41 protein-coding genes, 2 rRNA genes and 1 pseudogene (1 of these 44 running past the window's edge) are annotated in these 57,671 nt (G+C 70.5%); 26 read left to right on the forward strand and 18 right to left on the reverse strand.

From position 1 onward, the window contains the following. A 23S ribosomal RNA gene (locus ACIRP2_RS00005) occupies positions 1-73 on the forward strand; the annotation flags it as partial. A 78-nt stretch (positions 74-151) separates the two neighbouring features. Further along, positions 152-268 (forward strand): 5S ribosomal RNA (gene rrf / locus ACIRP2_RS00010). A gap of 118 nt (positions 269-386) precedes the next feature. Here rrf and ACIRP2_RS00015 read toward each other — a convergent pair. Genes ACIRP2_RS00015 through ACIRP2_RS00035 form a run of 5 tightly spaced genes read right to left on the reverse strand, consistent with a single transcriptional unit; the run spans position 387 to position 5,813 of the window. Then, a complete protein-coding gene (locus ACIRP2_RS00015; RefSeq protein ID WP_404247101.1) occupies positions 387-1,697 on the reverse strand; it encodes a DUF58 domain-containing protein in 1,311 nt (436 codons plus the stop codon). A gap of 10 nt (positions 1,698-1,707) precedes the next feature. Next, positions 1,708-2,709, reverse strand: coding sequence for an AAA family ATPase (locus tag ACIRP2_RS00020; RefSeq protein ID WP_404244884.1), 1,002 nt, complete (start codon positions 2,707-2,709; stop codon positions 1,708-1,710). After that, the gene (locus tag ACIRP2_RS00025; protein WP_404244886.1) at positions 2,706-3,920 is read right to left on the reverse strand and encodes a DUF4350 domain-containing protein; all 1,215 of its coding nucleotides are present in this window, start codon (positions 3,918-3,920) and stop codon (positions 2,706-2,708) included. The genes ACIRP2_RS00020 and ACIRP2_RS00025 overlap by 4 nt, the downstream gene beginning before the upstream one ends. Continuing rightward, positions 3,917-4,606: a DUF4129 domain-containing protein gene (locus ACIRP2_RS00030; protein WP_404244888.1), complete on the reverse strand. Its 690-nt coding sequence runs from the start codon at positions 4,604-4,606 to the stop codon at positions 3,917-3,919. The genes ACIRP2_RS00025 and ACIRP2_RS00030 overlap by 4 nt, the downstream gene beginning before the upstream one ends. Before the next feature lie 4 nt (positions 4,607-4,610). Continuing rightward, the gene (locus tag ACIRP2_RS00035) at positions 4,611-5,813 is read right to left on the reverse strand and encodes a glycerophosphoryl diester phosphodiesterase membrane domain-containing protein (RefSeq protein ID WP_404244890.1); all 1,203 of its coding nucleotides are present in this window, start codon (positions 5,811-5,813) and stop codon (positions 4,611-4,613) included. A gap of 140 nt (positions 5,814-5,953) precedes the next feature. Here ACIRP2_RS00035 and mtnA point away from each other — a divergent pair, with 140 nt between their 5' ends. From mtnA to ACIRP2_RS00070, 7 genes are all read left to right on the forward strand, one after another. Beyond that, a complete protein-coding gene (gene mtnA, locus ACIRP2_RS00040; protein WP_404244892.1) occupies positions 5,954-7,093 on the forward strand; it encodes an S-methyl-5-thioribose-1-phosphate isomerase in 1,140 nt (379 codons plus the stop codon). 4 nt (positions 7,094-7,097) lie between these two features. Continuing rightward, positions 7,098-7,787, forward strand: coding sequence for a two-component system response regulator MtrA (gene mtrA / locus ACIRP2_RS00045; protein ID WP_007448372.1), 690 nt, complete (start codon positions 7,098-7,100; stop codon positions 7,785-7,787). A 1-nt stretch (position 7,788) separates the two neighbouring features. Then, the gene (mtrB, locus tag ACIRP2_RS00050) at positions 7,789-9,813 is read left to right on the forward strand and encodes an MtrAB system histidine kinase MtrB (RefSeq protein WP_404244894.1); all 2,025 of its coding nucleotides are present in this window, start codon (positions 7,789-7,791) and stop codon (positions 9,811-9,813) included. Next, positions 9,803-11,665: an LpqB family beta-propeller domain-containing protein gene (locus ACIRP2_RS00055; RefSeq protein WP_404244896.1), complete on the forward strand. Its 1,863-nt coding sequence runs from the start codon at positions 9,803-9,805 to the stop codon at positions 11,663-11,665. Before mtrB ends, ACIRP2_RS00055 begins: the two co-directional genes overlap by 11 nt. 92 nt (positions 11,666-11,757) lie before the next feature. After that, positions 11,758-12,486, forward strand: a complete 729-nt coding sequence (locus ACIRP2_RS00060; protein ID WP_404244898.1) for a ComF family protein — start codon at positions 11,758-11,760, stop codon at positions 12,484-12,486. Positions 12,487-12,808: 322 nt separating this feature from the next. Continuing rightward, on the forward strand, positions 12,809-13,498 hold the full coding sequence (gene hpf, locus ACIRP2_RS00065) for a ribosome hibernation-promoting factor, HPF/YfiA family (protein WP_404244900.1): 690 nt from the start codon (positions 12,809-12,811) through the stop codon (positions 13,496-13,498). A gap of 185 nt (positions 13,499-13,683) precedes the next feature. Further along, the gene (locus ACIRP2_RS00070) at positions 13,684-14,433 is read left to right on the forward strand and encodes a response regulator (RefSeq protein WP_404244902.1); all 750 of its coding nucleotides are present in this window, start codon (positions 13,684-13,686) and stop codon (positions 14,431-14,433) included. 67 nt (positions 14,434-14,500) lie between these two features. Here ACIRP2_RS00070 and ACIRP2_RS00075 read toward each other — a convergent pair whose 3' ends face one another. Together ACIRP2_RS00075 and ACIRP2_RS00080 are read right to left on the reverse strand one after the other, a co-directional pair. Next, positions 14,501-15,676, reverse strand: a complete 1,176-nt coding sequence (locus ACIRP2_RS00075; RefSeq protein ID WP_404244904.1) for a winged helix-turn-helix domain-containing protein — start codon at positions 15,674-15,676, stop codon at positions 14,501-14,503. Between the two features lie 55 nt (positions 15,677-15,731). Then, positions 15,732-16,307: a GNAT family N-acetyltransferase gene (locus ACIRP2_RS00080; RefSeq protein ID WP_404244906.1), complete on the reverse strand. Its 576-nt coding sequence runs from the start codon at positions 16,305-16,307 to the stop codon at positions 15,732-15,734. Positions 16,308-16,546: 239 nt separating this feature from the next. Between ACIRP2_RS00080 and secA the strand changes: the two genes are divergently transcribed. Together secA and ACIRP2_RS00090 are read left to right on the forward strand one after the other, a co-directional pair. Then, positions 16,547-19,366, forward strand: a complete 2,820-nt coding sequence (gene secA, locus ACIRP2_RS00085; protein WP_404244908.1) for a preprotein translocase subunit SecA — start codon at positions 16,547-16,549, stop codon at positions 19,364-19,366. Between the two features lie 572 nt (positions 19,367-19,938). Next, a pseudogene (locus ACIRP2_RS00090) lies at positions 19,939-20,213 on the forward strand (DUF4158 domain-containing protein); the annotation flags it as partial. 319 nt (positions 20,214-20,532) lie between these two features. Here ACIRP2_RS00090 and ACIRP2_RS00095 read toward each other — a convergent pair. Together ACIRP2_RS00095 and ACIRP2_RS00100 are read right to left on the reverse strand one after the other, a co-directional pair. Next, positions 20,533-21,138 (reverse strand): transposase, encoded by a 606-nt coding sequence (locus ACIRP2_RS00095; protein ID WP_404244910.1) that lies wholly within the window; start codon positions 21,136-21,138, stop codon positions 20,533-20,535. Next, positions 21,135-21,683 carry a winged helix-turn-helix domain-containing protein gene (locus ACIRP2_RS00100; protein WP_404244912.1) on the reverse strand — a complete coding sequence of 183 codons (549 nt, stop codon included), beginning with the start codon at positions 21,681-21,683 and terminating at the stop codon, positions 21,135-21,137. The genes ACIRP2_RS00095 and ACIRP2_RS00100 overlap by 4 nt, the downstream gene beginning before the upstream one ends. A 72-nt stretch (positions 21,684-21,755) precedes the next feature. Here ACIRP2_RS00100 and ACIRP2_RS00105 point away from each other — a divergent pair, with 72 nt between their 5' ends. Next, positions 21,756-22,631, forward strand: a complete 876-nt coding sequence (locus ACIRP2_RS00105; protein ID WP_404244914.1) for an IS5 family transposase — start codon at positions 21,756-21,758, stop codon at positions 22,629-22,631. A gap of 20 nt (positions 22,632-22,651) precedes the next feature. Here ACIRP2_RS00105 and ACIRP2_RS00110 read toward each other — a convergent pair whose 3' ends face one another. Next, complete coding sequence (locus ACIRP2_RS00110) at positions 22,652-23,617, reverse strand: NAD(P)-dependent alcohol dehydrogenase (RefSeq protein ID WP_404244916.1); 966 nt, start codon at positions 23,615-23,617, stop codon at positions 22,652-22,654. 101 nt (positions 23,618-23,718) lie between these two features. Between ACIRP2_RS00110 and ACIRP2_RS00115 the strand changes: the two genes are divergently transcribed. Beyond that, positions 23,719-24,399, forward strand: a complete 681-nt coding sequence (locus ACIRP2_RS00115) for a TetR/AcrR family transcriptional regulator (RefSeq protein WP_404244918.1) — start codon at positions 23,719-23,721, stop codon at positions 24,397-24,399. Between the two features lie 87 nt (positions 24,400-24,486). Here the strand turns inward: ACIRP2_RS00115 and ACIRP2_RS00120 are convergent, their stop codons facing one another. Continuing rightward, positions 24,487-25,470 (reverse strand): helix-turn-helix transcriptional regulator, encoded by a 984-nt coding sequence (locus ACIRP2_RS00120; RefSeq protein WP_404244920.1) that lies wholly within the window; start codon positions 25,468-25,470, stop codon positions 24,487-24,489. A 112-nt stretch (positions 25,471-25,582) separates the two neighbouring features. Here ACIRP2_RS00120 and ACIRP2_RS00125 point away from each other — a divergent pair, with 112 nt between their 5' ends. Together ACIRP2_RS00125 and ACIRP2_RS00130 are read left to right on the forward strand one after the other, a co-directional pair. Further along, entirely contained in the window at positions 25,583-26,395 is an 813-nt protein-coding gene (locus tag ACIRP2_RS00125; RefSeq protein WP_404244922.1) for an ABC transporter ATP-binding protein, read from the forward strand. Next, positions 26,395-28,920: an FtsX-like permease family protein gene (locus ACIRP2_RS00130; protein ID WP_404244924.1), complete on the forward strand. Its 2,526-nt coding sequence runs from the start codon at positions 26,395-26,397 to the stop codon at positions 28,918-28,920. The genes ACIRP2_RS00125 and ACIRP2_RS00130 overlap by 1 nt, the downstream gene beginning before the upstream one ends. Positions 28,921-29,495: 575 nt before the next feature. Here the strand turns inward: ACIRP2_RS00130 and ACIRP2_RS00135 are convergent. Beyond that, positions 29,496-29,924, reverse strand: coding sequence for an Rv3235 family protein (locus ACIRP2_RS00135; RefSeq protein ID WP_404244926.1), 429 nt, complete (start codon positions 29,922-29,924; stop codon positions 29,496-29,498). Positions 29,925-30,215: 291 nt separating this feature from the next. Here ACIRP2_RS00135 and ACIRP2_RS00140 point away from each other — a divergent pair, with 291 nt between their 5' ends. Next, complete coding sequence (locus ACIRP2_RS00140; RefSeq protein WP_404244928.1) at positions 30,216-30,722, forward strand: DUF6912 family protein; 507 nt, start codon at positions 30,216-30,218, stop codon at positions 30,720-30,722. Positions 30,723-30,854: 132 nt separating this feature from the next. Continuing rightward, a complete protein-coding gene (locus ACIRP2_RS00145; protein ID WP_404244930.1) occupies positions 30,855-31,526 on the forward strand; it encodes an HAD family hydrolase in 672 nt (223 codons plus the stop codon). 37 nt (positions 31,527-31,563) lie between these two features. Here the strand turns inward: ACIRP2_RS00145 and ACIRP2_RS00150 are convergent, their stop codons facing one another. Further along, the gene (locus ACIRP2_RS00150) at positions 31,564-32,133 is read right to left on the reverse strand and encodes a DJ-1/PfpI family protein (RefSeq protein ID WP_404244932.1); all 570 of its coding nucleotides are present in this window, start codon (positions 32,131-32,133) and stop codon (positions 31,564-31,566) included. A gap of 392 nt (positions 32,134-32,525) precedes the next feature. On the opposite strand from ACIRP2_RS00150, the gene ACIRP2_RS00155 reads away from it, so the two are divergent. Next, on the forward strand, positions 32,526-37,538 hold the full coding sequence (locus ACIRP2_RS00155; protein ID WP_404244934.1) for an NAD-glutamate dehydrogenase: 5,013 nt from the start codon (positions 32,526-32,528) through the stop codon (positions 37,536-37,538). Positions 37,539-37,720: 182 nt separating this feature from the next. On the opposite strand, the gene ACIRP2_RS00160 is transcribed toward ACIRP2_RS00155, so the two are convergent. Further along, complete coding sequence (locus tag ACIRP2_RS00160; protein WP_404244936.1) at positions 37,721-38,563, reverse strand: helix-turn-helix domain-containing protein; 843 nt, start codon at positions 38,561-38,563, stop codon at positions 37,721-37,723. Positions 38,564-38,627: 64 nt separating this feature from the next. Here ACIRP2_RS00160 and ACIRP2_RS00165 point away from each other — a divergent pair, with 64 nt between their 5' ends. Together ACIRP2_RS00165 and ACIRP2_RS00170 are read left to right on the forward strand one after the other, a co-directional pair. Continuing rightward, entirely contained in the window at positions 38,628-39,485 is an 858-nt protein-coding gene (locus ACIRP2_RS00165; protein ID WP_404244938.1) for an alpha/beta fold hydrolase, read from the forward strand. 18 nt (positions 39,486-39,503) lie between these two features. Beyond that, positions 39,504-40,736, forward strand: coding sequence for an FAD-dependent monooxygenase (locus ACIRP2_RS00170; protein WP_404244940.1), 1,233 nt, complete (start codon positions 39,504-39,506; stop codon positions 40,734-40,736). Positions 40,737-40,826: 90 nt separating this feature from the next. Here the strand turns inward: ACIRP2_RS00170 and ACIRP2_RS00175 are convergent, their stop codons facing one another. Both ACIRP2_RS00175 and ACIRP2_RS00180 read right to left on the reverse strand, forming a co-directional pair. After that, the gene (locus tag ACIRP2_RS00175; RefSeq protein WP_404247103.1) at positions 40,827-41,603 is read right to left on the reverse strand and encodes an ABC transporter ATP-binding protein; all 777 of its coding nucleotides are present in this window, start codon (positions 41,601-41,603) and stop codon (positions 40,827-40,829) included. Positions 41,604-41,607: 4 nt separating this feature from the next. After that, entirely contained in the window at positions 41,608-42,549 is a 942-nt protein-coding gene (locus ACIRP2_RS00180; protein WP_404244942.1) for an ABC transporter permease, read from the reverse strand. A gap of 128 nt (positions 42,550-42,677) precedes the next feature. Here ACIRP2_RS00180 and ACIRP2_RS00185 point away from each other — a divergent pair, with 128 nt between their 5' ends. Then, positions 42,678-43,292 (forward strand): TetR/AcrR family transcriptional regulator, encoded by a 615-nt coding sequence (locus ACIRP2_RS00185; protein ID WP_404244944.1) that lies wholly within the window; start codon positions 42,678-42,680, stop codon positions 43,290-43,292. Positions 43,293-43,328: 36 nt separating this feature from the next. On the opposite strand, the gene ACIRP2_RS00190 is transcribed toward ACIRP2_RS00185, so the two are convergent. After that, entirely contained in the window at positions 43,329-46,904 is a 3,576-nt protein-coding gene (locus tag ACIRP2_RS00190) for a CDP-glycerol glycerophosphotransferase family protein (RefSeq protein WP_404244946.1), read from the reverse strand. 101 nt (positions 46,905-47,005) lie between these two features. Between ACIRP2_RS00190 and ACIRP2_RS00195 the strand changes: the two genes are divergently transcribed. The 5 genes from ACIRP2_RS00195 (at position 47,006) to ACIRP2_RS00215 (ending at position 56,150) form a co-directional block, all read left to right on the forward strand. Further along, the gene (locus ACIRP2_RS00195; protein ID WP_404244948.1) at positions 47,006-49,009 is read left to right on the forward strand and encodes a CDP-glycerol glycerophosphotransferase family protein; all 2,004 of its coding nucleotides are present in this window, start codon (positions 47,006-47,008) and stop codon (positions 49,007-49,009) included. Between the two features lie 125 nt (positions 49,010-49,134). Then, entirely contained in the window at positions 49,135-52,701 is a 3,567-nt protein-coding gene (locus ACIRP2_RS00200) for a CDP-glycerol glycerophosphotransferase family protein (RefSeq protein WP_404247105.1), read from the forward strand. Positions 52,702-52,892: 191 nt separating this feature from the next. Next, entirely contained in the window at positions 52,893-54,143 is a 1,251-nt protein-coding gene (locus tag ACIRP2_RS00205) for a hypothetical protein (protein WP_404244950.1), read from the forward strand. Between the two features lie 47 nt (positions 54,144-54,190). Beyond that, entirely contained in the window at positions 54,191-55,705 is a 1,515-nt protein-coding gene (locus ACIRP2_RS00210) for a methyltransferase domain-containing protein (RefSeq protein ID WP_404244952.1), read from the forward strand. A 70-nt stretch (positions 55,706-55,775) separates the two neighbouring features. Continuing rightward, positions 55,776-56,150 (forward strand): hypothetical protein, encoded by a 375-nt coding sequence (locus ACIRP2_RS00215; protein WP_404244953.1) that lies wholly within the window; start codon positions 55,776-55,778, stop codon positions 56,148-56,150. A gap of 27 nt (positions 56,151-56,177) precedes the next feature. Here the strand turns inward: ACIRP2_RS00215 and ACIRP2_RS00220 are convergent, their stop codons facing one another. Continuing rightward, positions 56,178-57,671: the 3' portion of a CDP-glycerol glycerophosphotransferase family protein gene (locus ACIRP2_RS00220; protein ID WP_404244954.1), read on the reverse strand. The gene runs 681 nt beyond the window's last position; the window shows 1,494 of its 2,175 coding nt (coding positions 682-2,175); its start codon lies off the right edge, out of view; it ends in the stop codon at positions 56,178-56,180.

Genomic DNA, 57,671 nt, shown 5'->3' on the forward strand with positions numbered 1-57,671 from the left:
GTTGATAGGCCAGATGTGGAAGCCCGGTAACGGGTGGAGCTGACTGGTACTAATAGGCCGAGGGCTTGTCCTCAGTTGCTCGCGTCCACTGTGTTTGTTCTGAAATAACGAACGGCCGTGTTTTTTCCGGTGTTGGTTAATTTCATAGTGTTTCGGTGGTCATTGCGTTAGGGAAACGCCCGGTTACATTCCGAACCCGGAAGCTAAGCCTTTCAGCGCCGATGGTACTGCAGGGGGGACCCTGTGGGAGAGTAGGACGCCGCCGAACTCCTTTTACGGAGAAGCCCCGTGCCCTTGTGGCACGGGGCTTTTCTGCGTTTCAGGGTTAATCGGGCGGGTCCCTCCCCCGATGAGTGGATTCCGTTGATGTAGGTATAGGGGGCCGGTCAGAGGCGACCTGCCTCCTTCAGAGCCAGGTAGGCGTCGGCGAGAGCGGGGGCGAGGTTGTCCGGGGCGGCATCGAGAACCACCGCGCCGTGCCGTCGGAGTTGCTCTGCCGTGTGAAGTCGTCTCGCTCGGGCTTGTGCGCCGGCGGCGGCCTGGTAGACGGCATCCACGCTTCCCCTGGCCTCGGCCATTTTTTCGATGTGCGGGTCAGCCACCGAAGCCACCAGCACGGTGTGGCGCTGAGTCAGTCGGGGGAGGACGGGCAGCAAGCCCTCCTCCACGGGAGCTGCGTCCAGGCCTGTGAGGAGCACGATCAGGGAGCGACGAGGGGCGCCGGTCAGCACGGCAGTGCTCAGTCCCCGGGCATCCGTTTCCACGAGTGCTGGTTCGATCGGTGCCAAGGCATTCACCATGGCCGACAGGACGTCCCCGGCTGACCGGCCCTGGACGTGGGCGCGGATACGGCGGTCGTAGGCGAGCAGATCGACGCGGTCGCCCGCGCGAGTGGCCAGTGCGGTGAGAAGCAGTGCCGCATCCAGTGAGGCGTCGAGACGGGGCACGTCGCCTGCACGACCCGCCGATGTACGGCCGGTGTCCAGGACAACGAGAATGTGGCGGTCACGCTCGGGCCGCCACGTCCGGACTGCGACGGCGGATTGACGTGCCGTGGCTCGCCAGTCGATGGAGCGGGTGTCGTCACCAGGCACGTAGGCACGGAGACTGTCGAATTCCGTGCCGGCTCCACGTGTCAGGACACTGGTGCGGCCATCGAGCTCGCGGAGCCTGGCGAGGCGGGACGGCAGATGCTTACGGCTGGTGAAGGGCGGCAGGACACGTACCGTCCAGGGCACCTCGTGATTTCCCTGGCGGGCCGCCAGCCCCAGAGGCCCGAAGGAGCGGACGGTGACACGCTCGGCCCGGCGGTCACCCCGCCGTGTCGGTCGCAGAGTGGTGCTCACCCGTCGCCGTTCCCCTGCCGGAACCGTCAGCGCATGACGCGACGATGCCTGCTCGGCTCCGGTGGGCCAACTACTGGGGGGCCAGGCATCGCGGAGGTGTGCGCGCAGACGACGGCGGGAAGGATTGGTTACGGTGAGTTGTACGTCTGCGGTCTCACCCAGTCGAACAGTTGTATCGCCGGATCGAGTGAACTTAAGCGTTCGCACTGGTGCAGCCAGGGCGTAGTCGCACAGAATTGCTAGAGAGAGCGGTGCGTTGACCGCGAGCATGCCTGTCCAGCTGGGGGCCAGGATGCCTACTGGGAGTGACCCCAGGGCGGCCAGCAAGGCGGTACGTCCGGTGAGGACCACTTTCACCGCCTCATCGGGGTACGGGTACGTGGGCGAGGACCGCGGTGATGACGGAGTCGGGGGTGACGCCCTCCATCTCCGCTTCGGGCCGCAGCTGGACGCGGTGGCGGAGTGTGGGGAGCGCCAGGGCCTTCACATCGTCCGGAATGACGTAGTCGCGGCCGGTGAGCCAGGCCCAGGCCCGGGCGGTCGACAGCAGAGCGGTAGCGCCTCGGGGAGAGACTCCGAGAGAGAGCGAGGGGGATTCACGCGTGGCACGGCAGATATCGACGACGTAGCCGGCGATCTCGGGGGAGACCTTGGTCCTGGCGACTGCATCGCGGGCGGTTTCCAGGTCTGCTGCCCCGGCGACGGGACGTATGCCCGCTGATTCGAGATCGCGCGGGTCGAAGCCCGTGGAATGCCGGGTGAGGACGCTGATCTCCTCTTCGCGGGAGGGCAGGGGCACCGTCAGTTTGAGGAGGAACCGGTCCAGCTGGGCTTCTGGAAGCGGGTAGGTGCCCTCGTATTCGACGGGATTCTGCGTGGCGGCGACGAGGAACGGGTCGGGCAGGGCGCGGGGGGTTCCGTCGACCGTGACCTGGCGCTCTTCCATTGCTTCCAGAAGGGAGGACTGCGTTTTCGGAGGCGTGCGGTTGATCTCGTCGGCAAGAAGCAGATTGGTGAAGACGGGGCCGGGCTGGAAGGAGAACTCTGCTGTGCGGGCGTCGTAGACGAGTGAGCCCGTGACGTCGCTCGGCATCAGGTCGGGGGTGAACTGGACACGCTTGGTGTCGAGTTCGAGTGAGGCCGCGAGAGCCCGTACCAGGAGGGTCTTGGCTACGCCGGGGACACCTTCGAGAAGGACATGGCCTCGGCAGAGCAGAGCGACGACGAGTCCGGTGACTGCGGGGTCCTGGCCGACCACGGCCTTGGCGATCTCGGAGCGCAGCGCTTCCAGGGATGCGCGGGCTGTGTCGCCGTTCCCGAGAGTCTCGGTGGTGCCGGCGGGCACAGAGAGCGGGGCGCTCATGACGTGCGTACCTCTCTTTCGAGGGTGTCGAGTTGGTCTGCCAGATGTACAAGAGCGGCATCGTCGGACGGAGCAGGACCGAAGAGCAGGGCTTGGAGGTCGCTGTGGGTGGCGCCGAGACGGGCGGAAACAGCAGGGATGAGCGTTGCGGGGGAATGGACATCGCGCGGGGACACGCCGATGAGTGGGGCTATGCGAGTGCGGGTGGCGGAACGCAGCGCATCTGCAGCCCGATCGCGGGCGTTCGCCCTTCGGTAGAGGCGGGCTCGGCCCTCGGCGGATTCGGAGGCCCGTATGGCCACGGGCAGCCGCTCGGTGACCAGGGGGCCCAGACGACGGGCCCGCCAGACGGCGGCGAGCGCAGCGGCGAGCGCGAGTTGCAGGGTGCCCCATAGCCAGCCTCGAGGGATCAGATCGGCGAAGCTGCGGCTGCCCTGAGTGCCGTCGGCATTGTCTCCGCCGTTCCCGGCGGCAGCGGAGGTATCAGCGAGCGAGGGGAGGTACCAGACCAGATGTGGGCGGGAACCAAGAAGTTGAAGGGCCAGGGAGGCGTTGCCCTCGTTGTCGAGTCGGTCGTTGTAGAGAAGGTCGGGGGAACCGAGGAGAACGGTGTCGCCCGCGCTGTGTTCGACCAGGAGCAGGGTGGGAAGGCCCTCGCTCGGGAAGCAGCCGACGGTGTCGAGGCTGTCCGAGGCGTAGCGGAAGCCTCCTGTTTCGACATCGCCGGCGCTGCGGGCGGCAGGCAAGGAGCACTGCGGGGGGAGGGGTACCACCGGTCGCCGGGACTCCGCGCGGACGCCGGGAAGCAGGCTGCTCACGGACGGCGGGCCCGCCGCGAGCAGAACGGTTCGACCGGCCGAGCGCTCGGTCGTGGCGCGCAGTTCGCTCTGCTGGCGTGGTGTCAGCAGATCGGGGGAGGCGACGAGCAACGTGGTGTCGGCGCCGACCTGAGCTGTGGCGTCGACGAGCGTGGTGGCCACGTGAACGGAGACGCCGTGGTCCTTGAGGAGCTCGGCGACGGCCCGGCTGCCGTAGCGGTCGGCGGAGCGGGGGTCGAGGCGACCGTGCTGGTCACCGGAGCGCATGCTTGCCAGAGCGATTCCGGCTGTGAGGAGTACGAGCAGGGCGAGCAGCAGACCGCGGGTGCGGGACCAGAGCTGGCGTGGGGTGCGGGAGGCCGAGGCGGTGGGGGCGGCGGTGACCTCGGTCATTCGACTGCTCCCTGGGCCGCGGATGTCAGGAGAGGCTTCGAGGTCTCGAGATCGAGGTCAAGAGCTCGCAGGTCCAGATACGCCTGCTGGTCCGCGGCGCGGCCGCCGTATGTGACGTCGTCGAATGCTCTGGCGGCCGCGTGGAGTCGCGTGGCGAGTGCAGGCAGCGGATGGCTCGCCTCGGCGGCGGCCTCGTCGGCGGTACGTCCGGGGCGGGGGTCGAGCAGGGCTCGTTCTTCCAGAGCGCGGACGATGGCTCGCATGCGTTCCTGGACCGCCGCGTCCCAACGATGTGCAGCGGCGTGGGTTTCGGCGGCCGTCCGGTGTTCGGCCGCGCTGCGGGGGCTGTCGTCGAAGAGGGCGTCAGAGGAACGCACCGTGCGGTGCGGGGTGCCCAGCCGCCACCAGAGGGCGGCGACCAGGCTGATGACGATCAGTACGAGTACGACAAGGCCGAGCGAGCCGCCCGGCGCAACGCCGGAGGCTGTGCTCAGGAGATCCCCGATCCAGCCCCAGAGACGGTCGATGCCGCGTTGGAGGAGGTTGGGATCGTTCTCGTGGTACATCGGTTTGGACAACTCGTGCCGTGCCGCCTCGCGGGCGGGGACACGTGGAGTGTCGACAGGTGTGCCGCCGCTCGTGCGGATCAGTAGCCGTGCCGTTGCCGCGCCCCCCGCCCCCGACATGGCATCAGCTCCTGGTGTCGTATCCGGGCAGGCCGGCTGCGCGGGCGAGTTCGAGGTCGAGTGCCTCGCGACGGATGCGCTGATCGATGTAGAGCAGGGCCATCACGCCGGCGGAGAGCGGGTAGGTGATCGTCGCGGTGATCACTTGGCCGATGCCGGAGACGATCAGGAACGGCCAGCCGAAGTCCGTGGAGCCTTCGCTGAGGAAGCGGTCGATACCGCCGCCGTCCACGGTCATCGCGATGATGCTGAACGGGATGGCGATGATCACGGACACGACGAGTGTCAGCAGGCAGGTCAGAGCCAGGACGCCGAAGGTCCGCCACCACGCCCCCTTGACCAGCTTGTCGGAGCGACGCATGGAGGTCGTGATCGATTGCCGCTCCAGCATCAGGGCCGGCGAGGCGAGGCAGAAGCGGACCATCAGCCAGATGACGACGACGAACGCGGCCAGGAGCCCGATGACGACGAGCCCTGCGCCTGCGGTGGAGCCGATCAGCATGCCCGGCAACAGGCCGACCGTCATGATGGCGGCGCTGATCAGGGTCAGCAGCAGCGTGAGCCCCAGGAGCTGAGGAAGGCGGGGACGGGCCTCGCGCCATGCGTCGGCGAGTGTCACCGGGCGGCCCAGCACCGAGCGGCTGATCACCACGGTCAGTACGGATGTCGTGATCAGCGTGGCGATCATGGTGATGAGCAGGGACGGCACGCTGTTGATGAGTGCCGACTGCGCCGAGTCGGCGCTCTGCCGGAGTGCCTCCGGGCCGGTGGCGTTCGGGTCGATCGCTGCGGGTTCCGGCAGCAGATAGCGTTGCACAAGGGTGATCGCGACCTGGGCGATCACGGACACGGTCAACGTGATGCCGAGGACCGCGCGCCAGTGGGCGCGCATCGTGGAGACCGCGCCGTCGAGGATCTCGCCGACGCCGAGTGGCCGGAGCGGGATGACACCGGGCTTGGCCGCCACAGGCGGCGGCCCCCAGCCGTGGCCCTGAGGCCCTCCGCCCCAGCCGGGGGCCGGGGGAGGTGCGCCGGGGCCCGTGCCAGGAGCGCCAGGTGGGGACCACTGCCCTGCGGGCGGCTGAGTGGGGGACCAGTTCGCCGCCGGGCCGCTGCCGTCGATGGGCTCGGAAGGCCGGGGGACGCCTGCCCCCTGACCCTCGGAGGGGGCAGATCCGGGCGAGGCCCAGCCCGGAGTGTCGTTCATTCTCGCTCCTTCATGGTCCTGTCCGCGCATCGGGACGGCAGGTTGGCAGCCATCGTGCCACGCGTTGCTCGGGTACGGGTCTGGCGTCGTATCTCGTTCGTGCCTTCATTTGTGGGCGCCTCACCGGGCAGACTGGGCGGATGGCTGATCAGGACGCGCAATCGCGGATGGGCATCGAGCCTCACGCCGTACTTCGCTGGGAAGACCTCCCGGACGGCCCCGCACTGGTGCTTCTCGACCAGACGCGACTGCCTGTCGAGGAAGTCGAGCTGGTGTGCACCGATGTGCCCGCGCTGGTGCGGGCGATTCGGGTGCTGGCAGTACGTGGAGCGCCGTTGCTGGGCATCGCGGGGGCTTACGGGGTGGCTCTCGCAGCGGTGCGAGGCGATGACGTGGTGGAGGCCGCGGGGCTGCTGGAGCGGTCGAGGCCCACCGCGGTGAATCTTGGATACGGGGTGCGGCGGGCAGTCGGGGCGTACCGGGCGGCAGTCGGGAAGGGGGCCGGTCCGGAGCGGGCCGCCGAGGCGGCGCTGGCCGAGGCCCGGGCACTGCACCGGGAAGATGCCGAGGCCAGCGGGCGTATGGCGCGACACGGGCTCGCTCTACTGGACGAACTGCTGCCGGGTCCCGTCCATCAACTGCTGACCCACTGCAATACAGGGGCGCTCGTCTCGGGTGGTGGGGGCACTGCTTTCGCGGTGGCGCTCGGGGCACACCGGGAGGGCCGGCTGCGCCGGCTGTGGGTGGATGAGACCCGTCCCCTGCTGCAGGGGACGCGCCTGACCGCATACGAGGCCGCGCGCAACGGCATGCCGTACAGCCTGCTCACGGACAACGCCGCAGGCTCGCTGTTCGCCGCGGGGAAGGTGGACGCCGTGCTCATCGGGGCGGACCGCATCGCCGCGGACGGATCGGTGGCGAACAAGGTGGGCAGCTACCCGCTGGCGGTGCTCGCGAAGTACCACCACGTACCGTTCATCGTCGTGGCGCCGACCACGACCGTCGATCTGGACACCGTGGACGGGGCGTCGATCAACGTCGAGCAGCGACCCGGGAGCGAAGTGACGGAGTTCACATCCTTGCGGGCGGAGGCCGCGGGCGGGGACGTCGGCGGCCTGCTCGTGGCGCCCGTGGGCGCCCCGGCGTACAACCCCGCGTTCGACATCACACCGCCGGAGCTGGTCACGGCGATCGTCACGGAGGGGGGCGTGGTTTCCCCGGTCACGGGGGTCGGACTGGCAGAGCTGTGTGCCAGATCATCGCAGGTAACGATTAGCTAATGGGATGATGTCGATTATGAAGGGACGCGTCCTTGTCGTCGACGACGACACCGCACTGGCCGAGATGCTCGGGATTGTGCTGCGTGGTGAGGGGTTCGAGCCGTCGTTCGTAGCGGACGGCGACAAGGCACTTGCCGCATTTCGAGAGGCCAAGCCGGACCTGGTCCTGCTGGATCTGATGCTGCCCGGCAGGGACGGCATCGAGGTCTGCAGGTTGATCAGGGCTGAGTCGGGTGTGCCGATCGTCATGCTCACTGCCAAGAGCGACACGGTTGATGTGGTGGTGGGTCTGGAGTCCGGGGCCGACGACTACATCGTGAAGCCGTTCAAACCTAAGGAGTTGGTTGCCCGGATCAGGGCACGTCTGCGGAGGTCGGAGGAACCGGCGCCGGAGCAGCTGACCATCGGGGATCTGGTCATCGATGTGGCCGGTCACTCGGTGAAGAGGGAGGGGCAGTCGATCGCCCTCACCCCGCTGGAGTTCGATCTGCTGGTCGCGCTCGCCCGCAAGCCGTGGCAGGTCTTCACCCGTGAGGTGCTGCTGGAGCAGGTGTGGGGGTACCGTCACGCAGCCGACACCCGGCTGGTGAACGTGCATGTCCAGCGACTGCGCTCGAAGGTCGAGAAGGACCCGGAGAGGCCCGAGATCGTGGTGACCGTCCGAGGGGTCGGTTACAAGGCCGGACCGAGCTGACATGCCCCTGGGTAGCGCTGCTCCGCAGCCCGGGGAGCCGGGAGCCCGTGCGGAGCGGGCTGCTGCTCCAGGACACAAGGCGTCCCAGGTGGGGCGTCTTCTGCAGGGCGGCCGGTTGATCCAGGACCGGGCGCTCGGCGGTCCTGTGCCGCGATTGCTGATGCGTTGGGTGCGGCGTCCGCTGCTGCCGGCCGTGCGGCTGTGGCGGCGGAATCTGCAGCTGAGGGTCGTGGCGGGCACGCTGCTCATGTCGCTCGGTGTGGTGCTGCTGCTCGGCTTCGTCGTGATCGGGCAGGTGCGCAACGGCCTTCTCGACGCGAAGGGCAAGGCTGCCCAGACCCAGGCCGCCGGCGGTTTTGCCGCAGCCCAGGAGAAGGCCAACGCTCCGCTCGTCCCCGGCGGGCAGGGCGGTGACGCGACGGACGGCACGACGGCCAACAACTCCTGGCGGACCGAACTCGTCGATCAGCTCGCCAGCGGCGGCAAGAACGCCTTCAACGTGGTGGCGCTCAGTGCCGACGAGGGCACCCGCGCTCCGCGCGGCTCGGGCAGCGTGGAGGCGGTGAGTATTCCGCAGAGCCTGCGGGACTCTGTGAACAAGGGCCCCGGGGCGTTCCAGACGTACTCCTGGATCCAGTACGCGAACGGGCAGCCGTCGCAGCCCGGACTCGTCGTGGGCAAACGGCTGTACGACATCGACCACAATCCGTACCAGCTGTACTACCTCTTCCCGCTGACGCAGGAGGAGAAGTCATTGACGCTGGTCAGGGGAACGCTGGCAACAGCGGGACTGTTCGTCGTGGTGCTGCTCGGGGCCATCGCGTGGTTCGTCGTGCGGCAGGTCGTCACACCCGTGCGGATGGCGGCGGGCATCGCCGAGCGGCTCTCCGCCGGCAGGCTCCAGGAGCGGATGAAGGTCACGGGCGAGGACGACATCGCGCGGCTCGGTGAGGCCTTCAACAAGATGGCGCAGAATCTGCAGCTGAAGATCCAGCAGTTGGAGGAGCTGTCGCGGATGCAGCGGCGCTTCGTCTCCGATGTCTCCCACGAGCTGCGGACACCGCTCACGACCGTGCGGATGGCCGCCGATGTCATCCACGAGGCCCGCAGCGACTTCGATCCCGTGACGGCGCGCTCGGCGGAGCTGCTCGGGGATCAACTCGACCGGTTCGAGTCGCTGCTCTCCGATCTGCTGGAGATCAGCCGGTTCGACGCCGGCGCCGCGGCGCTGGAGGCCGAGCCGATAGATCTGCGACAGGTCGTGCGACGGGTGATCGGCGGGGCCGAGCCGCTGGCCGAGCGCAAGGGCACCCGGATCCGGGTGGTCGGTGACGAGCAGCCGGTGATCGCGGAGGCCGACGCACGGCGGGTCGAACGCATCCTGCGCAACCTGGTGGTCAACGCCGTGGAGCACGGCGAGGGCCGGGATGTCGTGGTGCGGATGGGGGTGGCCGGCGGCGCGGTCGCCGTGGCCGTCCGGGACTACGGTGTGGGGCTCAAGCCGGGCGAGGCAACGAGGGTGTTCAACCGCTTCTGGCGGGCCGACCCGGCCCGCGCGCGGACGACCGGCGGCACCGGACTCGGACTGTCCATCGCCGTGGAGGACGCGAGGCTGCACGGCGGCTGGCTGCAGGCATGGGGCGAGCCGGGCGGCGGCTCGCAGTTCCGGCTCACCCTGCCGCGTACGGCGGACGAACCGCTGCGTGGATCGCCGATACCGCTGGAACCCGAGGATTCCCGGCGCAACCGGGAGAACCGGGAGCGAGCCGCGACTGCTCCCACGATCGGGAGCGAGCACCGGCTGACGGCGGTGCCGCCGCAGTCCGGAGGCAACGACCGCGCCGCACTGCCCGTACCCTCGCGTGCTCCCGTGGCTTCCCGCACGGCGCCGGTCTCGGTGCATCCGGCGGCCCTGCCGGGGAGCGGCGCACGCGTGGTCGCGCGCCCCGCCGAGGAACGACCGGATGGAGATTTGGACACTGCAGGGCAGGACCCGGACCGGGGGGACACGAACCATGGGCACTGACCGTCACAGGGGCGGCCATGAGCGTGTACCGGGGCTGGTCGCACTGCTCGGATGCGGTGTCCTGCTGCTGTCCGCGTGCAGCTCGATGCCCGTCACCGGGGACGTCAAGGCTGTGGACGCGTCGCAGCCCGGTGACTCCCAGGTACAGGTGTACGCGGTGGCGCCGCGCGACAACGCCACCCCCGAGGAGGTCGTCGACGGCTTCCTGGAGTCCATGACCAGCGATGACCCGGGCTTCAGGACGACCCGCATGTACCTGACGAAGAAGGCGGCGAGCAAGTGGAGGCCGAGCGCGTTCACGACGGTGCTCACCAAGGCGCCGAACCGGAGCGACCGCCCCTTCCGCGACAGAGACCCCGGTGTCACGGACGTCACCTACACCCTGACCGGTGAGAAGGTGGCAACGGTCGACGCCCAGAGCGCCTATCAGCCGCTCGCGCCCACGGACTACAACCAGACGCTGCGCCTGGTGAGAGAGAACGGGCCGGAGGGCAAGGAGTGGCGCATCGATGGCGTGCCGGACGGTCTTCTGCTCGGGCAGTCGGACTTCAAACGCCTCTACCGTTCCGTCGACAAGTACTACTTCGCCGCAGGGCGGGCGGAGGCTCGGTCGACCCTCGTCGCCGACCCCGTCTACCTCCGCAGCCGGACGGACCCTGCCACCACGATGGACACCGTGACCCAGGCCGTCCGAAGCCTGCTGGTGGGGCCGACCAGTTGGCTGCGCCCGGTGGTCCGCTCCAGCTTCCCCGCAGGTACGACGCTGAAGAAGGGCGTCACCTCCCTGACCCCCGACGACCGCAATGTTCTGAAGGTCCCGCTCAGCAAGAAGGCGGACGGCGTCGGGCAGCGCTCCTGTCGCATGATGGCCTCTCAGATCCTCTACACCTTGAGGGACCTGACGTCCGCACGGGTCGAGCAGGTCGAGCTCCAACGCTCCGACGGCTCCCCGCTGTGCGTTCTCGGGACGGATCAGGCGGAGGAGTTCGCCCCGGACGGCTCGTCGAGCGGTCCGGACAGTCAGTACTTCATCGACGACAAGGGGCATGTGGAGCGCATTCCCGGTAGCACCAAGGGCAGTGGCACTCCGGAGACGGTGACCGGCCCGCTCGGCCATGGGCCGGTGCGGATGGGCGCGGTCGGTGTGGCGAGGGACGAGCAGTCGGCGGCTGCGGTCTCGCGGGACAAGAAGGCTCTCTATGTGTCGTCCATCGTCTCGGACGGCGAGCTTCCGGCTGCCTCGGTGACCAGCAAGGCAGCGAACCAGAACGACCGTCTGTCGGTGCCGAGCTGGGACGGCCGGGGTGACCTCTGGGTGGCCGACCGGGATCCCGGCAACCGCAGGCTGCTGCGACTGGCCGGCGGGGAGGGCAGGCCCGAGGAGGTCTCCGTGCCGAGCCTGGACGGTCGGATCGAGGCGCTGCGGATGTCCGCGGACGGAGTGAGGATCGCGCTCCTGGTGACCCAGGACGGCCACACCACGTTGAAGATCGGCCGTATCGAGCGGCACGGGCCGGAGACGGATCAGCAGGTCTCGGTGGTGGAGTTGCGCCAGGCCGCCCCCCAGCTGACGGACGTGACCGCGATGTCGTGGTCGGGCAGGAGCCGTCTCGTGGTGGTCGGCAAGGAGCAGGGCGGCGTCCAGCAGGTGCGCTATGTGCAGGTGGACGGTTCGACGCCCGCGTCCGGTGTTCTGCCCGGCGTGAACCAGGTGTCGTCGGTCGCTGCGGCTGACGACGAGCAGTTGCCGCTGATGGCGGCCACGTCGAGTGACGGGATAGTGAAGCTGTCGCCGGGTGACAACTGGCAGACGGTGGTCAAGCAAGGCTGGTCACTGGTCTACCCGGGCTGAGACCCCGCAAGTCCGGGCCGGGAAACCGTGCGCGCGGCGCCGCGTTTTCCACAGGGGTGGCCGGGTGCCTTCGAGGGGGGCACAGTGGAGTCATGCGGGGGTGGTGGCGGGAGATCTCCGGACTGGTCCTGCCGGTGTCCTGTGGCGGCTGCGGCAGGCCGCGCACGGAGCTGTGCGAGGAGTGCCGGGCGGACCTGTGCGGCCGGGCGCCGCGCCGGGTGAGGCCGGTGCCGGAGCCCAGGGGCCTGCCGGTGGTGCATGCGGCGGCCGGCTACGAGAACGCGGTGCGTGCGGTGCTCCTGGCCCATAAGGAGCGGGGTGCCCTGGGGCTTGCCGGGCCGCTCGGCAAGGCGCTGGCGGGGGCCGTACGGGCCGGGGTGGGGCATGCGGGCGTGGTCGGCCCGCTGCTGCTCGTCCCCGTGCCGTCGACGCGGCGGGCCGTGGCGGCGCGGGGCCACGATCCGACGCGGCGGATCGCGCTGGCAGCCGCAGGCGAGCTGCGGCGCCGTGGTACTGGGGCCCGGGTGGTCGCGGTGCTCCGACAGCGGCGTCCGGTGGCCGATCAGGCGGGGCTCGGAGCCCGGCAGCGGCAGGCGAATCTCGCGGGGGCCCTGGAGGTCGTGGCCGGGGGTGAACGGCTGCTTGCGGCCGGACGGGTGGTGCTGGTGGACGACCTTCTGACGACCGGTGCCTCGCTGGCCGAGGCGGCCCGGGCGATCGCGGCCGTGGGCGGGCGCGACGGCGTCGCACACGGCAGTGGGCTGGCGGCTGTTGTCGCAGTTTCTCCGTCGGCCTTCGAAATAAACCGGAACTGTCAGTGAACTTGCATCGTTGCAGGTAGTGGGTGAGTAAAAAGCCCTGAACGGAGGTACGTGCGAGTAGCAGGTGCCGACATCAGGCCCGGCAGGCTATGTTCGGTTGTGAGGAATGGTGAATGCCGGACCTCGAGGAATGCACCGCCAGGTTTCGGGCAGGCAACTCACCAGTAGTCCGGAAGCAGGGAATTCGGTGGGGTGGAGACCCTGCCGACGGGGGAGGAGGAGGTGGAAGTCACCGAGTCCGCGGCTCCGGTGATCACCGGAGCCTGGTGCAAAAGGGAGACGCTCCGCCGCTGAGCGGAGCGATCCGGGAACGGAGTTCTGCGTGGACATCGTCGTCAAGGGCCGCAAGACCGAGGTGCCGGAGCGGTTCCGCAAGCACGTGGCCGAGAAGCTGAAGCTGGACAAGATCCAGAAGTTCGACGGCAAGGTGATCAGCCTCGACGTCGAGGTGTCCAAGGAGCCGAACCCCCGTCAGGCCGATCGTTCCGACCGGGTGGAGATCACGCTCCGTTCGCGTGGGCCGGTCATCCGGGCGGAAGCAGCCGCAGGCGACCCGTACGCAGCGTTGGACCTGGCCACCGGCAAGTTGGAGGCGCGGCTGCGCAAGCAGCACGACAAGCGCTACAGCCGCCGTGGCAACGGCCGGATTCCCGCTGCGGAAGTCGCCGAGGCCGTGCCGGGCGCGGCGTCGTTCAACGGCGAGGGCGATCTGGTGGGCAGTGAGACGGGCCAGACCGTGCCCACCACCAGGTTCGGCTCGCTGGAGGTGCAGGGCGAGGGTCCGCTGGTGATGCGCGAGAAGACGCATGTCGCCGCACCGATGTCGCTCGATCAGGCGCTCTACGAAATGGAGCTGGTCGGGCACGACTTCTATCTGTTCGTCGACTCCGAGACGAAGGAACCCAGTGTCGTCTACCGGCGGCATGCCTATGACTACGGTGTCATTCACCTGAGGACCGATCCGTTGGCCGCCGATGAGGCGGGCGGCGCGGGCGGTGCGCTCGGCGGCTGACGCCACGCTTCCGCGGTGCCCCTGGAGCGTCTGTGCGCCCCCAGGGGCATCCGTGTGCGGGCACGGGATCGCCGCTCCGACGGCCAGGCATGAAATCATGTCGTCCCAAGCCAACCGGTGCTCTGTGAACTGCCGTTGGCGGACAGTTTGTGAACTTCAGGCCATGGCCTTCAGGGGGAGGAACGATGGCGGACACCTTCGGGCCCGTGCGCGATGCGAATGACGCCGGTGGCGCTGCCGGTACCGGCGCCGACACGGAAAGCGGTTCCCGCAAGGAGCCGATCCGGGTCCTCGTGGTGGACGACCACGCTCTTTTCCGCAGAGGACTGGAGATCGTCCTCGCCCAGGAGGAGGACATCCAGGTCGTCGGCGAGGCGGGTGACGGGGCGGAGGCGGTCGACAAGGCGGCCGATCTGCTGCCCGACATCGTGCTGATGGATGTACGGATGCCGAGGCGCGGGGGCATCGAGGCCTGTACGTCCATCAAGGAGGTGGCCCCCAGTGCGAAGATCATCATGCTGACGATCAGCGACGAGGAAGCCGACCTCTACGACGCGATCAAGGCGGGCGCCACGGGCTATCTCCTCAAGGAGATCTCGACGGACGAGGTGGCCACGGCGATTCGCGCGGTGGCCGACGGGCAGTCCCAGATCAGCCCCTCCATGGCGTCCAAACTGCTCACCGAGTTCAAGTCGATGATCCAGCGGACCGACGAGCGCCGGCTGGTACCCGCGCCGCGGCTCACCGACCGTGAGCTCGAAGTCCTGAAACTCGTTGCAACGGGCATGAACAATCGCGATATCGCGAAGGAGCTGTTCATTTCCGAGAACACCGTGAAGAACCACGTGCGCAACATTCTGGAGAAGCTGCAGCTGCACTCCAGGATGGAGGCCGTGGTCTATGCCATGCGGGAGAAGATCCTGGAGATCAGGTGACCTCTGCGACGACGGGACCGAATGGATCGAACAGGTCGGTGCCGGGTAAAGGCAAGGGAATGCGGGCTCACGCCAGAGCGCGGGCGACTTCCTGAGCGAGCGGCCCGCGCAGTTCCGGTGCGTCGACCCGCTCCAGCCGGACATCCGTGCAGCCGACCCAGGACGCGGCCTCCACCAGAGCCTCGGCCATCGGCACCACGGCCTTCCGGTTCTCCAGGGACACCTGACGGGCCACCAGCGTGCTGCCCTCGCGAGCCGGGTCGACGCGGCCCTGCAGCTTTCCGCCCGCCAGCAGTGGCATCGCGAAGTAGCCGTGTATCCGCTTGGGCTTGGGGACATAGGCCTCCAGGCGGTGCGTGAAACCGAAGATCCGCTCGGTGCGCGCCCGCTCCCAGACCAGCGAGTCGAACGGCGACAACAGGGTCGTGCGATGCCGCCCGCGCGGCTCCGAGGCCAGCGCCGCCGGGTCCGCCCAGGCCGGCTTCGTCCAGCCCCGCACCGTCACCGGCACCAGACCGGAGTCGGCCACGACGGCGTCGAACTGCTCCCCCTTGAGCCGGTGGTAGTCCGCGATGTCCGCGCGGGTGCCGATGCCCAGGGACCGCCCCGCGAGCGCGACCAGCCGGCGCAGGCACTCCGCGTCGTCCAGATCGTCGTGCAGCACGGCGTCGGGCAGGGCCCGCTCGGCGAGGTCGTACACCCGCTTCCAGCCGCGCCGCTCGGTGCACACCACCTCCCCGTACATCAGGGCGCGCTCGACGGCGACCTTCGACTCCGACCAGTCCCACCACTCCCCGCCGTTCTTCGCGCCGCCCAGCTCCGTCGCCGTCAGCGGGCCCTCGGTGCGCAGCTGCTTGATCACCGTTTCGTACGCGCCGTCCGGCAGGTCGTGGTGCCAGTGGGGGCGCGAGCGGTAGGCGCGGCGGCGGAACGCGAAGTGCGGCCACTCCTCGACCGGCAGGATGCATGCCGCGTGCGACCAGTACTCGAAGGTGCGACCGCCCGACCAGTACGCCCCCTCGACCGCGTGCCGGCCGATCGCGCCGAGGCGCGCGTACGGAATCAGTTCGTGCGAACGCGCGAGCACCGAGATCGTGTCGAGCTGCACGGCGCCGAGATGCCGCAGCACACCCGGAACCCCGACCCGGCGGTCCGGAGCACCCAGGAAGCCCTGGGCGCGCAGGGCGATCCTGCGCGCCTGGTCGGCGGAGAGTTCGGCGGCGGGGGGCGGCACAGACGTCATGTCCCGCACCCTAGAGGGAGGCACTGACATCCGGCGTGGAGTTCACCGATCGCGGTCAGCCGGCTGCGGGCAGATAGGCGTCGTTGTCCGGCAGGCCGAGATCGGACGGGAGCAGCGCACCGATCCAGGCGTCGCGCCGTACCCCCTTGTTGAGCAGTCCCGATCGCTGCTCGCCCTCCATCCGGAATCCCGTTCTCAGCGCCACGGCACGCGAGGGGGCGTTGCCGACCTCGGCCCGCCACTCCAGCCGGTCACCGCCGAGCGAGGTGAAGGTCCAGCGGGCGGCGGCCAGGACCGCCTCCGACGTGTAGCCGCGTCCCCGGTGCTCCCTGGCGGTCCAGAAACCCACCTCGTACGTGCCCGGCAGATTGCGGCGGATGATGCCGAGTGCGCCCACCAGCGCCCCGCTGCCGCGCAGGACCACCGCGAAGTCGTACGCGGAGTCGTCGTGCCAGCCGCCGGGGGACTGTTTCTCCGCGAAGAACTCCGCGTCGGCGCGGCTGTACGGGGAGGGTACGACCGTCCAGCGCTGGATGTCCGGGTCCTGACAGGCGGCATGGATCTCGTCCGCGTCGCCACCGGCGAAGGGACGCAGCAGCAGACGCTCGGTGGTGAGGGTGATCGGCTCCATGTACGGATTCTGCTGAGGAGCCGACCGGGAAGCGAACACTTTTCGGACTTCCCGGCACCTTCGGTGCCCCCCGGCCGTTGACTGGGAGGGGACGGTGGAGCCGACGCGGCGGCAGCCCTCCCGGCGCGGCGGGGTCCTCGCTTACGATGGCCGTTGCGGTGGGGCCCACCTGCCGTGCCCGTGCCAGAGTCCATTCCACGACCCAGTGCCAGGCCCGACCGGCAAGGAGACCAGCCTCAGTGTCCGTCTTCAACAAGCTCATGCGTGCAGGCGAAGGCAAGATCCTGCGCAAACTGCACCGCATCGCGGACCAGGTCAGCTCCATCGAAGAGGACTTCGTCAACCTCTCCGACGCCGAGCTGCGGGCGCTCACCGACGAGTACAAGGAACGGTACGCGGACGGCGAGAGCCTGGACGACCTGCTCCCCGAGGCATTCGCGACCGTCCGTGAGGCCGCCAAGCGGGTCCTCGGACAGCGCCACTACGACGTTCAGATGATGGGCGGCGCAGCCCTGCACCTCGGCTATGTGGCCGAGATGAAGACCGGCGAGGGCAAGACCCTGGTCGGTACCCTGCCGGCGTATCTCAACGCGCTCTCCGGCAAGGGCGTGCACCTGATCACGGTCAACGACTACCTCGCCGAGCGCGACTCCGAGCTGATGGGCCGGGTCCACAAGTTCCTCGGCCTGACCGTCGGCTGCATCATCGCCAACATGACACCGGCCCAGCGCCGTGAGCAGTACGCCTGCGACATCACGTACGGCACGAACAACGAGTTCGGCTTCGACTACCTCCGCGACAACATGGCGTGGTCCGCGGACGAGCTCGTCCAGCGCGGCCACAACTTCGCCGTGGTCGACGAGGTCGACTCGATCCTCGTCGACGAGGCCCGTACGCCGCTGATCATCTCCGGCCCGGCCGACCAGGCCACCAAGTGGTACGGCGACTTCGCCAAGCTGGTCACGCGCCTGACCAAGGGCGAGGCGGGCAACCCGCTCAAGGGCATCGAGGAGACCGGCGACTACGAGGTCGACGAGAAGAAGCGGACCGTCGCCATCCATGAGACCGGTGTCTCGAAGGTCGAGGACTGGCTCGGCATCGAGAACCTCTACGAGTCCGTGAACACCCCTCTCGTCGGGTACCTCAACAACGCCATCAAGGCGAAGGAACTCTTCAAGAAGGACAAGGACTACGTCGTCATCGACGGCGAAGTCATGATCGTCGACGAGCACACCGGCCGTATCCTCGCCGGCCGCCGCTACAACGAGGGCATGCACCAGGCGATCGAGGCGAAGGAAGGGGTGGACATCAAGGACGAGAACCAGACGCTCGCCACGATCACCCTGCAGAACTTCTTCCGCCTCTACAGCAAGCTCTCCGGCATGACCGGTACGGCGATGACCGAGGCCGCCGAGTTCCACCAGATCTACAAGCTCGGTGTGGTGCCGATCCCGACGAACCGGCCGATGGTCCGTGCCGACCAGTCGGACCTGATCTACCGCACCGAGGTCGCGAAGTTCGCCGCGGTCGTCGACGACATCGCCGAGAAGCACGAGAAGGGCCAGCCGATCCTGGTCGGCACCACCTCGGTCGAGAAGTCCGAGTACCTCTCGCAGCAGCTCTCCAAGCGCGGTGTCCAGCACGAGGTGCTCAACGCCAAGCAGCACGACCGCGAGGCGACGATCGTGGCCCAGGCCGGGCGCAAGGGCGCGGTCACGGTCGCGACGAACATGGCCGGTCGAGGCACCGACATCAAGCTCGGCGGCAACCCCGACGATCTTGCCGAGGCGGAGCTGCGCCAGCGCGGTCTCGACCCCGTCGAGCACGTCGAGGAGTGGGCGGCCGCGCTGCCCGCGGCGCTGGAGAAGGCCGAGCAGGCCGTGAAGGCGGAGTTCGAAGAGGTCAGGGAGCTCGGCGGGCTCTACGTCCTGGGCACCGAGCGGCACGAGTCGCGGCGTATCGACAACCAGCTGCGCGGTCGTTCCGGCCGTCAGGGCGACCCCGGCGAGTCCCGCTTCTACCTGTCGCTCGGCGACGACCTGATGCGGCTGTTCAAGGCGCAGATGGTCGAGCGCGTCATGTCGATGGCCAATGTGCCGGACGACGTGCCGATCGAGAACAAGATGGTGACGAGGGCGATCGCCTCGGCGCAGTCGCAGGTCGAGCAGCAGAACTTCGAGACGCGTAAGAACGTCCTGAAGTACGACGAGGTGCTCAACCGGCAGCGTGAGGTCATCTACGGCGAGCGTCGCCGGGTTCTCGAGGGTGAGGATCTGCAGGACCAGATCCGCCACTTCATGGACGACACGATCGACGACTACATCCGCCAGGAGACCGCCGAGGGCTTCGCCGAGGAGTGGGACCTCGACCGGCTGTGGGGTGCGTTCAAGCAGCTCTACCCGGTGAAGGTGACCGTCGAGGAGCTGGAGGAGGCGGCCGGCGACCTGGCCGGGATCACCGCCGAGTTCATCGGTGAGTCCATCAAGGACGACATCCATGAGCAGTACGGCGAGCGCGAGAAGCAGCTCGGCTCGGACATCATGCGTGAGCTGGAGCGGCGTGTCGTGCTGTCCGTCCTGGACCGCAAGTGGCGTGAGCACCTCTACGAGATGGACTACCTCCAGGAGGGCATCGGCCTCCGGGCCATGGCGCAGAAGGACCCGCTGGTCGAGTACCAGCGCGAGGGCTTCGACATGTTCAACGCCATGATGGAGGGCATCAAGGAGGAGTCCGTCGGCTACCTGTTCAACCTGGAGGTCCAGGTCGAGCAGCAGGTCGAGGAGGTTCCGGTGCAGGACGAGGCCGAGCAGGCCTCGCTCGCCAAGGAGGACCTCGTACCGGCGGCACGTCCGGAGATCCGGGCCAAGGGGCTCGACGCCCCGCAGCGTCCCGACCGACTGCACTTCTCCGCTCCCACGGTGGACGGGGAGGGTGGGGTCGTCGAGGGCGACTTCTCCAACGGTGACGGCGCGGCCGGGTCCGAGTCGGACGGGTTGACCCGGGCGGAGCGCCGCAAGGCCCAGAAGAACGGTGGCGGTGGGCGGCGCCGCAAGAAGTAGCGGTGGCGGTGACGTCGACGCCGGCGGCGTCGATCGGCTTCTGACCGGGGCCGGGCACCTTGTTCGGGTGCTCGGCCCCGGTCTGTTCTTTCCTGGGCCCCGTTCGGTTTGCCCCGACCCCGGTTCGATTTCCTGTCCCCGCGACACGGGGTGCGGCGGTGGACGGGCTGTGGGTGCGGAGGCGGTGCGGCCGCCGGGCGGAGCCGCGTGTGCGTGGATGTCGGGCGTTCGACGAGTGGCGGACCTCTGGGTGCCGGGAGGGCCGGGGACGGTCTCGGGGAACAGCGGCACGGCGGCACGGCGGTTGAGGCTGAGGCCGACCGGCAAATGGAGGGCGATGTCGCGGGGCCGCGCACGCACATCTGCGGCGTTGTCGTCGGTCGACAACGCTCCGCGTTGCCTCCCTCCTCCGCCTCGCAGCTGCACACACCCGGCCCGCTCCTTGTCCCACCCCCCCATGTGCCGGTCGGTCCAAGCCGGTGATCATGGGCTTCCGGCACAGCCGATCGGCCTGGCGCCGGGGTTCGGTGGAAGATCGTTGGGCGTCTGCGGGCGTCGTTAGCGTCAGGTCCATGCCAGTGGAGTTCTTGACCGACAGGCAGGCGGCTTCGCACGGGAAGTTCGACGAGGAGCCGACCCGGCCGGAGCCGGCGCGGTTCTTCTTCCTCGACGACGAGGACCGCAAGCTGATCGCGAAGCGGCGTAGTGATCACATTCGGCTCGGGTTCGCCCTCCAGATGTGCACCGTGCGCCGCATCGGCCGGTTCCTGCCGGACGACCCGCTGGATGTTCGTGGGCGGTGGTGGAGTACCTCGGTGAGCAGCTCGGCATCGAGGACGTCAGTTGCGGCGTCTTGACGATCACCCGCCCGACATCGGCATCGGTGATCTTCCGCGGCACGCCTGGACGCGGGTCGTCACACAAGCCGTCCGGGCCCCGTTCGAGGAAACGGCGTCGCCAGGTGCGGACCGTGTCCGCAGCCGGCGAGACACTTCCATGATCGAGTGGCCCTCAGCGCACTCCAGCACGATCCGCGACCGCTGGGCGAGCGCCTGGGCCGTCGTCCGCCGCCGCACCCAGCCCTCCAGAACAGCCCGTTGGGCAGCAGTCACCGGCGGAATCTTCGGCCCGGACGACTCATACCTGACCAACGACGAATCTCCGACTCAGGTCACTACTGATCTTTTCGTAAGTTCGGTGGGTGTGGTGGGTGGATGGTCAGGCCGGTGTGGGCGAGGAAGGACCATGGCAGTTGTGGGTTGTGGGTTGTGGTTGATGCGGTGGATGCCTTGCTCGGTGGCGTCGGCGACATCGGCGAGGTGGTCGCCGGCGAGGTTGGCGAGTTCACGTTTCTTGAGTGAGGACCACAGCAGCTCCACCGGGTCGAGCTCGGGAGCGTAGGCGGGTAATCGCTCCAGGGTGAGCCAGTCCTGGTCGGCGACCCAAGCCCGCATCGCGCGGCTCCAACGGGCGGACAGGCCGTCCCAGACCAGGACCACCCGCTCGCCGCGGTAGAACACCTTCATCTGCTCCAGGACGTCGATGAGGGTGGCGGTGTCGTAGCTGCCGGGCTTGAGATGGAAGCACAGGCGGGCCCCGCGACCGGGGTCGGTGGAGTGGTATCCCAGAGCCCCGGCCATCGACGCGCGCTTCCGGTTCAGACGGTGCCGCAGGAGCGGGGTCCGACCTCGGGGTGCGTAGGTGCGGCGGATCTGAGGCAGCAGAGAGACGCCTGATTCGTCGAGGAAGACGATCCAGGCACGTGTGTTCACGGCCCCTTTTTGATGCGCGGCCACTCGTGCGCGATCCAGCGGGCGATCTCCGACTCGTCCCGCTCGACCGCCTGCCGCTCGGGACGCTGCAGACTCCATCCGAGCCGGCCGGTCAGCAACCGCCACACCGACGCCCTCGACAGCACCACTCCCGTCACCCGCTCCACGACGGCACCGACTCGCTCCAGGGTCCACAGGTCGGCCTCGAAACCATGGGCTTGGGCTCCTCTCCCCAACGCGGCCCGGACGGTCTCGACCTGGGCGTCGTCCAGCTTGGGCGGATGACCGGTGGCCGCACGCCGCCGCAGGGCCGAAGCACCACCTTCCTCCCACGCCCGCCGCCGTCGCCGCACGCTCTCCGCACACACCCCTACCGCCTGCGCGATCTCCGCATTCGAGACACCGTCCTCGAACAACTCGACCGCCCGAACACGACGCGCCTCCGCCAACTGAGGCCGCGACAAAGGAGGAAGGGAGGCGCCAGCCGCAGAGGGCGGAGGTCGATAAGCCACCCCGACGGCCTCCCACCCACACCGCCACCACACCCACCGAACTTACGAAAAGATCAGTAGGCCGTGTATCGAAAGTAGGTCTTGGGCTGTGAATGATCACCGTTCATGGGCCGGGGAGATCTCACGGACGAGCAATGGGCGGTGCTGGAGCCGGTGTTGCCGAAGGGTGCCAAGACGGGGCGGCCACCCATCTGGCCTCGGCGGCAGCTGATCGACGGCATACGGTTTCGTGTCCGGACGGGAGTTCCATGGCGGGACGTGCCCGTCGAGTACGGACCATGGAACCGGGTCTACGACCTGTTCCGCCGATGGCAGCGGAACGGCACCTGGCACCGGATACTCACCCAGCTCCAGTCCCTGGCCGACGCGAAAGGCGCGATCACGTGGGACCTGAGCGTCGACTCCACGGTATGCCGTGCCCATCAGCACGGGGCCGGGGCCCGCAAGCAGGGTAGCTCGCAGAAGGAACCACCAGGCGGCATCTTCACCGAGTCTGGTGATCACGGGCTGGGACGCTCACGCGGCGGGTTCACCACCAAACTGCACCTGGCCGTCGAGCAGGGCCAGAAGCCCATGTCGATCGTGGTGACCGCTGGGCAGCGCGGGGACTCGCCGCAGTTCGAACCCGTCTTGGAGAAGATCCGCGTGCCCCGCATCGGGCCGGGTCGGCCACGTGTCCGTCCCCATCGAGTCCGCGCTGACAAGGCATACGCCTCCCGCAGAAACCGCGCCTACCTGCGCCGCCGCGGAATCCGCTGCACCATCCCCGACAAAGCCGACCACGCGCGCAACCGCCTCAAGCGTGGATCGCGTGGCGGCCGGCCGCCGAAGTTCGACAAGGACGACTACAAACAGCGGCACGCGGTCGAGTGCGGGATCAACCGCCTCAAGAGGCACCGCGCCGTCGCCACGCGATACGACAAGCTGGCGGTCCGCTACGAGGCGACCGTCCTCATCGCTGCCATCAACGAGTGGCTGTGATCAGTACCTCCACAGACGTCCTACGCGACCCTGACCACGTACTTGCCCTGGACACCACCCGCCTCCAGTGCCCGGTGTGCCGCTGCTGTCTCCTCCAGAGGGAAGACCGTGTCCACCGCAGGGCTTAGCTTGCCCTCGACCACATGGCGGGCGAGGTCGTCGAAGTCCGCCCGCGTGGGGTTGCCGCTGAAGAAACGCACCCGGCCGTGTCCGTGGACCGTGCTGGCCGCGAGGTGGCCGAGCGACGCAGCGGGCCGTTTCAGGTCGAAGGCGATGGTGACCATGCGCCCGCCGGGATTCAGTAGGCGCCGGAAGGCCCGCAGGTCGGTCCCCGCGGTGTCCAGGACCACGTCGAAGCGGCCCAACTCCGCCGGCCGCACGGTCCGGTGGTCGACGGCCTTGTGCGCGCCGAGCCCGCGGACGAAGTCGAGGTTGGCTGCACGGGCCAGGGCCGTAACCTCGGCGCCGTACGCCCGTCCGAGCTGGACGGCGGCGTTGCCGACACCGCCCGCCGCGCCCCGGACGAGGAGTCGTTCGCCGGGGCGCAGCCCGGCTTTGTCCCGCAGCGCGGTGATGGCCGTGGTGGCCACCGGCAGCGCGGCGGCGTCAACCAGGTCAAGGCCGTCGGGGAGACGGCCGACCCGCTCGGCGGGTACGGTCACGTACTCGGCGGCGCTGCCGAACCCGGAGGTGCGGCCCAAGACCCCCCATACGCGGTCGCCGGCCGCGAACCGGGTGACTCCGGCCCCCAGTGCGGCGACCTCGCCGGTGAAGTCCAAGCCGACGCGCTTGGGGAATTTCCGGCCGCTCAGGAGGCGGAGACGGCCGGCACGTGCTGCCAGTTCGCCGCCGTTGACGCTGAACGCGCGCACCTTCACAAGGACCTCGCCGGGGGCCGGCTCAGGGCGTGGCACGTGGCCCGTGTAGAGCACATCGGGGCCGCCATAGCGGTCGTAGAGCACTGCCTTCATCATGCGGTCGTTCATCGTTCTGCCTTTGCCGCCGGGGGCCGTACAGGGATCTGGCATCGACCGTAAGCTCTTAAGTGGACGCAATCGTCCGGTTGGACCGGAAGCGAGAGACAGTGATGGCGGAATCCTCTCGGATCACAGCCCGGGACGGGGTGCGGGCGGACGCCCGGCGCAACCGAGAGCGCCTCCTCGTCGCCGCCCGTGCGGTCTTTGCGGAGCACGGGATCGACGCCCCGATGGCGACCGTGGCCCGACGGGCCGGGGTCGGCGTGGCGACGCTGTACCGGCATTTCCCGACCCGGGACGCCCTGGTGAGAGGCGCGTTCGCACAGCAGATGGAGACCTGCGCGCGGGCGCTCACCGAGGCTCTGGCCGCCCCTGACCCGTGGCAGGGCTTCCAGCATCTGGTCGAGACGGTCTGCGCTCTGCAACGGGAGGAACGCGGGTTCCCGGCCGCGTTCGTCGCGGCCTTCCCGGAAACCGCGTCGGAACACGCGCGGTCCCGGCAACGTGCCGAGCGGGACTTCACGACTCTGGTACGCAGGGCCCAGGCGTCGGGCGCGCTACGGGCCGATTTTCACCCTTCCGACCTCGCCGTGGTCCTGTTGGCACACTGCGGTCTGGCGACCGCCCTACCGGATGACGGTGCAGCGTCCCAGCGCCTGGTGGCCTATCTGCTCCAGTCGTTCCGCACCGACCCGGCCAACAAACCGCTGCCCCCACCGGCTGCACTGACACTGCGCAGCCTCCCGATTGCAACAGACAGTCCCCAGGGGCAACGACCCTCCCGAGCCTGACAAGAAACGGTACCTGCCGCAGAGCACATCCAGCCCGATAACTCCACTTTCGCAACAGGCCCTAGGCCCTGTTCGGCAGTTCCCTTCTCAGATCCAGCCCCGCTCCTTGGCGAGAAGCCCCGCCTGGAAGCGGTTGGCCGCGCCGAGCCGCAGCATGATGTCGGCCACGTAGCGGCGGAACGTCCTCAGGGAGACGCCCAGTTCGCGGGCTGCCGCCTCGTCCTTGTCCGCGTGGGTCAGCGCGTCCAGGACACGGTGCTCCAGAGCGGACAGGACCGGCGCCCGTACCGCGAGGTCGTCCTCGGCGGGAAGCTCGTGGCCGGTGTCCCAGACCTGCTCGAACCAGGCCACGGTGTTGGCCACCACGCCCGGCTGGCGGACGACGAGCGTCGACTCGTAGTGGTCGTCCGGGTCGACGGGGACCATCGCGACGCCGCGGTCCCAGATCGCCAGCCGCCGGATCGCCTGCTCGGTGCGGCGCACCTCCCCGCCCAGCGTCTCCAGTTCCCGCAGATAGGCCAGGGTCGCGGGGTCGGCGAGCGCCTTCGGCGTGGCGACCGTACGCCAGCGGATGCCGCGGCGGAGCATCCTCAGGTCCGAGGCGCGGGCCTCGTCGATGCTGTGGGGGTGCCAGGGCGACGGGAGCAGCGACATGTGCTCGCGGAAGGTGAAGAAGGCCAGGTCGGTGAGGCGTTCGCGGATCGCCTCGGGTCCGTCAACCCGTTCGATGTCGTCGCTCGGGGAGCGGGCCGTGCCCTGCTTGTGGTCGTCGATGAGCGTGGCGATCACGGCCCGGGTGGCGAGCACCTCGTCGGTGACGGACTTGAGTTCCCCCAGGCGCTGTTCCACCAGCCACTCCACGGCGACCGCCGGATCGGAGACCAGCACCGTGTGCCGCTCGGAGAGCCGGATCAGGCTCCGTTCCTGTAACGCGTCCAGCCCCTCGTCGACGGTGTCCCGGTCCCAGCCGAGGGCGCCTCCGGCGGACTCGGCCCCGCGCTCGGGATGGCGCAGGAAATAGCGGTAGAGCCGCAGGTGTTCGTCGGACACCCCGACCGATGTCAGGCTCATGTTCTGTTTCCCCCCGGAGCCGGTCCCCCTGGCCTGCCCGTTGGCAGCATGGTGACAGTGGCCGCCCTTTCTGACCGTAGCGCAGTGATCAGCGGCACAACAGGCTGAACACATGCCCTGGATCTTCTCTTCGGCGGGTCGCACGACGGCGCCCGCATCCTCAGCCCTTTCGGACGGCTCCCGCTCCGGGGAGCCCGCCCCCGCGGTCCGGCTCGACGCCGTGAGCAAGGTGTACGGGCGCGGCGAGAGCGCGGTGCACGCGCTGCGCGGCCTCGATCTCGCCATCCCCCGGGGGAGTTTCACCGCCGTGATGGGGCCCTCCGGCTCCGGCAAGTCGACCTTCCTGCACTGCGCCGCCGGCCTCGACCGGCCCAGCGGCGGCACCGTCTCCCTCGGCGGCCAGGAGCTGACGGCCCTCGACGAGACCGCGCTGACCCGGATGCGCCGGGACCGCGTCGGCTTCGTCTTCCAGGCCTACAACCTGATGCCGTCGCTGACGGCCGAACAGAACATCACCCTCCCGCTGCGCCTCGCCGGGCGCCGGGCCGACCCGGACTGGTTGGCACGGATCACCGACCAGGTGGGGCTCACCGGACGCGGCGGGCGCAGGCCCGCCGAACTCTCCGGCGGCCAGCAGCAGCGGGTGGCCCTCGCCCGCGCGCTGGTCACCCGGCCCGAGGTCGTCTTCGGCGACGAGCCGACCGGCGCGCTGGACACCATGACCGCCAAGGAGGTGCTCGGGCTGCTGCGCCGGACCGTGGACGACCTCGGCCAGACCGTCGTGATGGTCACGCACGACCCGATGGCCGCGTCGTACGCGGACGCGGTGCTGTTCCTCGCGGACGGGCGGATCGTCGACCGGATGGCCGCGCCGACCGCGGAGCGGGTCGCCGACCGCATGAGCCGCCTCGGAGCGTGGGCGTGATGCTGACTCTCGCGCTGAGTACGCTGCGGGCCCGCAAGGGCGCCTTCGCCGGCGCATTCGTGGCCCTGCTGTTCGCCGCCGCCCTCGTCACCGCGTGCGGGACCCTGCTGGACACGGGGCTGCGCGGGACGATCCCCACGGAGCGGTACGCGGGAACTCCCGTGCTGGTCACGGCCGATCAGGAACTGCACTGGACGAAGGTCAAGAAGGGCAAGACCAAGGAGAAGTCCAAGCCGTTGACCGAGCGGGCCTGGGCGAAGGCGGACCCCGCCCTGCTCAAGAGGCTCGCGGCCGTGCCGGGTGTGCGCGCGGTCGTCCCCGAACTCACCTTTCCCGCCCATGTCGTGACGGACAAGGGTCCGCTCGTCGAGGGGGCGTCGTGGGGCCACGCCTGGGAGTCGGCGCGGCTCACGCCGTTCGCGTTGCGCGACGGCCGGGCGCCGACCGGGGCGGACGAGATCGTGGCCGACGCCGGCAGTGGCCTGCGCACCGGTGCGAAGGTGACCGTGCAGTCGACCGGCGCACCCGCCGTGTACGAGGTCGTCGGCATCGCCGCACCGGCCGGCCGTGACGCCCTGGCCCGCCAGTCGACGCTGTTCTTCAGCACGGAGCAGGCGCGGCGCCTGGCTGGACACCCGGGGCAGGTCTCCGCGCTCGGCCTGCTCACGGTCCCCGGCGCCACGGTGAGCGACGTACGTGCCCGGGCTCTCGAGGCCGTGTCCGGCACGTCCTCGCTGGAGGTGCGGTCGGGGGACGACCGCGGGTCCGTCGAGTTCATCGACGCCGGCAAGGCGCGGGTCAGCCTGATCAGTCTGGGCGGTGCGATGGGCGGTACGTCGCTGCTCGTCGCCCTGCTGGTGGTGGCAGGGACCTTCGCACTGTCGATCCAGCAGCGGGCCCGGGAACTGGCCCTGCTGCGTGCGGTCGGCGCGACGCCGCGCCAGCTGCGGCGCATGGTGGGGCGCGAGGCACTGGTCGTGGGGCTGCTGGCCGGGCCGCCCGGGGCGGTCGCGGGGCTGTTCCTGGCCCGCTGGATGCACGGGCGGTTCGTGGCCGTGGGGGCGCTGCCGGACACCCTGGAGCTCACCGTGAGCGCGTTCCCGCCCGTCGCCGCGATCCTCGCGACGCTGCTCGCCGCGTGGGGTGCGGCGCGGGTGTCCGCCCGCGGGCCGGCCCGGATGCGCCCTACGGAGGGGCTCGCCGCGGCGGCGCTCGGCTCGGAGCGGCCGCACGCCGGCCGGGTCGTCGCGGGTGTCCTGGCCGCCGTAGGGTACGTCGTCCTGGTCGTGGTCCTGTCCGGGCTGAAGACCGACGCGGCGGCCACCCCGGTGACGTTCCTGTCGGTGATCGTCGCGGCCGCGGCGATCGCGCTGCTCGGCCCGTCGCTCGCCCGGTCCGCGACCTGGGTGACGGGCGGGATCGCACAGCGGATCTCCCCGGCCTCCGGATTCCTCGCCGCACGGAACACCCGTGCCGGCGCCCGGCGTGTCGCGGCCGTGGTCACCCCGTTGAGCCTGGCCGTGGCGATGGCCTCGACGATCCTGTTCACGCAGACGACGTCGAGTCACTCGGCGGGCGAGCAGGCCGCGTCCGGCACGCGCGCCCCCTACGTCCTCACCGCCTCGGAGCCCGGTGTCCCGGCCGTGGCCGCACAGACCGTGCGCGAGCGGGTGCCGGGGACGACGGTGACGGAGGTCGTCCGCACCACAGTGCGGATCGGGCAGGACAAGTTCCCCGCCCAGGGTATGAGCTCACCGGGTCTGGCCCGGACCCTCGACCCGGAGGTCACCGCGGGCACGCTCGCCACAATGGGCGACGGAACGGTGGCGCTCAGCGACTTGGCGGCCCGTACCCGGCACGCGCAGGTCGGCGACCACATCACCCTCACACTCGGCGACGGAGTCAAGAAGGACCTCGAGGTGTCCGCCGTCTACGAACGCGGGCTGGGCTTCGGCGATCTGCTGCTCCCGCACCGGTTGGTGGCGGCGCATGTCGACCAGCCGCTCTCCTCGTCGGTCCTGGTGGCCGGGGCGCCGAGCCGGTCGGCGCTCACCACCGCGCTGCGCCCCTTCCCCACGGTCCACGTCCTGGACCGCACCGCCGTGGCAGCGGCGCGCCGCACCCAGGAAGGTGCGCAGGCCCAGGTCAACTACATCGCGATGGGACTCGTGATCGCCTTCACCGCGATCGCCGTGGTCAACACCCTCGTGATGTCGACGTCCGCCCGGCGCCGCGAGCTCGCTCTCCTGCGCATGATCGGCACGACCGGCCGCCAACTGCGCGCGATGCTCCGCTGGGAGACGCTCACGGTCACCCTGCTCGCGATCGCTCTGGGAGCGGCGGTGGCCTGCGCGACCCTGATCGCGTACAGCCTGGCCATGACCGGCGCCGCGACACCGTACGCACCACTCGTGCCGTGTCTTGCCGTCATCGCGACAGCCGTGCTCCTGGCCTCCGTCTCGACGGCCCTGCCGGCCCGTGCCGCGCAACGAAGCGGGGCGGGGACGCCGACCGAGGTGGAGTGAGCGCGCGATCACCATCGAGCAGGGCATCGACACCTCCACCATGGAGGGCCGCGCGATGTTCGGGATGCTGTCCGTGCCCGCCGGGCTCCAGCGCGAACTCATCGTGGCCAACGCCAACGCCAACGACGGGCTCGCCTCCGCACGGGCCCGCGGCCGGGTCGGTGGGCGTCGGTCCAAGCTCACCGACGAGCGGGAGAAGACCGTCCAGCAGATCGCCGACATGTTCGGCGTGCCCAGGTCGGCGGGGTACGGACACCTCGACCGTCCCCCGCCGGCCCAAAAAGACCCTGGCCCGACGTCCAGGCGCCACAGCGTGGCGATCCGGTTCTCGGCCAGGGCCTTGGTGCGGTCCGGCGGTGCCGGTCGCCGCTCGATGCCGATCGTCGGGTCGCCGACGATCCAGCCCTGGCATGGACCTGACGCCAACGACGCCCGCAGACGCTCAAGGATCTTCCATCGAACCCCGACGCCAGGCCGATCGGCTGTGCTGGACGCCCATGATCACCGGCTTGGCGTGGACCGCTGTACCGCTGTACCGCTGTTCCCCGAGGCCGGGAAGGTGCATGGTGGGGTGTCTACCGGGCTGCGGCCACCCGCAGGTGTTCGTCGCCCAGCTCCACCGCGGCGCAGCGCCAGCGGAGGTCCGGGCCCTGTTCCAGGCGGAAGGCCATCGCCCTCACCTGTTCGCCCGCGGCGATGCTCGCGCAGGCCTCCACCACACCCGGGGCCGGCTGGGCGCCGTGGCACATGCGGATCACGGGGCGGGCGCCGCGGGCCCTCAGCGGGGTGCGGGGAGCCAGTTCGGCCAGCTGGTCGTAGGCCGCCCCGATGGTGTGTCCGAGCATCCAGTGCACCGGGCGCTGGCCGCTGAGAACGGCCAGGAGGCGTTCGGCGAACCAGTGGTGGGGGCGGAGGCGTTGGGGAGTCCTGGTGCGCTGCGGTGGTACGGCTTCGGGCCTGCGCCGGTCGTGTCGTCCGGTGGGCCGGGTCCTGTTCGTGCTCATCGCTCATCGCCCCCGTGCTTCAGAGGCCCGGTCGAATACCGGGCGGTAACTTCTGCTGTGGATCTTCTACGGCGGCGGCGGAGGCGGCCGCAAGCGCCCCAGGGGTGCCGGACGCGATCGGGTGGAATCACCTATCCGGGTGATGTGCCGGGTGTCGTGCGGGGCGCGAGGCGGGCCGGGGGAGGGTGAGAGACGGTTGTCGGGTGGACGGGGCGGCGGTGGTGCACGTAACCCCAAAGAGGGACGTCGCACGTATCCTGAGGGCGTTTCCGACTACGAAAGCGGCCAGCCATGCGCGTGTACGTCCCCCTGACGCTCCCCGGACTCGCAGCGGCGCACAAGGCGGGCGAGATCGGTCCCGGTCCGCTGACCGCCTACGCGGTGACTCCCGGTCTGCGTGAGTGGTACGTCTCCGACGACATCGAGGAGCTGGAGTACGCGGCGCTCAACCGGGCCGCCTCCGCCTCGCTGCGCCTGATCGCCGGGAACCCCGACGTGGTCCGTCGGCGGGTCGTCGTGGCCGTCGACGTGCCGGACGGGTCGGCCGTGGCCGACCCGGACCACAGCCTCGACTCGTCGTCGATCGGTGAGGTGCGGATCGCGTCCCCCGTCGCGCTGACGGAGGCCGCCGCGGTGCACGTCGACGCGGACGACGCGGAGAAGGACGTCACGGCCGCCGCGGCGGCGCTGGGCGCCGCGGACCTCGGTGACGACGACGCGCAGTTCACCGTGGACGGAGCCGAGGACCACGAGCTGCTGTGGTTCGGCATCCAGGAGATTCCGAATCTGATCGCCTGAGACCGGGCCGGGGAGAGGCCCTTCCCGCGCCGTCGGACCGGTCCCCGGACCCGGCCCCCGGACCCGGCCCCCGGACCGGGCTCGGGACGGCTCCTGGATCGGCTGTCGGACCCTGCGGGTACTTTCTGACGCATGGGGACGCATGGGAAGCACCGCACACATCTGGTCTGGGACTGGAACGGCACACTGCTCGACGACAACGCCGCGGTCGTCGGCGCGACGAACGCGGCGTTCGGCGAGGTCGGTCTGGAACCGATCACGCTGGAGCAGTACCGGGAGATGTACTGCATCCCGATCCCCCGCTTCTACGAACGGCTGATGGGCCGGTTGCCCACGGAGGCCGAGTGGGAGCGGATGGACGGGATATTCCACCGCTACTACACCGAACAGCGAGCCGCCTGCGGGCTCACCGAGGGCGCCGAGGAACTCCTCGCGGGGTGGCGGCTGGGCGGGGGCAGTCAGTCCCTCCTGAGCATGTACGGACATGACCAGCTGGTCCCCGTGGTGCGGGGGTACGGCATCGAGCGTCACTTCGTACGCGTCGACGGGCGCACCGGGCCGTCCGGGGGCAGCAAGGCGCTCCACATGGAGCGGCACCTCGCCGCGCTGGGCGGGGTGTCCCCGGAGCGCACGGTGGTCATCGGCGATGCGGTGGACGACGCCGTGGCCGCCGCCCACGTCGGTGCGAAGGCCGTCCTCTACACCGGCGGATCGCACAGCAGGGCCAGCCTGGAGGCGGCCGGCGTGCCGGTGGTCGACAGCCTGGCCGAAGCCGCCGAGCTGGCCGAGGGAATGGCCGGATAGGAGCCGAGGGGCGAGGCCGGGCCCCCGGAAGGCGCCGTCAGGCGGTCACAGGGGCCTTCGTGCGGAGCACCTTCAGGAACTCGCGCATCCACGCCGAGTGGTCCGGCCATGCGCGGGACGAGACCAGCGTGCCGTCGACCACCGCCTCGTGGTCCTCGAAGGTGGCGCCCGCCGCCTGCATGTCGAGCTCCAGGGCGGGGTACGCGGTGACGTGCCGCCCGGCCAGTGCGCCGACGGCCGCCGTCATCAGCGGGCCGTGGCAGATCTGGGCCACCGGACGGTCCGAGTCGAAGAAGGCCTTCAGGATCTTGCGCAGCTCGGCGTCGTTGCGCAGATACTCGGGGGCCCGGCCGCCCGGGACGACCAGGGCCACGTAGTCCCCGGCATCGACCTCGGAGAAGGCGAGATCCGCGGGCCAGGTGTAGCCGGGCTTCTCGGTGTACGTGTCGAAGCCGGGCTCGAAGTCGTGCACCACGAAGCGGAGCGTCTTGCGGGCGGGGGCCGCGATGTGGACGTCGTACCCTTCCTCGCGCAGCCGCTGGTACGGATAGAGGACTTCCAGGGACTCTGCGGCGTCGCCGGTGACGATCAGAATCTTCGGTGCCATGGCGGGGCTCCCACGGGTTCGTCGGCCTGTTCCGTCTCACCAGAGTGCGGCAATACCGGCCGCCGCGCTGTCCAGAGTGTCAAACTTCGGGACCTTCTTTTGTACACATACGGGTCGTGACGGTTACGGGGGAGGGCGAGATAGCCTGGACCCCGTGATCAGCGCGATACGCCTCGGGGGCAGCGAAGCCCCCGGCCTGCGCCCGGAGTGCCACAGCACCCGGGCCATCACTGATCCTCACAGCCCGGCCCGACTGCCAAAAATGGCCAATATGGGCCCGGGCATCTCTCATAGCGGCATAGCGTCGACTCAGACCGGAAACCCCGTGTCGTGGCGGTACGTCGTCTTTTACACCTACGTCACGCAACGGCGCGCGACAGGAGCCAGAGGACATGCAGACCAAGCTGGACGAAGCCAAGGCCGAGCTGCTCGCACGGGCCGCCAAGGTAGCTGACAACAGCCCGGGCGGTGGTGTCGGTGGCCCGGGCGGTACCCCCCGGGCGAGTGCCGCGGCCACCGGGGCCGGGCAGGAGCGTCCCGGGCAGGACGTACTCCTCTCCTACCTCCAGCGCTACTACCTGCACACCGCTCCGGAGGACATCGCGGGCCGCGACCCCGTCGACGTCTTCGGTGCGGCCTCCTCCCACTACCGGCTCGCCGAGAACCGCCCGCAGGGCACGGCGAACGTCCGGGTGCACACCCCGACCGTCGAGGAGAACGGCTGGACGTGCAGCCACTCCGTCGTCGAGGTCGTCACCGACGACATGCCGTTCCTGGTCGACTCCGTCACCAATGAGCTCTCCCGGCAGGGGCGCGGCATCCATGTCGTGATCCACCCGCAGGTCGTCGTACGCCGCGACGTCACCGGCAAGCTCATCGAGGTCCTCGCCGAGGGCAACGGCCACGCCACGCGCCTGCAGGACCGCGCCAACGCCAAGGGTGCCAAGGCCGCCGGGACCGAGCTGCCGCACGACGCGCTCGTCGAGTCCTGGATCCACGTCGAGATCGACCGTGAGACCGACCGCTCCGACCTCCAGCAGATCGCCGCCGATCTGCTGCGGGTGCTGTCCGACGTGCGGGAGACCGTCGAGGACTGGGAGAAGATGCGCGAGGCCGCACTGCGCATCGCCGACGACCTTCCCGGCGAGCCGCTCGACGGCCTCGCCGACGAGGAGGTGAACGAGGCCGGGGAGCTGCTGCGCTGGCTCGCCGCCGACCATTTCACCTTCCTCGGCTACCGCGAGTACGAGCTCAAGGACACCGACTCGCTGGCCGCCGTCCCCGGCACCGGCCTCGGCATCCTGCGCTCCGACCCGCACCACAGCGTCGACGAGGCACACCCCGTCAGCCCGTCCTTCGACCGGCTGCCCGCCGACGCACGGGCCAAGGCCCGCGAGCGCAAGCTCCTCGTCCTCACCAAGGCCAACAGCCGGTCGACCGTCCACCGCCCCAGCTACCTCGACTACGTCGGCGTGAAGAAGTTCGACGCCGACGGCAACGTCATCGGTGAGCGCCGCTTCCTCGGACTGTTCTCGTCCGCCGCGTACACCGAGTCCGTGCGCCGGGTGCCCGTCATCCGCCGCAAGGTCGCCGAGGTGCTGGAGGGCGCGGGCTTCTCGCCCAACAGCCACGACGGCCGTGACCTGCTCCAGATCCTGGAGACGTACCCGCGCGACGAGCTCTTCCAGACGCCCGTCGACCAGCTGCGTTCCGTCGTCACGTCCGTCCTGTACCTGCAGGAGCGCCGTCGGCTGCGGCTCTACCTGCGCCAGGACGAGTACGGGCGCTACTACTCCGCGATCGTCTACCTGCCGCGCGACCGCTACACCACCGGTGTGCGCCTGCGCCTGATCGACATCCTCAAGGAGGAGCTGGGCGGCACCAGCGTCGACTTCACCGCCTGGAACACCGAGTCGATCCTCTCCCGGCTGCACTTCGTCGTCCGGGTCGCCCCCGGCACCGAGCTGCCCGACCTCACCGACGCCGAGGCCGACCGCATCGAGGCCCGGCTCGTCGAAGCCGCCCGCTCCTGGGCCGACGGCTTCCAGGAGGCGCTCGGCGCCGAGTGCGGTGAGGAGCGCGCCGCCGAGCTGCTGCGCCAGTACGGCCACTCGTTCCCCGAGGGCTACAAGGCGGACCACACGCCGCGCGCCGCCGTCTCCGACCTGGTCCATCTCGAAGCGCTCAAGAAGGGCGAGAGGGACTTCGCCCTCAGCCTCTACGAGCCCGTCGGCGCCGGCCCCGGCGAGCGCCGCTTCAAGATCTACCGGACCGGCGAGCAGGTCTCCCTGTCCGCCGTCCTCCCGGCCCTCCAGCGGCTCGGCGTCGAGGTCGTCGACGAGCGTCCGTACGAGCTGCGCTGCGCCGACGGCACCCACGCCTGGATCTACGACTTCGGTCTGCGGATGCCGCAGACCAACGGCAACGGCAACTACCTCGCCGACGACGCCCGCGACCGGTTCCAGGAAGCCTTCGCCGCCGTGTGGACAGGTGAGGCGGAGAACGACGGCTTCAACTCGCTCGTGCTGGGCGCCGGTCTGAACTGGCGGCAGGCGATGGTGCTGCGCGCCTACGCGAAGTACCTGCGCCAGGCCGGATCGACCTTCAGCCAGGACTACATGGAGAGCACTCTCCGCAACAACGTCCACACCACCCGGCTGCTGGTCTCGCTCTTCGAGGCGCGGATGTCGCCCGAACGCCAGCGGGCCGGTACGGAGCTGACCGACGGGCTCCTCGAAGAGCTGGACGGAGCCCTGGACCAGGTCGCCTCTCTCGACGAGGACCGGATCCTGCGGTCCTTCCTCACCGTCATCAAGGCCACCCTGCGCACCAACTTCTTCCAGATGTCGGACGACGGCAAGCCGCATTCGTACGTCTCGATGAAGTTCGACCCGCAGTCCATCCCGGATCTGCCCGCGCCCCGCCCGGCGTTCGAGATCTGGGTCTACTCGCCGCGCGTCGAGGGCGTGCACCTGCGCTTCGGCAAGGTCGCGCGAGGCGGTCTGCGCTGGTCGGACCGGCGCGAGGACTTCCGGACGGAGATCCTCGGACTGGTCAAGGCACAGATGGTGAAGAACACCGTCATCGTGCCCGTCGGCGCCAAGGGCGGCTTCGTCGCCAAGCAGCTCCCCGACCCGGCCGTCGACCGTGACGCCTGGATGGCCGAGGGCATCGCCTCGTACCGCACCTTCATCTCGGCGCTGCTCGACATCACCGACAACATGGTGGCGGGCGAGGTCGTGCCGCCCAAGGACGTCGTCCGTCACGACGAGGACGACACCTACCTGGTCGTCGCCGCCGACAAGGGCACCGCGAAGTTCTCCGACATCGCCAACGAGGTCGCCGTCTCGTACGGCTTCTGGCTCGGCGACGCGTTCGCCTCCGGCGGCTCCGCCGGCTACGACCACAAGGGCATGGGCATCACCGCCCGCGGTGCCTGGGAGTCCGTCAAGCGGCACTTCCGCGAGCTCGGCCACGACACCCAGACCGAGGACTTCACCGTCGTCGGCGTCGGTGACATGTCGGGTGACGTGTTCGGCAACGGCATGCTGCTCTCCGAGCACATCCGGCTCGTCGCCGCCTTCGACCACCGGCACATCTTCATCGACCCCACCCCGGACGCCGCCACCTCGTACGCAGAGCGGCGCCGCCTCTTCGACCTGCCGCGCAGCTCCTGGGCCGACTACAACAAGGACCTGCTCTCCGCGGGCGGCGGCATCCACCCGCGCAGCGCCAAGTCCATCCCGATCAACACGCACATCCGCGAGGCGCTCGGCATCGAGCCGGGGGTCACCAAGCTGACGCCCGCCGAACTGATGCAGACCATCCTCAAGGCCCGCGTCGACCTGCTGTGGAACGGCGGCATCGGCACGTACATCAAGTCCTCCGCCGAGTCGAACGCGGACGTCGGGGACAAGGCCAACGACGCGATCCGCGTCAACGGCCAGGACCTGCGGGCCAAGGTCGTCGGCGAGGGCGGCAACCTCGGCGCCACCCAGCTCGGCCGGATCGAGTTCGCGCGCAACGGCGGCCGGATCAACACCGACGCGATCGACAACAGCGCCGGTGTGGACACCTCGGACCACGAGGTGAACATCAAGATCCTGCTCAACGGTCTGGTGCGGGACGGCGACATGACCGTCAAGCAGCGCAACAAGCTGCTCGCCGAGATGACCGACGAGATCGGCCGTCTGGTGCTGCGCAACAACTACGCGCAGAACGTGGCGCTCACCAACGCCACGGCCCAGTCGCCCTCCCTGCTCCACGCCCACCAGCGCTTCATGCGCCGGCTGGTCCGCGACGGGGACCTCGACCGAGGCCTGGAGTTCCTGCCCAGCGACCGGCAGATCCGTGAACTGCTGAACGCCGGAAAGGGGCTCAGCCAGCCCGAGCTGGCCGTGCTGCTCGCGTACACGAAGATCACGGTGGCCCGGGAGCTGATCCGGACCAGCCTGCCGGACGACCCGCACCTGCAGAAGCTGCTGCACGCCTACTTCCCGGAGCAACTGCGCGAGCAGTTCCCCGAGGCGGTCGACGGGCACGCGCTGCGTCGCGAGATCATCACCACGGTCCTGGTCAACGACACCGTGAACAGCGGCGGTTCGACCTTCCTGCACCGTCTGCGGGAGGAGACCGGAGCCTCGATCGAGGAGATCGTGCGGGCGCAGTTCGCGGCTCGCGAGATCTTCGGCCTCGGCCAGGTGTGGGACGCCGTCGAGGCGCTCGACAACCAGGTCGCCGCCGATGTGCAGACCCGGATCAGGCTGCACTCGCGCCGGCTCGTCGAGCGCGGTTCGCGCTGGCTCCTCGGCAACCGGCCGCAGCCGCTGGAGATCGCCGGGACGATCGACTTCTTCAAGGCCGGTGTCGAGCAGGTCTGGGCCGAGCTGCCCAAGATGCTGATGGGCGCCGACCTGGAGTGGTACCAGTCGATCCTGGAGGAGCTCACCGAGGCGGGTGTCCCGGGCGAACTGGCCCAGCGGGTCGCCGGATTCTCGTCCGCCTTCCCGGCGCTGGACGTCGTGGCGATCGCGGAGCGCACCGGCAAGGACCCGCTTGCCGTCGCCGAGGTGTACTACGACCTCGCGGACCGGCTGGGCATCACGCAGCTCATGGACCGGATCATCGAACTGCCGCGGGCCGACCGCTGGCAGTCCATGGCACGGGCCTCCATCCGCGAGGACCTGTACGCCGCGCACGCCGCGCTCACCGCGGATGTGCTGTCCGTGGGCAACGGGACCTCCACGCCGGAGGAGCGGTTCCAGGCGTGGGAGGAGAAGAACGCGGCGATCCTCACGCGGTCGCGTTCCACGCTCGAGGAGATCCAGGGCTCGGACTCGTTCGACCTGGCCAACCTCTCGGTGGCCATGCGGACGATGCGGACGCTGCTGCGCACGCACGCGTAGCGGGTTCTGGGGCGGGGCGGTTGCCGGGAGTGTCCGGCGACCGCCCCGCCCTTCGTCGTCGGACGGTGGACGAACGGGCCGGCGCCCGATGTAGCGGGGCCCGCACCCTGTTCTGCGTGGTCGGACCCCCGCACCCCGTCGTGACTCCGCCGCCCGACCGACCACGAAGTCACGACGAAGGACTACGCGGTTGTTCCGCGGCTGGGCCAAGCGATGTCGTCAACGGCGAGAAACGGCTCGCCGGCCACGGTCGCGGGGGTCGCCCCGGTGAACGCCTTGACGTCCCGATGCAGGTGGGACTGGTCGGCGTAACCGGTGTCGGCCGCGACCCGGGCCGCGCCCTCACCCGCGACCAGGCGGTGGGCGGCATGGTCGAAGCGGACCAGCTTCACGGCGCGCTTGGGCGGCAGGCCGAGCTGCGAGCGGAACCGGGACCACAGCCGCTTACGGCTCCACCCGACCTCGGTCGCGAGTCCGTCGACCCGGACCAGGCCACGGCTGACGACGATCCGGCGCCAGGCCCAGGCCACCTCCGGGTCCACCGGCGGCCCCGCCTCGTGCCGGCGGGCGAGCAGCGCGTCCGTCAACGCGAAGCGGTCCTGCCACGACGAGAGATCGCCGAGCCGCTCGCGGATCCGTGACGCTTCCCGGCCCCACAGGTCGCCCAGCGGCACGACGGCGCCGTCGAGGTCGGCGGGGGAGGTGCCCAGAATCGCGCGTGCGATCACCGGGGACAGGCGCACCTGCACGCACTCGATGTTCTCTCCCCGCGCCCGTACCGCACCTTTGGACCCGAGGCCGGGTCCGGCGACGAAGCTTCCCGGCTGCTGCCGTCCCGCGGCACAGTCGAGGACGGGCGAACCGGCACCGAACTCCAGGAGCAACGTCACGGCCGGGTACGGGACGATCCGGAGCGTCTCCAGGTCATGGACATGGAACCCGGCCATGGTGACGCCGGTCACCGGGCTGGGCCGCCGCGGGCACTCGACGTCCCACACAGCCGCACCGCGCACGAAGCTCCGCACCGTCCCATGCTAAGGGGAACATTCGTCCAATCCACCGGCGCGTACCGGCGGAGACAGTGGGCTCATGACTGTTTCTGACGGCGAGTCGTACATGAACGACGGTGCCGGGGCCACCGAGAGTTCAACCCTGTCGCTGGACGACGGCGACATCCACGTGTGCCAGGACGGCCCACGCGACGCCCCCGCACTCCTGCTCATCCACGGGTCCGCATCCTCGACCCGCTCGTGGAACCCGATGGTTCCGCTGCTGACCGGATCTCACCATGTCATCCGGATCGACCTGCTCGGACACGGCCGGTCGGCCAAGCCGGCCGACCGCAGCTACGCGATCTCGGACCAGGCACGTCGGGCCGGCGTGGCACTGGACCGGCTCGGCATCGAGCACGCCGTGGTCGTCGGCCATTCCAGCGGCGGCGCGGTCGCCACCGCCCTCGCCGAACGGCGGCCGGACCTGGTGACCGGGATCGTGCTCGTCAACACCGGACCCGGCCTGGGCGCCTTCATCTCTCCGGAGTCCGCCGCGGCCGGCCCGTCGCAGTGGCCGCCGACCGACGCGCAGCTCCGGCAGTTCGCGAGCACGGGTTTCAGCCGCGCGGGCTACCGGATCCCGGAAGAGCTCCTGGACGACGTGCGCGGAATGACCCAGCACACGTTCACCACGACGATGCGGGGCACCCGCTCCTACCTGGAGCAGCGGACGCTGCCGGATCGGCTGAGGGTCCTGGGCAAGCCGCTCCTGGTGATCTTCGGCGAGGACGACCGCAGATGGCGATCCTCGTCCGCCTCCGACTACCGCGCCGTTCCGGGCGCGAAGGTCGAATTGCTGCCCGGACTCGGCCACTCGCCCCTGCTCGAGGACCCGCCGCGGACCGCGGCTCCCCTGCTGGCCTTCACCGCGGCCCACGCCGTACCGGTGGACTGAACGAAGAGGAGGGGTGCCATGCGGATTCTGGTCTCCGGCGCCAGTGTCGCCGGTCCGGTGCTGGCCTACTGGCTCACCAGGCACGACTTCTGCGTCACCGTCGTCGAGCGCGCGCCGGCTCTGCGCAGGACCGGCGGCCACGCGGTCGACCTGTTTCGGCCCGCGATGTACATCTCGAAGAAGATGGGCGTGCTCCCGCGTATCGAGGAGCGGGCCATCGGCACGAACCGAATGACCGTCTACCGAGAGGGCTCACGGCGTCCCGTCCGGGCGGACCTCTCCAAGATCTTCGGCGCCGCCTCCGACCGGCACGTCGAGATCATGCGCGACGACCTGAGCGAGATCTACTACGAGGCCGCGCGCGACGACGTCGAGTACGTCTTCGGCGACTCGATCACCGCGATCTCGCCCGACGGCGAGGTGCGGTTCGAGAACGGTGCGCCGCGCCGCTTCGACCTCGTCATCGGCGCGGACGGGCTGCACTCCAACGTGCGCCGCCTCGTCTTCGACGAGGAGTCCCGCCTCGATGCCTTCATCGGGGCCCACCTCGGGGTGCTGACCCTGCCGAACGTCTTCGACCTCGACAACGAGCTCCTCATCCATGTCGGCGTCGGCCGCACTGCCGGCATGTACGGCGCGCGGCACCTCGGCGACGCGCGGGCGTTGTTCCTGTTCCGGAGCGAGCGCGAGTTCGACCACCGCCACGACGTGCCTCGGCAGAAGGAGCTGCTGCGCGGTGCGTTCGCCGGCATGCACGCCCATGTGGACCGCTGGCTGGACGAACTCGACCGCACCCCGGCGTTCTACTTCGACTCGATCACCCAGCTCCGCATGGACACCTGGTCGCGGGGGAGGGTGACGCTCGTCGGCGACGCGGGCTACTGCCCCGGGCCGGCCGTCGGCGGCAGCACCAGCCTGGCCGTCGTCGGCGCGTACGTCCTCGCCGGGGAGCTGGCACGGGCGGGCGGCGACCACGAGCGCGCCTTCCCCGCCTACGAGCGCGTGATGGCGGAGCACGTGCGCGGCAGCCGCGCGGTCGCGCTGAGCGCGGCGAAGACCCTGATCCCCACGTCCCGCCTCGGCGTGTGGGGACTGGCCCAGGGCGCCCGCCTGATCTCCGCCCTGCCCGCGGGCCCCGGCCGCGCCCTCGCCCGCCTCACCACCAAGAGCGCACGCCTGCACAACTCCGTGACCGTCGACGACTACCCGCCGTCGCCCGCCGTACCGGGAGGCCGTCTCGGGGCGGAGTGAGGAGTGCTCGCCGGGGCGCTCCTCGTGGTTGCCGGCCGCCCTCGCCCACCCGCTCTCCGCGGCCGCCCCGGAGGCTCGTCCGCGCCGCCGCTACTTCTTGCCGGTGAACCTCTCGTACGCGGCCACGACCTCGTCCGCCGGACCGTCCATCCGCAGCGTCCCCGCCTCCAGCCAGATCGCCCGGTCGCAGGTCTCGGTGATCGACTTGTTGCTGTGACTGACCAGGAAGACCGTGCCCGCCTCCTCGCGCAGCTCCTTGATCCGTTCCTTGCTGCGCCGCTGGAACCTGGCGTCGCCGGTGGACAGCGCCTCGTCGATCAGGAGGACGTCGTGGCTCTTGGCGGCGGCGATCGAGAACCGCAGCCGGGCGCCCATGCCGGAGGAGTACGTGCGCATCGGCAGGGTGATGAAGTCGCCCTTCTCGTTGATGCCGGAGAAGTCGACGATGCCCTGGTAGCGCTCGCGGATCTCGGCCCGCGTCATGCCCATCGCGAGGCCGCCGAGGACGACATTGCGTTCGCCGGTCAGATCGCTCATCAGTGCCGCGTTCACCCCGAGCAGAGAGGGCTGGCCCTGGGTGTGCACCCGGCCCTTCGTCGCGGGCAGCAGTCCGGCGATGGCCTTCAGCAGCGTCGACTTGCCCGAGCCGTTGGAACCGATCAGACCGATCGCCTCGCCCTTGTAGGAGGCGAAGCTCACCCCCCTCACGGCGTGCACCTCGCGCACCCCGGGGGCCTGCCGGCGCGAGACGATCCGGCTGAGCGCCGAGGTGGCGCTGCCCTTGCCGGTGCGGGCGCCGTTGACCTTGTAGGTGATGTGGACGTCGTCCACGACGACGGTCGGCACCCGCTCGTCGGTGTGTGTCATGTGGTCAGCCACGTCCGTACCGCTCCTCCGCCTGCCAGAAGTACACGAATCCGCCCACCCCGCACACGAGCGCCCAGCCCGCGGCGATCGCCCACACGTGCGGCGGCAGATGGGACGCGCCGAAACTGTCGATGAGCGCGAACCGCATCAGGTCGATGAAGACGGCGGCCGGATTGCACTCCAGCATCACCACCACGTAGTGCGGAACCCGGTCTCCCGCGAGCATCCTGTCCACGCTCCACATGACGCCCGAGGCGTACATCCAGGTGCGCAGGATGAACGGCATCAGCTGGGCGATGTCCGGCGTCCGGGCGGCCAGCCGCGCCACCACCATGGAGACGCCGGTGTTGAACACGGCCTGCAGGAACAGCGCCGGAACCGCCAGCAGCCAGGACGGCCTGGGGAACTGCCCGAACCCCACCAGGATCAGCACCAGCGCGCCCAGCGAGAACAGCAGCTGCTGGAGCTGCTGGAGGGCGAGTGCGATCGGCAGCGAGGCGCGCGGGAAGTGCAGGGCCCGTACGAGGCCCAGGTTGCCGCTGATCGCGCGGGTGCCGGCGGTGATCGAGCTGCTGGTGAAGGTCCAGATGAACACGCCCGTGACGAGGAACGGGACGAAGTCCTCGATGTCGCGCTTCGTGTTCATCAGGACGCCGAAGATGAAGTAGTAGACCGTCGCGTTCAGCAGCGGGGTCATGATCTGCCAGATCTGACCGAGCTTCGCCTGGCTGTACTGGGCGGTGAGCTTGGCGGTGGCGAACGCCGTGATGAAGTGCCGCCGCCCCCACAGCTGCCGGATGTACGCGCCCAGGGAGGGCCGGGCCCCGCTCATGGTCAGTCCGTGCCGGGCGGCGAGCGCGGCGAGCTCGCCCGGCGCGTACACCGGGAGGAGAGCACCGGCGGGGGTGTCGGCCGGGGCCGCTGGGGTTGTTGTCTGGCTCACCACGATCGCTTTCGACGGGAGGGCAGGAACGCGACGACCGACGGGACGGGACCGTATCGTCGCAACGCCGAGGGTAGGACGCATGTACGTCGCAACGCAACCGTTTCGTCGTTACGGACTATGATTCGGCCATGACCACCGACCCGGGAACCCGCCGCCGTGTCCCCGCCGGAGCCGCCGTGCTGCGCGAGGACGTCACCGATGCGATTCGCAGCGCCGTCTTCGAGGAGCTGGCCGCGGTGGGTTTCGCCCGGATGTCGATCGAGGGCATCGCCCGGCGCGCGGGCGTCGGCAAGACCGCCGTCTACCGCCGCTGGAAGTCCAAGCTGGCCCTGGTCCTCGACCTGGTCTCCGCCGTCGCCGTCCAGGGCATGCCGGCCCCGGCCACCGGTTCGCTGTACGGGGACGTCCGCGCCGTGCTGGGGCTCGCCTCCTACGCCCTGCGTCACCCCGTCGCCTCGCAGGTCATCCCGGACCTGCTGGTCGAGGCGGCCCGCAGTCCGGAGATCTCCGACACGATCAAGGCCGCCCTGCTGGACCCGCAGCAGGGCATCGCCGCCGTCGTCGTGCGCGACGCCGTGGCGCGCGGCGAACTGCCCGAGGGCAGCGACCCGGACCGCGCCCTGGACCTGATCGTCGGCCCGCTCTACTGGCGGCTCGCCGTCGTCCGCTCCCCGCTGCCCAAGGGCTACCTCGACGACCTGGCGGCATCCGCGGTCGCCGCGCTCAAGAACCGGGCCGGCTGAGGGGTTCGGGCCGGCCGAGGGATTGCGGGACGGCCCTCACCCCTCGGCGAGCAGCCGGTCCGCCACCCGCGCCGCCGCCCCGCCGTCGTCCAGGTCGCAGAAGTCCCGGCGGAAGCTCTCGTACGCCTCCGCGTGGCGCGCCGCGGACGCGGCCAGCGTGCCCGGGTCGCGCAGCGTCGCGGCGATCTCGTCCGTGCCGACGAGCAGCGGGCCCGGCGCCCGCGTCTCGAAGTCCAGGCAGAAACCGCGCACCGTGTCGCGGTAGTGCTCCAGGTCGTAGGTGTGGAAGAGCATCGGGCGGCCCGTGTGCGCGTAGTCGAACATCAACCCGGTGTAGTCCGTGACCAGCACATCGGCGATCAGCAGCAGTTCCGCGGCGGCCGGGTGGGCCGACACGTCCCGGACGCCGTGCCCCTCGGGCACGCTCCCGGTCACCCTCGGGTGGCGCCGCACCAGCAGGGTGTGGCCGTCGGCGAGCGACCGTGCCAGGGCGGACAGGTCGAGTGCCGGATCCCAGCGGTAGCGGGGCCGCCCGCCTCCGGTGCCGGGCGGGTGGGCCAGCTGGTCACGGTAGGTCGGCGCGTACAGCACGACCTGGCGGCCGTCCGGGATGCCGAGCCTGCGCCGTACCCGCTCGGCGGTCTTGGTCCGGTCGGCCGAGAAGAGCAGATCGTTGGCCGGGGAGCCCGCCTCCAGGACCTCGCCCCCGTAGGCCAGCGCGCGGCGCAGCAACGGGGTCGAGTGGCGGCTGGGGGAGACCAGGACGGACCACTGGGCCGCCCGGTGCGGCAGCGAGGCGAGCTGGTGGTGGTCGGTGTACAGGGTGCCGCCCAGGTCCGTGCCGAAGCGGCCGAGCGGGGTGCCGTGCCAGGTCTGCACGACGGTCTGGCCGGGCCGTCGCTCGAACCATTCGGGCAGCTGGTCGGCGGTGACGATCCGGCGGGACCGCGCGAGCGCCTCGTACCAGCCGGCGCTGTGCTCGACGACCGGGACGGCGGTGGCCGGGGTGTGCCCGTGCAGCCCGTCGGTGACCCAGAGGTGCTCCGACTCCACTCCCCGGCGCACGAGTTCGGCGTGGACGGCGCGCGGCGAGTCGCCGCCCGTGTAGAGCACGGCGTCCCGCAGCGGCAGTGCGCGCCGGGCCGGATAGTACGTCCCGCGCAGTTCGGCCCCTCGGTACGCGCCCCGCTCGGCGACGGCGAGTACCGGCCCGGCCCACACGGTCAGCCGGTCGCCGAACCTGCGGTCCAGCGCGAACTCCCGGCCGGGCGCGGGGGCCGCGCCGTCCGCGCCGGCGCGGTGGAGCGGCAGCCGGGTGCCGAGCGCGGTCAGCACCCGCACCGGCCGGCCGCCCAGATACGCGTCCCAGCGGCCCTCGTGCAGCCCCGCGGCCACCGAGGGTGCGAGGAACGCGGTGAAGCGGCGCCCCTCGCAGGCCGCGGCGCCGGCCCCCTCGCAAGGTCCTTCGGACGCCTCTTCGGACACCCCGTTGCCGGCCGTGCCGTACGCCCCGGCGCGCGGCTCCTCGTGCGTGACGGGGACCGTCACCGTCACGCGCAGCGCCTCGTGCCGCAGTACGAGCCGGTCGTCCGGGCCGTCGTCCTGCCGCGCACCCGCCCCGGCCCCGGTCACCCCCTCCATCCGCAGCGCTCCCTCCGCCGTCCACGCGGCCCCGTCCACGAACGGCTGCCCGCTCAGGTCCAGCACCAGTTCGCCCGCCGCGTCGGCCACGACCGGCGGCGCCGCCTCCGGGGCCGCGGCCAGCGGTACCCGCGACCCGTCCGCCAGCACCAGCCGGGCCCGCCACCGCCCGCCCTGCTCCGGCTCGACCTCGCGCGGCGCCCGGTGCGGCGCCGGTGAGGCGGCCGCCATCCCGGCGAGGTCGGCGAGCGGGATCCGCACCGTGAAACGACCGTCCGCCCGGCACTCGACCGGGTGGCCGAACTCCTGGTCCCGCACCCCTTCGCAGGTCAGCACCAGGGCCTTCGGCCGGGCGCTCCCGTACAGCCGGCCGGTCAGCTCCAGGTCCTCGCCGATCCGGCGGTCCTCGCAGCGGGCGGGCAGCTGGGCCAGCGTCAACCGGAGCCGACCGCCCAGGTAGTCGAGCACGGCCCGCCGGCCGTCGCCCAGGTCATGGACCAGCGGCTGGACGGCCCCCGCCTCCACGGCGCGCACGGCCACCCGGCGGACCGTGCCCTGAGCGGCCACCATGACGCCCACCAGCCAGCCGCCGGGCCGCAGCCGGCGCGGATCGAGTGTGAGCTCGAAGCCGGAGTGGTCGTAACTGTGCAGCTGCTGACCGGAGTCGATGGTCGCCTCGGGCGCGGGGACGTTCCGTACCGGCACCGTCCGCAGCTGCTGGCCGCGGGCCGAGCGGACCATGCCCACCTTCAGCGACTGACGCGACGACGCGGCCGGCAGATTGCGGATGTACGCGTAACCGCGCAGCCGCAGCTTCCCGCCGTCGTCCCACCGCGCCTCCAACAGCCGGGCCACGGCCGGGAGATCGGTACGGGCCGGCCGGGTGCTGACCGGCACGCCGGGGAAACCGGCCTGCCGCCGCCCCGGCACGCCGCCGACCATGAACGTCCCGGTGCCGTTGGCCCGTTCGAAGGCGAGCACGGACAGCAGCTCCGTGAGCCTGCGCTCCTTCACCAGCCGCCACTTGATCCGCAGCTCCGCCGGCAGCTCGTGCGCCACGGCCCGGCCCGATCTGGCCGGCCCGTCCATGCGTTCCATCCGGTCCAGGAACGCCCCCGCGCCCGCCATGAACGCGTCCCGGTACTCGGGCCCGCCCATCGTGAGCCCCTCCAGGAAGTACACGAAGTCGTCGCGCAGGCACGAGAGGTCGTAGCGGCGCCGCGCGGCGCCGTTGGCCATCCCGCCCCGGCCCGCCAGGAACGCGCTGACCTGTTCGCACGCCGAGATCCGGTCCCGTACGCCCCGGACGTCCGTGCGCCGCCGGGTGATCGACCCCTCCCGCACCCGCCAGTAGTAGACGTGCTCGTGCAGCACGTCGACCGAGCCCGCCAGGTAGTGCGCCGGGATCATCACCGGGGTGTCCTCGTAGAGCTTCCCCTCCGGGAAGGCGAAGGCGTGCCGGTCCCAGAAGGAGCGCCGGAACACCTTGTTCCAGGCGACCCGGTCGGCGAGCAGCCGCGGATCACGGCTGATGTGGGTGCGTGTCCGGGTGGCGGTCAGCCAGCGGTACTGCCAGGCCTGCTGCCGTCCCCGCTCGTCCAGCCGCCACACATTGCCGGTCGCGAGGTCGGAGCCGGTCGACTCCAGGGAGGCCAGCATCCGTTCGTAGGCGTCGTGGACGACGATGTCGTCGCTGTCGACGAACGCCAGGTACGGCACGTCCGCCGTGGTGTGCTCCACGCCCGTGTTACGGGCCGCGCTCAGTCCCCCGTTGGGCCGGCGGACATAGCGGAACCGGCGGTCGCGGGCAGCGAAGGCCTGGGCGACGGCGGTGCTGCCGTCCGTCGAACCGTCGTCGACGAGGACCACCTCGATGTCGGTGACCGACTGTCCGGCCACCGACCGCAGGCAGTCCTCCAGACAGTCCTCGACGTTGTGGACGGGGACGACGACACTGAGGCGCGGCTTCATGTCCGGTCAACCGGGGCGGACGCCCCCGGTCACCGGCACTGCCCCGAACGGGTGAACACGCGATTCGGCGCTCGGTGAGTGCGCGATTACGCTCGGCTGCCATGCTTCTCAGTGTCGTCGTGCCCGTCCACCGCGCTCAGGGATATCTCCGGGCCACCCTGGAGTCCGTGCTCGGCCGGGCCGGCGGCCGACCGGAACTGATCGTCGTCGACGACGGCTCCCGGGACGGCAGTGCCCGCATCGCCGCCGAGTTCGCGGCGCGCGACCCGCGGGTCAGGGTGCTCACCCTCCCCGGGCACCGCGGCGCGGGCCCGGCACGCAACGCCGGGGCGGCCGAGGCGCGCGGCCGGTATCTGCTCTTCCTCGACGACGACGACCAGCTGCGACCGGACGCCCTGGAGGCGATCAGCGCCCTCCCGGCCGGGAGCGAACCGGACGTGCTCCTCCTCGGACACGACCGCGTCGACTGGTGGGGCGACGTCACGTCCCCGGAGCCGGTGCCCGATGCCTTCTCCACCACCACCCCGCGCCTCTTCCGTCGCGGCTTCTGGACCGCGCACGGCCTCCGCTTCACCGACGGTCCGTACGAGGACGTCCTCCCCGTCCTGCGTGCCACCCTCCTCGCCTCCGACGCCGGCACGCTCGCCACCCTCGACCGGATCTGTGTCCGCCGGCGCGTCCGCCGCACCGGCACCTTCGCCACCACCCCGGGGCGCCGGCACTTCGAGATCCTCGACGCGTACGAACGGCTGCTCGCCGAGACCGGCCACGACCCGCGCGTCCGGGCGGCCCGCACCCGCCATCTGCGTGCCGTCCTCGCCGACCCCGGCCGGATCGCCCCCGAGGACCGCGCCGCCTTCCACCGTGCCGCCGGCCTCCCCGGCAGCTACGCGGTCGACCGGGCCCGGGAGGCCGCCCGCACCGCCCGCATCCGCACCCGGGCCGTGCTGCTCCGCCGCAAGAAGACGCTCCGCGCCCGCGTCATGCGCGCCGCGTACCGCGCGGATCTGCACCGTCCCCTGGACCCCCGTCTCGCGGTGTACGGGGCCTACTGGAACCGGGGCGTCGCCTGCAACCCGGCCGCGATCCACGCCAAGGCACTCGAACTGGCCCCGCACATCCGGGGCGTCTGGGCCGTCTCGTCCCGACACCGCGATCGCGTGCCGCCCGGCATCCCGTACGTCATCGAGGGCTCGCGCGCCTACTGGCGGGCCATGGCCACCGCCACGTATCTGATCAACAACTCCAGCTTCCCCGGCGGGTTCACCAAGCGCCCCGGTCAGCGCTACCTCCAGACCCACCACGGCACCCCGCTGAAGACCATGGGCCTGGACCAGCGTCCCTACCCGGCCCTCGCCCACGGCATCAGCTTCGAGAGGATCGTCGCCCACGCCGACCAGTGGGACTTCTCCCTCTCGGCCAATCCGCACACCACCGAGATCTGGGACCGCGTCTACCCCTCCGGCTACGAGCACCTGAACCTCGGCTACCCGCGCAACGACATCTTCTTCACCGCCACCGCGGAGCAGACCGCCGCGATCCGTCGGCGCCTCTCCCTCCCCGCGGACCGGACCGTGCTGCTGTACGCGCCCACCCACCGCGACTACCGCAAGGGCTTCGTCCCCCACCTCGACCTGGACCGGCTGGCCCGCGAACTCGGGCCGCAGTACGTGGTGCTGGTCCGCGCGCACTACTTCTACGGCCGCTCGGCGGGGGTGGGGAGCGCCCGGGTCCTGGACGTGACCGGACATCCGTCCGTGGAGGAACTCTGCCTGGTCTCCGACGCGTTGATCACCGACTACTCGTCGCTGATGTTCGACTACGCCTGCCTGGACCGCCCGATCATCAGCCACGCCCCGGACTGGGCCGCCTACCGGGCCTCGCGCGGCACCTACTTCGACCTGCTCTCGGGCCGCCCCGGCGACACCCCGGGCGCGATCGCCACCACCGAGGACCAACTCCTGGACCTGTTCGCAACGGGCGAGTGGTGCTCGGCGCGGACGGCGGAGCTGCGGGCCGCGTTCCGGGAGCGCTTCTGCCCGTACGACGACGGGCACGCGGCCGAGCGTGTGGTGCGGCGGCTGTTCCTGAGCGACGCGAGGTAGCCCCGCCCGGCAACGCGGCGCGAGCGATGTCACCCGTTCGGGAGAGACCGCAACCGGTGACCCCCGGCCGTCCCCGGGGTTGAGCCGTACGGACAACCAGGCCCCGATGAACGGACGTGCCCAACATGCCGCCACGGCTCAGTGTCGTCGTACCCGTCCACAACGTCGAGCTCTATCTGACGGACTGTCTGAAGTCCCTGGCGGAGCAGACCATGGCCGATCTCGAAGTGGTGATGGTCGACGACGGGTCCACCGACAACAGCGCGGTCCTGGCAGCCGCGTTCGCCGCGCAGGACGGCCGGTTCCGGCTGGTGAGCCAGGAGAACGGCGGACTGGGGCACGCCCGCAACACCGGGGTCCGCAACTGCGATCCGGGCGCCCGCCATCTCGCCTTCGTCGACAGCGACGACGTACTCCCGCCCCGCGCGTACGAACTCCTCATCGGCGCCCTGGACGAGACGGGCTCGGACTTCGCGTCCGGCAACGTGCTGCGGCTGCGGGCCTCCGGCAGGCTCCAGCAGTCGCCCAACTTCCGCAAGCCGATGGCGACGACCCGTCTGCGCACCCATATCTCGCGCGACTGGGACCTCGCGGCCGACCGGATCGCCTGCAACAAGGTGTTCCGCCGGTCGTTCTGGGACGAACACGCCTTCGCCTTCCCGGTCGGCGCCCTGTACGAGGACATCCCGGTCGTCCTGCCCGCCCACTTCCTGGCCCGCTCCGTCGACGTGCTGAAGGACGCCGTGTACCACTGGCGCGACCGGGAGGGCTCGATCACCACCCGTCGCGCCGTCGTCCGGGGCGTCCAGGACCGGGCCTCGCACGTACTGGGCGTCTCCACCTTCCTCGACGAGCACCGCGGCGCCGCCGACAAACGGCAGTACGAGGCGCACGTCCTCGCCCACGACCTCTGGTACTTCATGGAGGCGCTGCCCGACGGCGACGAGGAGTACCGGCGCGCCTTCCTCACCTACGCCAACGAGTTCACCGACCAGGTCGACCCCGCCGTCCTGGAGGCCCTCCCGCTGCGCCTGCGGCTCATGTGGCACCTCGTGCGCGAGCGGCGGACCGAGGAACTGCTGGCGCTCCTCGCCTTCGACAAGGCGGAGCCGGGGGCGTTCGCGGTACGGGGCGTGCGGCGCCGCAGCGCCTCCTTCCCGGGTCTCACCCGGCCGGTGCCGCGCCCGGTGCTGCGGGTCACCGACCGGGACCTGCCGCTCACGGCCCGGCTGCGGGAAGCCCGCTGGCGGGACGGCAGGCTGCACCTCAAGGGGTACGCGTACATCCGGAACCTGCCGGCCACCTCGCGCGGCAGCGAGTTCCGGGCCGGGTGGCTGCGGGCGGGACGACGGCACGTGGTGCCGCTCCGGCTGCGCACGGTCGTCGAGCCCGAGGCCACCGCCCGGTCCCGGCAGAGCCTGCACGACTACGACCGGTCCGGCTTCGAGACCGTCATCGACCCGGCCAGGCTCCGCATCGGCGCGGGCGGCAGCCTCGAACGGCTCACCTGGCGACTGGAGATCGGCATCGCCGGGCACGGCATGCTGCGCCGCTCCGGCCTCTCGACCAACGAGGCGGCCGCACCACCGCCCGTGCACCGGCCCGACGGCGACCACCGGATCGTGCCCGCCTTCGACGGCGGCAGGCTGGTGCTGCACGCCGAGCGGATCGACGCCCGCTTCGAGACGCACCGCGCGGGCGACACGGGCGACGGCGACGCCACCGTGGTGATCGACGGGATGATCCGCGACCGCCTGGGCGCGGGGCCGCTGCGCCTCGCGTTCGACCACCGCGCCTCCGGAACCTCCTTCGACCGTCCGGTGACCGTGCACGAGGGGACCGTGCCCTCGGCCGCGGGCTGGCGGCGCTTCACCGCGGACGTCCCGCTCGACGCCTTCACCGACGCCCGGCCGGGAACGGGAGAGGGGGCGGCGCCCGCGCAGGTCGCCTACAGCCTGCATCTCGTCGGCCCGGACGGCCGCCGGACACCGATCGATGTGCCGGGGCCCGTCCTGCCGGGCCGCTATCCGCTGGGCCCGCACGGCGGCGAGCGGCGCGAACTCGGCCTCACCGCCGGCCCCCGGGGCAACCTGCTGATCAGCGACCGCACCGTACAGCCTGCCGTCGACCTGGCGACCTGGACGGAGAACGGACAGATCCTCCTGGAGGGCACCTGTCCCGGCGACCCGGACCGGCCCGTCGAACTGGTGGCCCGGCACAGCGGGCACGGTGAGGAGGCCGTCTTCCCCCTGGCCCTCTCCGAGGTCGCCGGATCACGCCGGTTCGGGGCGGTGCTCCGGCCGGACGCCGTCGAAGTGCCCGGCGGGGAACTGCCGCTGGGCGAGGGCCACTGGTACCTCTTCCTCCGCGAGAAGGGCGCGCGGGGCGACACCGGCGGCACCCCCCTGCGCATCCCGGCCGCCGCCCACCGCACCCTGCCCGCGGCCCGCACCCTCGCGGGCCGGACGTACGTCATCGAGCGGCGCTTCCACGACCAGTTGCTGATCGACTGCGCATCGGTCCTCACCGCCGCGGAACGCGGTCCGCGCGGCAAGCGGCTGCTCCGCGAGGCGTACCGCGGCCGTCGGGCGGCGCCGCTGCGCGACACCGTGCTGTACAGCAGCTTCGACGGCCGCCAGTACTCCGATTCGCCGCGCGCGATCCATGAGGAAGTGGCCCGGCGGGGAGTCGGGTTGGAGCATCTGTGGGTGGTGCGCGACCAGCAGGCCCGGATCCCGGAGGGTGCCACGGCCGTCGAACACGGCTCCGCCGCCTGGCACGAGGCGCTGGCGAGCAGCCGTCACATCGTCACCAACACTCAGCTGCCGGGGTGGTTCGAGCGGCGCGAGGGGCAATGTGTCGTCCAGACCTGGCACGGCACCCCCCTCAAGCGCATCGGTCTCGACCTCGCGGGCACCGCACGAGCCAACGCCGCCTACATCGCCACCATCGAGCAGCGCGCCCGCCAGTGGAGCGTCCTGGTCTCCCCGAACCGCTTCTCCACCCCCGTCCTGCGGCGCTCGTTCGGCTACCGGGGCGAGGTCCTGGAGTGCGGCTACCCCCGCAACGACCTGTTCCACGCCGCGGACCGGACCAAGGTCGCCTCGGCGGTGCGCGAGAGGCTCGGCATTCCCGAGGGCAGGCGGGTCGTGCTCTACGCGCCGACCTGGCGCGACGACCGGCCGCAGGGCGGCGGCCGCTACGCCCTCGACCTGCAACTCGATCTGGCCGTGGCCGAGCGTGAACTCGGTGCGGACACCGTCCTGCTGGTGCGTCGGCACTATCTGGTGACCGACCGTCTGCCGGACAGCGGCAGCGGCTTCGTCCGCGACGTCTCGCGCTACAGGGACGTCGGCGAGCTGATGCTGATCAGCGACGCGCTGGTCACCGACTACTCCTCGCTGATGTTCGACTTCGCCCAGACCGGCCGCCCGATGCTCTTCCACACCTACGACCTGGCGCACTACCGCGACACCCTGCGCGGCTTCTGCTTCGACTTCGAGGCCCGCGCCCCCGGCCCCCTGATCCCCGGCTCCGCCGGACTCGTCGAGGCGCTGCGCGACCCGGAGCGGGCCACCAGGGGACACGCGCAGGCGTACGAGGCGTTTCGCCGGGACTTCTGCGACCTGGACGACGGACACGCGGCGGCGGGGGTGGTCGACCGGATGCTGCGGGAGCCGGTCCGGCCCTGATCCGGCCCGGCCCGCGCGGACCGGCCGTCCCGGCAGCGGCCGGACGATGCCACCCCGCGCCGCCTGAACCGTTCGAGTGATTCAAGAATTCGGACGTTTGCGCAGATACGCAGGGCATGGAAGTCGCGATCCATATAAGTGTGGTTATCGGTGCGTTGTCCGGCGCCTCAGGGTTGCTACGTTCTGCTTTCATGGGTATCCGAATGCGGTGCGAAACCTGGGACGTGCGGCGGGCAAGAGCGGTGGTGCTCATCGCCGCGGCCGCCGGTCTTCTCACCCGAATGCTGATCGCGGCGAACATGCCGGGCCCGGCCGACGTGCGTATTTTTCACGGTTTCGCCAAGGCCGTCGTGCGGTACGGCCCCATTCGGATTTACGAACAGCCGCTGCCGGGGCTGCCCGTCTACAATCACCCGCCACTGGCCGGCTGGATGCTTCTCGGCCTGAACGACCTCTCCGAACTCGGAATCCCGTTCGGAACGCTGATCAGATCACCTGCCTCGATCGCCGACTTCTTCTGCGCGCTCGTCGTGTTCGAAATCATGCGCCGACGTGGCTCCGTCGGCCTGGCGGTCGCCTGCGGGGTGGGCGTGGCACTCAGCCCCGTACTGATCGCCACGTCCGGCTATCACGGCAACACCGACGCGGTGGCCATCACCTTCGCCCTGGCCGCCGCCCATCTGCTCGTGGACCGGAAGTCCCCGCTGGCCGCCGGGGTGAGCGCCGCGCTCTCGATCAGCGTGAAGTTCATCCCGGTGGTGGTGATCCCGGCGCTGTTCGTCGTCGCGGTGCGGGCCGGCCGGCCGGTGCTCATCCGCTTCACCGCCGGGTTCACCGCCCTGATCGCCCTCGTCTGGGGGCCGGTTCTGCTGGCCGTGCCGGAGAACCTCAAGGAGAACGTCCTGGAGTACGCGGGCGGCAGCTACCGCCTGTGGGGCATCGTCCGGTTCGCCGATGTGCTCGGACTGCCCCGGTCGTTCATCACCTTCGTCCAGGGCGAGGGCCACTTCCTCTTCGTGCTGGTCTGTGTGGCGGCCGGGGTCTGGCTCGCCCGACTGCGGCCCGCGCAACTGCCCGTGGTCGTCGGCGTCACGATGGGCCTCCTGCTGCTGCTCTCCACCGCCTCGGCCCTGCAGTACCTCACCTGGGCCGCCGCCGGGCTGTTCGTCGTCGGGTTCTGGGAAGGCGCCGCGTACAGCTGTCTGCTCGGCGTGACCGCGGTCCTCGGCTACCAGGGACGCTCCGCCGTGCGCTGGAGCGAAACGGTGCTGCACTTCGCCGAGGCCGGCTGGTTCGTCCTCGCCGTCGGCCTCGTCAGCGGAATCCGCAAGATCATTGCCGCACCGCCGACCCTGCCCGCGCCGTCCACCGCCGGACGGGCCGCGGTCATGGCGCCGTGCGCCTCGCGGCCCACCGGTTCCACCGGTTCCACCGTCAACTGATCGCATCCCCCGAGCACCGAGCACCGAGCACAACTGGAGAACGCCCCGTGAAGGAAAGCCCGAGCCCCAGGATCGGCATCCTGGTGGTCGCGTACAACGCCGAGACGACGCTGGAGAGGACCCTCGACCGCATTCCGGAGGACTTCCGGTCCAAGGTCGCCGAGGTCCTCATCCTCGACGACGCGAGCCATGACGCGACGTTCACCGCGGGCTGCCGCTGGTCGCAGACGGAGGGAATGCCGCGGACCGTGGTGATGCGGCACACCAAGAATCTCGGATACGGCGGAAACCAGAAGGCCGGATACGCGCTGGCCGTCGAACACGGACTCGACATCATCGTGCTGCTGCACGGCGACGGGCAGTACGCGCCGGAATTCCTGCCCGACATGGTCGCGCCCATCGAGCGCGGCGAATGCGAAGCCGTTTTCGGCTCCCGGATGATGAAATCCGGATCCGCTCTCAAGGGCGGCATGCCGATGTACAAATGGCTCGGCAACCGCATTCTCACCCGTCTGGAGAACGCCCTCCTCGGATCGCAGCTCACCGAATTCCACTCCGGGTACCGCGCCTACAGCGTCGCGGCACTCAAGAAGCTGCCGATCCACCGGAACACCGACGCCTTCGACTTCGACACCCAGATCATCGTCCAGCTGCTCAACGAGGGAATGCGGATCAAGGAGATCCCCGTCCCCACTTACTACGGCGACGAGATCTGCTACGTCAACGGCATGAAGTACGCGAAGGACGTGGTCAAGGACGTCCTCGAATACCGGCTCGCCGTCAAGGGGTTCGGCACCTGCGCCTGGATCCCCAAGCCCGTCGAGTACGCGTTCAAGGAGGGCGACGGTTCCTCGCACGCCGTCATCCTGGAGAAGATGCGTGGCCTCCCGCCCGGCCGGGTCCTCGATCTCGGCTGCTCCGGCGGCCTGTTCGCGCAGCGTCTCGAAGCCCTCGGCCACGAGGTGACGGGCGTGGACTACGTCGAGGTCCCCGGCGTACGCGAGAAATGCACCCACTTCCACCTCGCCGACCTGGAGGAGGGCCTGCCCGCGGGGATCGGCGCCGACTTCGACTACGTGGTCGCCGGCGACGTCATCGAGCACCTCTCCCGCCCCGAGCGGGTGCTCGCCGAGGTCGCCACCGTGCTGCGGCCCGGCGGCCATGTGCTGCTCTCCGTACCGAACTTCAGCCACTGGTACTCAAGACTGCGGGTGGCGCTCGGGGTCTTCGACTACGACCGGCGGGGCATCCTCGACGAGACGCATCTGCGCTTCTTCACCCGGGCCAGTCTGCGCCGCACGGTCCGGGCCGCGGGCTACGACGTCCTCCACGTCGTCTCCACCGGTGCCCCGTTCTGGGCACTGCTCGGCGGTGGACCGCTTCCCGCGGTCCTCGGCGGGGTGTCGAAACTGCTCACCCGGATCCGGCCGACGCTGTTCGGCTATCAGCACGTCGCACTGCTCACCCCGCACGCGGCCGAGACGATCATCGCTGGAGAGCACGTCGATGTACAGGACATCCTCAACCGACAGCACGTCCTTGCCGACCGGGTCGGCGTCTGAGGCCGCCGTTCCCCCTCCCGCCCCCGCACCATCGTCCGCAACCCCGGTCGTCGCAGTCAGGAGCAAGGCCTTGACCCTTCCCAGTCTGATGCTGCTGCTGTTCGCCGTCTTCTCGTCGGCGGGCGGCCAGATCATGCTCAAGCACGGGATGAAAGGCGCCGCGGCCGCCGCCGCGCAGGGCGGCGGATCCGTCGCCCTGCGGGCCGCCACCAGCCCCTGGGTCGTGCTCGGCCTGGTGGTCTTCGCGGTGTCGGCCCTCGCCTGGATGACCACCCTGGCCAAGGTGCCGCTGTCCATCGCCTACCCGTTCAACGCTCTCGGGTATCTGCTGATCGTGCTGGCCGGCGCGACCGTGCTGCACGAACGGACCTCGATGTGGACCTGGGGCGGCTCGCTGCTCGTGGTCGTCGGGCTCGTCACGGTGATGGCGGGCCAGCAACGCTGAGACCGCGCCGGCGGACGGACCTCGTCCTCAGGCCCGTCCGCCGACCGGCGCCGCTTCCCCCAGCAGCACCTGCCGTACCACCCGTTCCGCGGCGCGCCCGTCGTCGTACGGGCAGAACCGGGCCCGGAACGCGGCCCGCAGCGCCTCGTTCGCCGGGCTCCGCCAACTGCCGTCGAGGAGGATCCGGGCCAGCTCCTCCGTGTCGGTGGAGACCGCCCCAGGGGTGTCGCCGGGTCTTCCGGACAGCAGATCGAAGCAGACCCCCCGGACCGTGCGGTACGTCTCCCAGTCGGGGGCGTGCACCACGATCGGACGGTCCAGATGGGCGTAGTCGAACATGACCGACGAGTAGTCCGTCACCAGCGTGTCCGCCGCCAGGCACAGCTCCTCGATCCGCGGATGGTCGCAGACATCGAGGAGCCGGGGGTGCTCCGGCAGCCCCGCACCCTCGTAGAAGTAGTGGGCGCGGACCATCACCACGGTGTCCGGGCCGAGCGTCTCGCAGAGCCGGACCAGATCCAGCCGGCTGGTGAACGCCGCCTCGTAGTCGCGGTGCGTCGGCGCGTACAGCACGGACCGCTGCCCGGGACCGATGCCGAGCCCCGAGCGGATCTCCGCGATCCGCTCGTCCGTCGCCGTCGCGAAGACGTCGTTGCGCGGATAGCCCGCTTCGAGGGACCGCGCGGCGCCCGGGTAGGCGCGGTCCCACACCTCGGTGGAGTGGGGATTGGCCGAGACGCTCCAGTCCCACCGGTCGACGCGCTGGAGCAGCCGGTCGAAGTTCAGCCCCTGGGCCGCCGCCGGATAGTCCTGCTGGTCGAGTCCCATGATCTTCAGCGGTGTGCCGTGATGGGTCATCACATGGATCTGGCCGGGCCGCTTGACCAGGTGATCGGGGAAGTTGACGTTGTTGAAGAAGTACGTGGCACGGGCCAGCACCTGCCAGTAGCGGCGGGTTCCCGGTACCACGTGGTCGATGCCCTCGGGCAACGAGTCCACCTGGTTCCTCGCCACCACCCACACCCCGCGCACCTGCGGGGCCAGCTCCCGGGCCTTGCGGAAGACGGCCTCCGGATTGCAGCTCATCCCGCGGTTCCAGTACGCGGCGTAGACGGCGAGCCCGGGGTCCAGCGGAAGCCGCCGCCGCCACCAGTAGTAACGCGCGGACAGGGTGCGTCCGGCCCGCGCCCGGACCGCACCGGGCACGGCCCGCAGGTTGCGGCGCAGAGCCAGGACCGTGTCGAGGACGGCGAGTGCGACGTACCGGCCGCCGCCCATCAGCCTCGGCCGCAGCCCCTTGGCACCATTCGGGAAACGGTGCTCCTCGGGCCGGTGAGCCCGGTGGAAGGCCGCCACGGACCGTACATAGTGCCTGCGTCGGCGGGTCACCGACGGGTACCCGGCGAGGAGTTCCGAGGCCGCCCGGTCGAAGAGCAGGGCCCGTACGGGACGCAGTGGCGGCCGGTTCCGGACGAACTCCATCAGACCGGTGTACGCGTCGACGAGCCGGTGCGGTGCGGT

The sequence above is a fragment of the Streptomyces sp. NPDC101194 genome (genome assembly GCF_044767885.1).
Taxonomy (GTDB): Bacteria; Actinomycetota; Actinomycetes; order Streptomycetales; family Streptomycetaceae; genus Streptomyces.

Coding starts and splice junctions, on each gene's coding strand:
- ACIRP2_RS00140 (WP_404244928.1), top strand. CDS start 30,216: ATGCGCGTGTACGTCCCCCTGACGCTCCCCGGACTCGCAGCGGCGCAC.
- ACIRP2_RS00200 (WP_404247105.1), top strand. CDS start 49,135: ATGCCGCCACGGCTCAGTGTCGTCGTACCCGTCCACAACGTCGAGCTC.
- ACIRP2_RS00145 (WP_404244930.1), top strand. CDS start 30,855: ATGGGGACGCATGGGAAGCACCGCACACATCTGGTCTGGGACTGGAAC.
- ACIRP2_RS00205 (WP_404244950.1), top strand. CDS start 52,893: ATGGGTATCCGAATGCGGTGCGAAACCTGGGACGTGCGGCGGGCAAGA.
- ACIRP2_RS00080 (WP_404244906.1), bottom strand. CDS start 16,307: ATGGAGCCGATCACCCTCACCACCGAGCGTCTGCTGCTGCGTCCCTTC.
- ACIRP2_RS00175 (WP_404247103.1), bottom strand. CDS start 41,603: ATGACACACACCGACGAGCGGGTGCCGACCGTCGTCGTGGACGACGTC.
- ACIRP2_RS00105 (WP_404244914.1), top strand. CDS start 21,756: ATGGGCCGGGGAGATCTCACGGACGAGCAATGGGCGGTGCTGGAGCCG.
- ACIRP2_RS00035 (WP_404244890.1), bottom strand. CDS start 5,813: ATGAACGACACTCCGGGCTGGGCCTCGCCCGGATCTGCCCCCTCCGAG.
- ACIRP2_RS00030 (WP_404244888.1), bottom strand. CDS start 4,606: ATGTCGGGGGCGGGGGGCGCGGCAACGGCACGGCTACTGATCCGCACG.
- ACIRP2_RS00195 (WP_404244948.1), top strand. CDS start 47,006: ATGCTTCTCAGTGTCGTCGTGCCCGTCCACCGCGCTCAGGGATATCTC.
- mtrB (WP_404244894.1), top strand. CDS start 7,789: ATGCCCCTGGGTAGCGCTGCTCCGCAGCCCGGGGAGCCGGGAGCCCGT.
- ACIRP2_RS00190 (WP_404244946.1), bottom strand. CDS start 46,904: ATGAAGCCGCGCCTCAGTGTCGTCGTCCCCGTCCACAACGTCGAGGAC.
- ACIRP2_RS00125 (WP_404244922.1), top strand. CDS start 25,583: ATGCCCTGGATCTTCTCTTCGGCGGGTCGCACGACGGCGCCCGCATCC.
- ACIRP2_RS00115 (WP_404244918.1), top strand. CDS start 23,719: ATGGCGGAATCCTCTCGGATCACAGCCCGGGACGGGGTGCGGGCGGAC.
- mtnA (WP_404244892.1), top strand. CDS start 5,954: ATGGCTGATCAGGACGCGCAATCGCGGATGGGCATCGAGCCTCACGCC.
- ACIRP2_RS00120 (WP_404244920.1), bottom strand. CDS start 25,470: ATGAGCCTGACATCGGTCGGGGTGTCCGACGAACACCTGCGGCTCTAC.
- ACIRP2_RS00165 (WP_404244938.1), top strand. CDS start 38,628: ATGACTGTTTCTGACGGCGAGTCGTACATGAACGACGGTGCCGGGGCC.
- ACIRP2_RS00110 (WP_404244916.1), bottom strand. CDS start 23,617: ATGAACGACCGCATGATGAAGGCAGTGCTCTACGACCGCTATGGCGGC.
- ACIRP2_RS00170 (WP_404244940.1), top strand. CDS start 39,504: ATGCGGATTCTGGTCTCCGGCGCCAGTGTCGCCGGTCCGGTGCTGGCC.
- ACIRP2_RS00055 (WP_404244896.1), top strand. CDS start 9,803: ATGGGCACTGACCGTCACAGGGGCGGCCATGAGCGTGTACCGGGGCTG.
- ACIRP2_RS00075 (WP_404244904.1), bottom strand. CDS start 15,676: ATGACGTCTGTGCCGCCCCCCGCCGCCGAACTCTCCGCCGACCAGGCG.
- ACIRP2_RS00070 (WP_404244902.1), top strand. CDS start 13,684: ATGGCGGACACCTTCGGGCCCGTGCGCGATGCGAATGACGCCGGTGGC.
- ACIRP2_RS00135 (WP_404244926.1), bottom strand. CDS start 29,924: ATGAGCACGAACAGGACCCGGCCCACCGGACGACACGACCGGCGCAGG.
- ACIRP2_RS00060 (WP_404244898.1), top strand. CDS start 11,758: ATGCGGGGGTGGTGGCGGGAGATCTCCGGACTGGTCCTGCCGGTGTCC.
- ACIRP2_RS00025 (WP_404244886.1), bottom strand. CDS start 3,920: ATGACCGAGGTCACCGCCGCCCCCACCGCCTCGGCCTCCCGCACCCCA.
- mtrA (WP_007448372.1), top strand. CDS start 7,098: ATGATGTCGATTATGAAGGGACGCGTCCTTGTCGTCGACGACGACACC.
- ACIRP2_RS00185 (WP_404244944.1), top strand. CDS start 42,678: ATGACCACCGACCCGGGAACCCGCCGCCGTGTCCCCGCCGGAGCCGCC.
- ACIRP2_RS00020 (WP_404244884.1), bottom strand. CDS start 2,709: ATGAGCGCCCCGCTCTCTGTGCCCGCCGGCACCACCGAGACTCTCGGG.
- ACIRP2_RS00150 (WP_404244932.1), bottom strand. CDS start 32,133: ATGGCACCGAAGATTCTGATCGTCACCGGCGACGCCGCAGAGTCCCTG.
- ACIRP2_RS00130 (WP_404244924.1), top strand. CDS start 26,395: ATGCTGACTCTCGCGCTGAGTACGCTGCGGGCCCGCAAGGGCGCCTTC.
- ACIRP2_RS00155 (WP_404244934.1), top strand. CDS start 32,526: ATGCAGACCAAGCTGGACGAAGCCAAGGCCGAGCTGCTCGCACGGGCC.